Annotated in this window: 49 protein-coding genes and 5 pseudogenes (2 of these 54 cut by a window edge); 20 read left to right on the forward strand and 34 right to left on the reverse strand. The window is 55.8% G+C overall.

Translation table 11 applies throughout. The features are described from left to right. The 4 genes in view from ABOK31_RS33495 to ABOK31_RS33510 are tightly spaced (at most 30 nt apart) and all read right to left on the reverse strand, a layout consistent with a single transcriptional unit that may run on beyond the window. On the reverse strand, window positions 1-681 hold the 5' portion of the coding sequence (locus ABOK31_RS33495; protein ID WP_349963049.1) for a hypothetical protein. It extends 318 nt beyond the left edge of the window; 681 of the gene's 999 nt are visible here — the first part of the coding sequence; the start codon lies at window positions 679-681; its stop codon lies beyond the left edge, outside the window. Window positions 682-698: 17 nt separating this feature from the next. Next, complete coding sequence (locus ABOK31_RS33500; RefSeq protein ID WP_349963050.1) at window positions 699-1,700, reverse strand: hypothetical protein; 1,002 nt, start codon at window positions 1,698-1,700, stop codon at window positions 699-701. A 24-nt stretch (window positions 1,701-1,724) separates the two neighbouring features. Further along, the gene (locus ABOK31_RS33505; RefSeq protein ID WP_349963052.1) at window positions 1,725-2,729 is read right to left on the reverse strand and encodes a hypothetical protein; all 1,005 of its coding nucleotides are present in this window, start codon (window positions 2,727-2,729) and stop codon (window positions 1,725-1,727) included. A gap of 30 nt (window positions 2,730-2,759) precedes the next feature. Further along, on the reverse strand, window positions 2,760-3,767 hold the full coding sequence (locus ABOK31_RS33510) for a hypothetical protein (RefSeq protein WP_349963054.1): 1,008 nt from the start codon (window positions 3,765-3,767) through the stop codon (window positions 2,760-2,762). 406 nt (window positions 3,768-4,173) lie between these two features. On the opposite strand from ABOK31_RS33510, the gene ABOK31_RS33515 reads away from it, so the two are divergent. From ABOK31_RS33515 to ABOK31_RS33525, 3 genes are read left to right on the forward strand one after another with little or no spacing between them, the layout of a single operon-like run. After that, window positions 4,174-4,497, forward strand: a complete 324-nt coding sequence (locus ABOK31_RS33515) for an RHS repeat domain-containing protein (protein ID WP_349963055.1) — start codon at window positions 4,174-4,176, stop codon at window positions 4,495-4,497. A 59-nt stretch (window positions 4,498-4,556) separates the two neighbouring features. Further along, a complete protein-coding gene (locus tag ABOK31_RS33520; protein ID WP_349963057.1) occupies window positions 4,557-9,143 on the forward strand; it encodes an RHS repeat-associated core domain-containing protein in 4,587 nt (1,528 codons plus the stop codon). A 4-nt stretch (window positions 9,144-9,147) separates the two neighbouring features. Then, complete coding sequence (locus ABOK31_RS33525) at window positions 9,148-9,411, forward strand: hypothetical protein (protein WP_349963058.1); 264 nt, start codon at window positions 9,148-9,150, stop codon at window positions 9,409-9,411. A gap of 253 nt (window positions 9,412-9,664) precedes the next feature. On the opposite strand, the gene ABOK31_RS33530 is transcribed toward ABOK31_RS33525, so the two are convergent. Further along, the gene (locus tag ABOK31_RS33530) at window positions 9,665-10,063 is read right to left on the reverse strand and encodes a VOC family protein (protein WP_349963059.1); all 399 of its coding nucleotides are present in this window, start codon (window positions 10,061-10,063) and stop codon (window positions 9,665-9,667) included. Between the two features lie 173 nt (window positions 10,064-10,236). On the opposite strand from ABOK31_RS33530, the pseudogene ABOK31_RS33535 reads away from it, so the two are divergent. The 3 genes and pseudogenes from ABOK31_RS33535 (at window position 10,237) to ABOK31_RS33545 (ending at window position 14,412) form a co-directional block, all read left to right on the forward strand. Next, window positions 10,237-10,860: pseudogene (locus tag ABOK31_RS33535) on the forward strand (recombinase family protein). A 5-nt stretch (window positions 10,861-10,865) separates the two neighbouring features. After that, window positions 10,866-13,874: a Tn3 family transposase gene (locus ABOK31_RS33540; RefSeq protein WP_349963061.1), complete on the forward strand. Its 3,009-nt coding sequence runs from the start codon at window positions 10,866-10,868 to the stop codon at window positions 13,872-13,874. Window positions 13,875-13,926: 52 nt separating this feature from the next. Continuing rightward, a complete protein-coding gene (locus ABOK31_RS33545) occupies window positions 13,927-14,412 on the forward strand; it encodes a hypothetical protein (RefSeq protein WP_349963062.1) in 486 nt (161 codons plus the stop codon). A 199-nt stretch (window positions 14,413-14,611) separates the two neighbouring features. Here ABOK31_RS33545 and ABOK31_RS33550 read toward each other — a convergent pair. Further along, window positions 14,612-14,830: pseudogene (locus ABOK31_RS33550) on the reverse strand (helix-turn-helix domain-containing protein); the annotation flags it as partial. Between the two features lie 81 nt (window positions 14,831-14,911). After that, entirely contained in the window at window positions 14,912-16,309 is a 1,398-nt protein-coding gene (locus ABOK31_RS33555) for a tetratricopeptide repeat protein (RefSeq protein WP_349963064.1), read from the reverse strand. 303 nt (window positions 16,310-16,612) lie between these two features. Between ABOK31_RS33555 and ABOK31_RS33560 the strand changes: the two are divergent. Beyond that, a pseudogene (locus ABOK31_RS33560) lies at window positions 16,613-16,891 on the forward strand (recombinase family protein); the annotation flags it as partial. A gap of 41 nt (window positions 16,892-16,932) precedes the next feature. Here the strand turns inward: ABOK31_RS33560 and ABOK31_RS33565 are convergent. The 5 genes from ABOK31_RS33565 to tssI form a co-directional block, all read right to left on the reverse strand. Next, the gene (locus ABOK31_RS33565; protein WP_349963066.1) at window positions 16,933-17,457 is read right to left on the reverse strand and encodes a GNAT family N-acetyltransferase; all 525 of its coding nucleotides are present in this window, start codon (window positions 17,455-17,457) and stop codon (window positions 16,933-16,935) included. A 441-nt stretch (window positions 17,458-17,898) separates the two neighbouring features. Continuing rightward, window positions 17,899-18,828 carry a hypothetical protein gene (locus tag ABOK31_RS33570; protein ID WP_349963068.1) on the reverse strand — a complete coding sequence of 310 codons (930 nt, stop codon included), beginning with the start codon at window positions 18,826-18,828 and terminating at the stop codon, window positions 17,899-17,901. A gap of 34 nt (window positions 18,829-18,862) precedes the next feature. Next, a complete protein-coding gene (locus ABOK31_RS33575) occupies window positions 18,863-20,254 on the reverse strand; it encodes a hypothetical protein (protein ID WP_349963070.1) in 1,392 nt (463 codons plus the stop codon). 2 nt (window positions 20,255-20,256) lie between these two features. Next, window positions 20,257-20,631, reverse strand: a complete 375-nt coding sequence (locus ABOK31_RS33580; protein WP_349963072.1) for a hypothetical protein — start codon at window positions 20,629-20,631, stop codon at window positions 20,257-20,259. A 14-nt stretch (window positions 20,632-20,645) separates the two neighbouring features. Beyond that, window positions 20,646-22,847: a type VI secretion system tip protein TssI/VgrG gene (gene tssI / locus ABOK31_RS33585; RefSeq protein ID WP_349963074.1), complete on the reverse strand. Its 2,202-nt coding sequence runs from the start codon at window positions 22,845-22,847 to the stop codon at window positions 20,646-20,648. A gap of 101 nt (window positions 22,848-22,948) precedes the next feature. On the opposite strand from tssI, the gene ABOK31_RS33590 reads away from it, so the two are divergent. Then, window positions 22,949-23,956 (forward strand): AP2/ERF family transcription factor, encoded by a 1,008-nt coding sequence (locus tag ABOK31_RS33590; RefSeq protein ID WP_349963076.1) that lies wholly within the window; start codon window positions 22,949-22,951, stop codon window positions 23,954-23,956. A gap of 94 nt (window positions 23,957-24,050) precedes the next feature. Here ABOK31_RS33590 and ABOK31_RS33595 read toward each other — a convergent pair. Beyond that, window positions 24,051-24,200: pseudogene (locus ABOK31_RS33595) on the reverse strand (DUF2274 domain-containing protein); the annotation flags it as partial. A gap of 112 nt (window positions 24,201-24,312) precedes the next feature. On the opposite strand from ABOK31_RS33595, the gene ABOK31_RS33600 reads away from it, so the two are divergent. From ABOK31_RS33600 to ABOK31_RS33625, 6 genes are all read left to right on the forward strand, one after another. After that, window positions 24,313-24,549, forward strand: coding sequence for a hypothetical protein (locus ABOK31_RS33600; protein ID WP_349963078.1), 237 nt, complete (start codon window positions 24,313-24,315; stop codon window positions 24,547-24,549). A gap of 14 nt (window positions 24,550-24,563) precedes the next feature. Then, window positions 24,564-25,583 carry a DUF2169 domain-containing protein gene (locus ABOK31_RS33605; protein ID WP_349963079.1) on the forward strand — a complete coding sequence of 340 codons (1,020 nt, stop codon included), beginning with the start codon at window positions 24,564-24,566 and terminating at the stop codon, window positions 25,581-25,583. Beyond that, a complete protein-coding gene (locus ABOK31_RS33610) occupies window positions 25,580-26,638 on the forward strand; it encodes a hypothetical protein (protein WP_349963081.1) in 1,059 nt (352 codons plus the stop codon). The genes ABOK31_RS33605 and ABOK31_RS33610 overlap by 4 nt, the downstream gene beginning before the upstream one ends. Further along, the gene (locus ABOK31_RS33615; protein WP_349963083.1) at window positions 26,635-27,630 is read left to right on the forward strand and encodes a DUF4150 domain-containing protein; all 996 of its coding nucleotides are present in this window, start codon (window positions 26,635-26,637) and stop codon (window positions 27,628-27,630) included. Before ABOK31_RS33610 ends, ABOK31_RS33615 begins: the two co-directional genes overlap by 4 nt. 33 nt (window positions 27,631-27,663) lie before the next feature. Then, a complete protein-coding gene (locus ABOK31_RS33620; RefSeq protein WP_349963084.1) occupies window positions 27,664-28,680 on the forward strand; it encodes a type VI immunity family protein in 1,017 nt (338 codons plus the stop codon). Between the two features lie 1,783 nt (window positions 28,681-30,463). Then, window positions 30,464-31,717: a tetratricopeptide repeat-containing protein gene (locus ABOK31_RS33625; protein WP_349963085.1), complete on the forward strand. Its 1,254-nt coding sequence runs from the start codon at window positions 30,464-30,466 to the stop codon at window positions 31,715-31,717. Between the two features lie 202 nt (window positions 31,718-31,919). On the opposite strand, the gene ABOK31_RS33630 is transcribed toward ABOK31_RS33625, so the two are convergent. From ABOK31_RS33630 to ABOK31_RS33690, 13 genes and pseudogenes are all read right to left on the reverse strand, one after another. After that, window positions 31,920-32,303, reverse strand: coding sequence for a type II toxin-antitoxin system VapC family toxin (locus ABOK31_RS33630; RefSeq protein WP_349963086.1), 384 nt, complete (start codon window positions 32,301-32,303; stop codon window positions 31,920-31,922). Then, window positions 32,300-32,500, reverse strand: a complete 201-nt coding sequence (locus ABOK31_RS33635) for a type II toxin-antitoxin system VapB family antitoxin (protein ID WP_047636498.1) — start codon at window positions 32,498-32,500, stop codon at window positions 32,300-32,302. The genes ABOK31_RS33630 and ABOK31_RS33635 overlap by 4 nt, the downstream gene beginning before the upstream one ends. Window positions 32,501-32,975: 475 nt before the next feature. Beyond that, the gene (locus ABOK31_RS33640) at window positions 32,976-34,070 is read right to left on the reverse strand and encodes an alpha-D-ribose 1-methylphosphonate 5-triphosphate diphosphatase (RefSeq protein ID WP_349963088.1); all 1,095 of its coding nucleotides are present in this window, start codon (window positions 34,068-34,070) and stop codon (window positions 32,976-32,978) included. 44 nt (window positions 34,071-34,114) lie between these two features. Continuing rightward, window positions 34,115-34,990 (reverse strand): DeoR/GlpR family DNA-binding transcription regulator, encoded by an 876-nt coding sequence (locus tag ABOK31_RS33645; protein WP_349963090.1) that lies wholly within the window; start codon window positions 34,988-34,990, stop codon window positions 34,115-34,117. A gap of 204 nt (window positions 34,991-35,194) precedes the next feature. Next, the gene (locus ABOK31_RS33650; protein WP_349963091.1) at window positions 35,195-35,764 is read right to left on the reverse strand and encodes a flavin reductase family protein; all 570 of its coding nucleotides are present in this window, start codon (window positions 35,762-35,764) and stop codon (window positions 35,195-35,197) included. Next, a complete protein-coding gene (locus tag ABOK31_RS33655; protein ID WP_349963093.1) occupies window positions 35,745-37,106 on the reverse strand; it encodes an LLM class flavin-dependent oxidoreductase in 1,362 nt (453 codons plus the stop codon). Before ABOK31_RS33655 ends, ABOK31_RS33650 begins: the two co-directional genes overlap by 20 nt. Window positions 37,107-37,370: 264 nt before the next feature. After that, entirely contained in the window at window positions 37,371-38,267 is an 897-nt protein-coding gene (locus ABOK31_RS33660) for an ABC transporter permease (RefSeq protein WP_349963095.1), read from the reverse strand. After that, window positions 38,264-38,965, reverse strand: coding sequence for an ABC transporter permease (locus ABOK31_RS33665; protein ID WP_349963119.1), 702 nt, complete (start codon window positions 38,963-38,965; stop codon window positions 38,264-38,266). The genes ABOK31_RS33660 and ABOK31_RS33665 overlap by 4 nt, the downstream gene beginning before the upstream one ends. A gap of 3 nt (window positions 38,966-38,968) precedes the next feature. Then, window positions 38,969-39,202, reverse strand: a pseudogene (locus ABOK31_RS33670) (ABC transporter permease); the annotation flags it as partial. A gap of 7 nt (window positions 39,203-39,209) precedes the next feature. Beyond that, window positions 39,210-40,193, reverse strand: a complete 984-nt coding sequence (locus tag ABOK31_RS33675; RefSeq protein ID WP_349963097.1) for an oligopeptide/dipeptide ABC transporter ATP-binding protein — start codon at window positions 40,191-40,193, stop codon at window positions 39,210-39,212. Beyond that, window positions 40,190-41,194 (reverse strand): ABC transporter ATP-binding protein, encoded by a 1,005-nt coding sequence (locus ABOK31_RS33680; RefSeq protein ID WP_349963098.1) that lies wholly within the window; start codon window positions 41,192-41,194, stop codon window positions 40,190-40,192. The genes ABOK31_RS33675 and ABOK31_RS33680 overlap by 4 nt, the downstream gene beginning before the upstream one ends. Window positions 41,195-41,226: 32 nt before the next feature. Next, window positions 41,227-42,090 carry a phosphodiesterase gene (locus ABOK31_RS33685; RefSeq protein WP_349963100.1) on the reverse strand — a complete coding sequence of 288 codons (864 nt, stop codon included), beginning with the start codon at window positions 42,088-42,090 and terminating at the stop codon, window positions 41,227-41,229. A 50-nt stretch (window positions 42,091-42,140) separates the two neighbouring features. After that, entirely contained in the window at window positions 42,141-43,586 is a 1,446-nt protein-coding gene (locus ABOK31_RS33690; protein WP_349963101.1) for an ABC transporter substrate-binding protein, read from the reverse strand. A 233-nt stretch (window positions 43,587-43,819) separates the two neighbouring features. Here ABOK31_RS33690 and phnF point away from each other — a divergent pair, with 233 nt between their 5' ends. Then, window positions 43,820-44,545 (forward strand): phosphonate metabolism transcriptional regulator PhnF, encoded by a 726-nt coding sequence (phnF, locus tag ABOK31_RS33695; protein WP_349963103.1) that lies wholly within the window; start codon window positions 43,820-43,822, stop codon window positions 44,543-44,545. A 150-nt stretch (window positions 44,546-44,695) separates the two neighbouring features. On the opposite strand, the gene ABOK31_RS33700 is transcribed toward phnF, so the two are convergent. From ABOK31_RS33700 to aepX, 7 genes are all read right to left on the reverse strand, one after another. Next, window positions 44,696-45,607: a DMT family transporter gene (locus tag ABOK31_RS33700; RefSeq protein ID WP_349963105.1), complete on the reverse strand. Its 912-nt coding sequence runs from the start codon at window positions 45,605-45,607 to the stop codon at window positions 44,696-44,698. Window positions 45,608-45,617: 10 nt separating this feature from the next. Further along, window positions 45,618-46,655: a glutamate cyclase domain-containing protein gene (locus ABOK31_RS33705; protein ID WP_349963106.1), complete on the reverse strand. Its 1,038-nt coding sequence runs from the start codon at window positions 46,653-46,655 to the stop codon at window positions 45,618-45,620. Between the two features lie 104 nt (window positions 46,656-46,759). Next, complete coding sequence (locus ABOK31_RS33710; RefSeq protein ID WP_349963107.1) at window positions 46,760-48,394, reverse strand: asparagine synthetase B; 1,635 nt, start codon at window positions 48,392-48,394, stop codon at window positions 46,760-46,762. Further along, the gene (locus ABOK31_RS33715) at window positions 48,391-48,999 is read right to left on the reverse strand and encodes a CDP-alcohol phosphatidyltransferase family protein (protein WP_349963108.1); all 609 of its coding nucleotides are present in this window, start codon (window positions 48,997-48,999) and stop codon (window positions 48,391-48,393) included. The genes ABOK31_RS33710 and ABOK31_RS33715 overlap by 4 nt, the downstream gene beginning before the upstream one ends. 4 nt (window positions 49,000-49,003) lie before the next feature. After that, on the reverse strand, window positions 49,004-49,834 hold the full coding sequence (locus tag ABOK31_RS33720) for a phosphocholine cytidylyltransferase family protein (protein WP_349963120.1): 831 nt from the start codon (window positions 49,832-49,834) through the stop codon (window positions 49,004-49,006). Window positions 49,835-49,877: 43 nt separating this feature from the next. Further along, window positions 49,878-51,050 carry an aminotransferase class I/II-fold pyridoxal phosphate-dependent enzyme gene (locus ABOK31_RS33725; protein WP_349963109.1) on the reverse strand — a complete coding sequence of 391 codons (1,173 nt, stop codon included), beginning with the start codon at window positions 51,048-51,050 and terminating at the stop codon, window positions 49,878-49,880. A gap of 53 nt (window positions 51,051-51,103) precedes the next feature. Further along, window positions 51,104-52,027 carry a phosphoenolpyruvate mutase gene (aepX, locus tag ABOK31_RS33730; RefSeq protein WP_349963110.1) on the reverse strand — a complete coding sequence of 308 codons (924 nt, stop codon included), beginning with the start codon at window positions 52,025-52,027 and terminating at the stop codon, window positions 51,104-51,106. Window positions 52,028-52,401: 374 nt separating this feature from the next. Between aepX and ABOK31_RS33735 the strand changes: the two genes are divergently transcribed. Both ABOK31_RS33735 and ABOK31_RS33740 read left to right on the forward strand, forming a co-directional pair. Beyond that, on the forward strand, window positions 52,402-52,938 hold the full coding sequence (locus tag ABOK31_RS33735; RefSeq protein WP_349963111.1) for a hypothetical protein: 537 nt from the start codon (window positions 52,402-52,404) through the stop codon (window positions 52,936-52,938). Window positions 52,939-53,128: 190 nt separating this feature from the next. Next, the gene (locus tag ABOK31_RS33740; RefSeq protein WP_349963112.1) at window positions 53,129-53,854 is read left to right on the forward strand and encodes a GntR family transcriptional regulator; all 726 of its coding nucleotides are present in this window, start codon (window positions 53,129-53,131) and stop codon (window positions 53,852-53,854) included. 24 nt (window positions 53,855-53,878) lie between these two features. Here the strand turns inward: ABOK31_RS33740 and ABOK31_RS33745 are convergent, their stop codons facing one another. Then, window positions 53,879-54,844, reverse strand: coding sequence for an alanyl-tRNA editing protein (locus tag ABOK31_RS33745; RefSeq protein WP_349963113.1), 966 nt, complete (start codon window positions 54,842-54,844; stop codon window positions 53,879-53,881). Between the two features lie 358 nt (window positions 54,845-55,202). Here ABOK31_RS33745 and ABOK31_RS33750 point away from each other — a divergent pair, with 358 nt between their 5' ends. From ABOK31_RS33750 to ABOK31_RS33760, 3 genes are all read left to right on the forward strand, one after another. Then, window positions 55,203-55,967, forward strand: coding sequence for a LuxR family transcriptional regulator (locus tag ABOK31_RS33750; RefSeq protein WP_349963114.1), 765 nt, complete (start codon window positions 55,203-55,205; stop codon window positions 55,965-55,967). Window positions 55,968-56,040: 73 nt separating this feature from the next. Next, window positions 56,041-56,640 carry an acyl-homoserine-lactone synthase gene (locus ABOK31_RS33755; protein ID WP_349963115.1) on the forward strand — a complete coding sequence of 200 codons (600 nt, stop codon included), beginning with the start codon at window positions 56,041-56,043 and terminating at the stop codon, window positions 56,638-56,640. Window positions 56,641-56,962: 322 nt separating this feature from the next. After that, window positions 56,963-57,671 carry the 5' portion of an autoinducer binding domain-containing protein gene (locus ABOK31_RS33760; RefSeq protein WP_349963116.1) on the forward strand. Its footprint extends 62 nt past the window's final position, so 709 of the gene's 771 nt are visible here — the first part of the coding sequence; the start codon lies at window positions 56,963-56,965; its stop codon lies off the right edge, out of view.

Here is a 57,671-nt window from a genome sequence, read left to right on the forward strand (position 1 = left end):
GACGAGCGAGGCGCTGCTACTTCTTGATTCCATAACGGCACCAAGCATCTTGCCGGCGCTGTCTTTTATCCATACTCCGAATTCGGGAAAGCTGCCCATCAGCGTGGGGTATTTTGCGCGGAGCGTTAGCGTCCAAGTAGCGCTAGTCGGAACTATCCGATAGGCGCCTGGAAATGCAGTAGTATTGCTGGTTATGGGGACAGAATATACCAGCCCTACGTTCGCCACGTTGGTAACGGTTGGCACGATTGAAGCTGGACTGTCAATCATTGTAAATGTTGCTGCATTGGGTGGGGCAAACGGCCCAAACTCGCGTTGAAAGCTACTGCCACCGCCTGAACTGATGGTCACATTGCCAGGACTGTTTACGATGCTAATTCCAGTGCCAGCGGTAAGGGTCGATGCCTGGGGTGCCCCGCTTGAGTTGCCGATGATTAGTTGCCCATCCGACAAAGGGCCAATGCCGTTAAGGCCGCCGTTTCCATCGTTGAGCTGAACCGAATTATTGGCACCGCCCGGAGTCGGGATGCAATTTCGCAAAGATTCAAAGTTCGCCATCAGCTGGGTGGCGTCAGCCATTTGACCGTTGGTGAGTTGGTTGGGAATGTCACATTGAGCAAAAGTGGCGCTCGTAAACAGTAAGGCGCCGAAGAACGATATGATGCTGAAGCTGCGACGCATGGTTTGGTCCCTTTGTATCAAAGGCTCACGACATTCCATGACAGCACCTGAAACGACGCCGCCCATGTTTGTCTGATGTTGGGGGGGAATATGACCGCTGGACCGATTGTGCTTAAATTGCCGAGGACCGCTGTCGCGGAAACCGAATAGGCTGGAATGAAGAACTCGCCGTCTCGGGAAAATGACCAGATAAGATTGGTACCATCGTAGGTCAAACGCTGCCAGATAGGTTGAGCCGGCTGCGGAAATCCGACATCCTGGCTCATGATGTCGTTGACGCGGCTGTTCAAGCCGACGCCCCCCGATGTGATGTAATAATCGAAACGATAGTCCGTGGTGCTATATGCTGTGACGCCGAATTCGACAGCTTTATTGTTGACGGCATCGCGTACGGCAATGGACGGCATGGAGTAATCGGAAAGGCCGCCGGTGTAGACCCCCAGCATCGTGGCTTGCCAATGGCCGGACGGTGCGTTCATCTCCGCCATCATGGCCGCGCCGTTTACAGCGGCTGATGTGGACAGAACCATGCCACGGCTGGTGCCGGCAATCGCTGCGCTCGTCGGCGGAGTGGTTGACGTCTGCAGAGTGAAGTTTGCGGCGACCGGTTTGACCACGGCTGTGCCGTTCAGCCAGTCAGCACCACCGCCACCGAGGACGCCAGTCGTCGCAATCGAAATGCCACCTGGGGAGTTTGTAATGGCAATGCCCGTCCCGGACGACAAAGTCGCTGCGCTCGGAGGCGAGCCTGTGGCCCCGATCAGCAGTTGGCCATCGGTCAACGGCCCAACGGCGGCGAATCCGCCACTACCATTGTCGAGCTGGACACTGTTTTGTGCGCCTGCCGGAACTGTGCTGCCTAGACAGGTTGCGACAGCGTTGAAATCACCCATGACTGGGGCGTTGTCCACCACGCCACCATTGACGATCTGATTAGGAACAGTGCACGCGGCTTGTGCTGCGCCAGCATGCAGCGCAAGCAGAAAACCAACTGAGATCAAATATTGGCTTTTAGGCATGGCGGGCTCCGAAGATCGCGACAACTAGTTTGAAACGAGATTCCAGGAAAGTACGTGATATCCCGCATTCCAGGTCGAGTGAGAGGGTTGATAGAACATTACAGCAGGGCCGATGGTGCTCAGATTGGTCAGATAATCCGTCGCGGAGACTGTATAGACGGGCGTAAAGCTCTCGCCATCGCGCGAAAAGGACCAGATCAGATTGGTGCCATCATAAGTCAGGCGCCCCCAAGCTGGTTCGCTCGGCGCCGAGAAGCCGATATCCTGGATCGGGACGTCGCTGTTATAGGTATCCAGTCCGATCCCGCCGGACGACCTGTCATAGTCGAAGCGCTTCCCACCGCCATTGCCGCCAACCCCAAAGAGGATGGCCCGTTTGTTGGCGGCGTCTCGCACCGCGAGCGAAGGCAAGACATAGGAGGATATCGGTCCCGTGTAGACCGCAAGCATCGTTGCTTGCCAGTGCCCGGAGGGCAGGGAAACTTCCGCCATCATGGCGCGAGCGTCTGCAGTGGAATTCGCAGACAATAGCATACCCCGCGTCGTCGCGGTCAGCGTTGCGCCGGACGGGGGTGTCGTGCTCGTCTGCAGGGTGAATGATGTAGCGGTTGGCTTAACCACCGCCGGCTTGTTGAGCCAGTCGACGGCCGCCCCTGTGCCGCTACCGGTCGCTGAAACCGTGACAGATGCAGGGGCGCCGGCAATTGCGATGCCGGAGCCAGCCGAGAGCGTTCCAGGTTGCGGCGGATTGCCGGTGGATCCAATAAGAAGTTGACCATCGGTCAGCGGCGTTGTGCCCGCGAGCGACCCGCCTCCGGCATTATAGATCACCGAATTCGCGCCGGCACTCGGCACTTGGGCATCCGCGCAATTCGCAAGGGCGGTGAAGTTGGCACCTACTTTCGTCGCGTCGGCCAAATCCCCGCTTTGAAGCTGGTTCGGCAGCGCGCATTGTGCAAAGGCGGTGCCGGCACCGGTCGTCAAGAAGGCTGTGGCAAGGATCGGCGCGAGAAGCGAGACTCTGGGCATGAGAAACCTCAATGCTGGAGGGGCACAGTGTCACATGCTGGCAAGGCGCCAGGAGAGAACGTGATAGGCAGATGGCCAGCTTGCATGTGTGGGCTGCTGGAACAGCGCAACGGGCCCCACCCGGTCCACATTGGACAGATTGTCGACCGCAAGGACTGTAAATACAGTAGAGAAGACCTCACCGTCGCGAGAAAAGGCCCATGACAAATTGGTGCCATCATAGGTCACGCGCGACCAGATGGGCTGAGATGGGGGAGGCAGGCCGGCGTCGGCCGCCGTTGTCTGACCGAGTACGGTGTCAAGACCGAGCCCTCCGACTGTCCTGGTGTAGGCAGCTTGATACGAGGTCGTTCCGGACCCTCCGATACCGAACTCGACGGCGCGATGGCTGATCGAGTCACGTACGGCGATGGCCGGAAAGCTGGCATTGGCAAGCGGTCCGGAATAGACCGCCAACATCGTTGCCTGCCAATGGCCTGACGGTGTCGCGGTTTCGGCCATGATGCTGGTGCCGTCGGCGACGGCTGTGGTTGTCAACGCCATGCCACGGACCGTCGGCACCAGCGAAGCGCCGGCGGGCGCAGTCGTCGATGTCACGATGGAAAAGTTGCTCGACAAGGGCCTGATGACTGCGGCTTCGTTCAACCAGTCGACCGCATTGGCCGAGCCGCTGCTCGTTGCCGAGATGGTGATGCCGCCGGGAGCGTTCATGATGGCAATGCCGGGACCGGCGGTCAGCGCTTTTGCCTGCGGAGCGCCTCCGGTCGTTCCAATGACCACTTGGCCGTCGGGCAGAGCAACGCCACCCAACTTGCCGCTCGATGTTTCGAATTGAATCGTGTTCTGACCACCGGACGGTGTGGTCGCATCGGCGCAGCCCGCTACGGCCGCAAAATTCTGCATGACCTGCGTCGCATCCGCTGTTTGACCGTTGGACAAGACGTTCGGCACTGTGCACGCGGCCATCGCCGGCGACGCCGTCGTCGCGAGAAGTGCACAAATGAGAAAATTCAGTGCAAGGTTGCTTTCCGATCGCATCGGGCGTCCTCTTGGAAACTGATGAAAGCAATGCGCAAGCAAATTGAGACGCGCCTTAATTGCACAAATAAAGCAATTCCGTCAATTGAGAAAATATAGAACAGATTAAATTGATAATAGTAAAATATATTACCTCATGAACATGATGGTATTCTTCCGAAAAGCGCTCACTTTTCAGATTGAAATTGAAGACTATGCTTCGATTCCCGGTTTTTACGGGATTGTAATTCTGATTATTGTATGAGAATTCTATTTCTAACGCTGGGGGCTTCGCTGAATGCCATCGCAGGCGGCTTGAGATGAGTCCGAAGAGCGCTGCAATTCATGCGAAAGTTACCAATCAAAAAATAATCTCACAAGATGCAGATCGTGCGACAGTAAACAAATTTCTCACAGGGATAGAGCGATGATTTCAAGGCTCGGCTTCCAGATAATTGTTTCGACTGTGCTTTTGGCGAGCGCCGTTCCCGTGTTCGCGGATACGAAATCGAGTGATTTTGGCTACGACGCGAACGGGCGCCTGACGACGGGGTTTTATGACAACTCGAAATGCATCGTTTACGGCTACGACCCAAACGGCAATCGCACATCGCAGCAGACCGCGACCAAGGATGCTTCACCACCCATCTGGGGCCAGGTCAATTGGGGCGCTGTCAACTGGACGAATGGCGTCGCTGATGCGATCTGGGGCTCCGGGTCGTGGGGCTGCATCCTTTGGACCCAGCCGTGAGCAGGATTGACTGACGACCTTCCACGCCTTTCCAAAAAATTTGACGAGAGACCTCAACGATGTCTGCATTCAAATCAGGAACAGCAGCAGTATTCCTTCTCGCATTGATGTCCACTGGAACGGTGATGGCCGCGCCCCCGACGGTGGCGGCATTTACTGCTTCGGGCGCAACTGGTTTTGCCGAGCCTTTGGTGAAGACAAAGGCCACCATCGCAAGCGAAGACGAAGATCTTTCGACTGCCGTCAATGCGTTTCAGCATCGACAGGATTCCTCCGACCTATCGAGTTTGACGACATTTTTGCAGGTGCATCCCCACAGCGGCTGGTCGACCGCGCTCTGGACCAATATTGGGCTTTCCTATCTGCATGACGGCTATTTCTCGCGCGCCATCGATGCTTGGCAAAACGCTTGGATCGAAGGGAAAGATGCGTCTGCTCCGGAGGCGCAGGCACTGACCGATCGCGCTGTCGGCGAGCTTGCCAGCCTGAACGCCAGCATGGGACGGAGCGACGATCTGGCGCTCCTGTTTGACCAACTCGGCGCGCGAAAGGTCTCCGGGCCGGCAACGGAAACCATCCAATCGGCTCGCGAGATGTTGACGCTGGTCAAGACCGATCCGCGCCATTTGTTCAACTGCGGCCCGCTTGCCTTGCGGGCTCTCTTGCTGACCCAGGGTGTCGGCGCAGACAAACTCAATTTTCTGCAGTTTTACAATGCTGGACCAAACGGTACGACGCTTGCCGAGCTCGGTGGATTGGCCAGCCAGGCAAAGCTCGACTATCGCCTGATTCACCGGTCGGTGGACGAAGCTGTTCCTGTCCCATCCGTTGTCCATTGGAAGGTGGGGCATTTCGCGGCAATCGTCGGCAAGGCGAATGGTCGTTATCACGTCCAAGACGCGGTGTTTCCCAATGCCGATATCTGGGTCACGCCCGATGCGTTGAATGCCGAGGCCAGCGGATATTTCCTTGTGCCATCGAGTGAAGTTGCCGATGCGGGCTGGCAGCCGCTCTCCTCGAGCGAAGCCGCCATCATTCGTGGCAAGGGACCGACCAACAACACACGTCAGGGCGATGCAGGCGACAAAAATGCGAACGGCCAAGGGAACGACGGCGGTGGAAATCAAAACCAGGGACAGGGCGGCAATGGGAACCAGTCGTTGTGGCCGCAGAACCCAAACAACAACCAAAATAATAATGATAAGACCCAGTGCCGCGCGCCTCTTTGTGTGGTCAACATCAAGGAATCCAGCGTCAGCGTAACGCTTTCGGATGTGCCCGTCGGCTATGTCCCGCCGGTCGGCCCGTCGATGAAGATCGGCATCAGCTATAACCAGCGTGAAGACAGCCAACCTGCGAATTTCGACTACTTCAATATCGGCCAGAAATGGTCGTTAAGTTGGTCAAGCTATCTTATCGACGATCCCACGAACCCCGGTGCAAATGTCTCGCGCATCATGGGTGAGGGCGGTGCCTTCTACTATATTGGCTATGATGCCATCCGCAAAACCTTTGCGGCGCAGGACACCGACGGTTCAATCCTGTCGCTCGTCTCGCAATCGCCGGTCAGCTATCGTCGCCAGCTGCGCGATGGCGGCATGGAGATTTACGAACAGTCCGACGGAAGCGCTGCCTATCCGCGCAAAATCTTCCTGACTAAAGTCATCGATCCTCAAGGCAATGCCGCAACGCTGCATTACGACAGCCAGAAAAGGCTAACGTCGATTACAGATGCCGTTGGGCGCGATACCATGTTCATTTACAACGTTCCTGGTCGTCCTCTGCTCGTCAGTCAGATCACCGATCCGTTCGGTCGCAGCGCCGTCCTTGCTTATGACAGTCAGGGTCGGCTGGCTTCGATCACTGATATCATTGGTCTGACATCGAGCTTCACCTATGATGCCAACTCGCTCATAAACGCGCTGACGACGCCTTATGGTACAACTCGTTTCAGCTATACTGCGCCGGGAACCTCAAGTCCGCCGCGCTTCGTCCAGATTACAGATCCGCTCGGCAATAAGGAGCGCGAGGAGTGGCTGGAGCCGGCGCCGATACCAGCGAGCGATCCGACAGCCACTGTGCCAGTGGGCATGCCGCTGCCACTGTCGAACAGCTATCTGACCTACCGCAATAGTTTTCACTGGGACAAGAGTGCTTATGTTGCCGCCGGCTGCACCGACACGGGTGGCTGCGATTACACCAAGGCCCGGATCCGGCATTTCGTTCACATGCCGAGCTCGTCCATCAAGGGTACGACCATTGAAAGCGAAAAAGAGCCACTGGAGAATCGCGTCTGGTACACTTATCCGGGGCAGACCGCGTCAACAGGCACACTTTACGGCGGGACCTATGATAAGCCGACGGCCGTCGGCCGTGTCCTCGACGACGGTACGTCGCAGATCAGTCTATACGCCTATGACAGCAATGGAAATCTAACGCAGGCGACGGATCCAGCCGGGCGGATTACCTATTATGCCTACACCGACGGCATTGATGTCGCCGCTGTCAGTCAGGCCGATCAATTCGGCACACGCTCCACGCTCGCTCAATATATCTATAACAAGCAGCATCGGCCAATTTTCTACACCGATGCTGCCGGACAGACGAGCGCGATAGCTTACAATGCCAACGGGCAAATGACCTCAAATACGGATGCTCTCGGCGAAAAAACAACCTATCAATATGACACCAGCGGAAATCTGGCATCGATTGTCAATGCGAACAACGCCACCGCGGCCAGCTATACCTATGACGGCTTTGCCCGAGTGCGCACTTTTACAGACTCGGAAGGTTGGTCCGTCACCTACGACTACGACGCTGCTGATCGACTCACCAAGATTGCGTATCCCGACGGCACGTCGCAGCGCTATACCTATCAGCGGCTCGAACTCGTTTCATATCAGGACCGCGAGGGCCGGCTCTGGCGATATCAATATGACGCCAATCGCCGCCTGACCGGCGTTGTCGATCCCATGCGGCAGACGACGACGCTTGGCTACGATCCAGCCGGAAATCTGGTTTCCCTGACCGACCCGAAAGGGAATGCGACATCCTGGGCATACGACGTTCAGGGCCGGCAAACCTCGAAGACCTACGCCGATAACAGCAAAATCACCTACACCTACGAGACCACGACCAGCCGCCTGAAGAGCGCTCTCGATGCTTTGGGGCAGACGAAGCAATATAGCTACGCGATCGACAACAATCTGGCGGGGATGACCTATCTCAACGCGGTCAATCCCACGCCGAACGTCACGTTCGCCTACGATCCCTATTTTGATCGAATTGCTTCGATGGCGGACGGAGTGGGGACCACGACTTACGGCTATAACCCGTCCTATGTCGACGGTGCCCAGCAGCTCGCCCAGGAATGCTTTACGGCGACAGGTGCCGCGAGCTGCTCGCACACAATCGCCTATGGATATGACGCTCTAGGGCGACCTGCCAGCCGCCAGATCTCGGGCAGCGGAGCGGAGACCGCGCAGTATGATGCTATCGGTCGGGTCATCGATCACTCCAGCGATCTTGGCGCATTCCAGATATCCTATCTCGGTCAGACGGCCCAAATGACCGCCAGGCAATTGCTGCCGGCGACCTCCAGTCTTAAAACCACCTGGAGCTACCTCGACAACGCTCACGACCGGCGTCTGTCCGGTATCGCCAACACCGGCCTGACGACCGGTCAGTATACTAACTTCACATTCCAGACATCGCCGGAGAACTTGATCACCGGGATCACGCAGGACAGTGACGCAAGCGTCGCAGAGCCCAACCCCGCCGCGCAGACTGTTTCCTTCAACAATCTCAACGAAATCACGCAGGTCGCTGGTCAGGCCTATAGCTATGACGCCAACGGCAATCTGCTATCCGACGGCACGCGGACCTATTCCTGGGATGCGGAAAATCGGTTGGTCAGCATAACTTACGCTGCTCAGGCCGGGAAGCAGACTACCTTTGTCTATGACGGGCTGGGGCGTCGTACTGAAATCGACGATATACCCTCAGGAGGAGGCAACGTCCTTACCTCGAAATATATCTGGTGTGGCAGTAAACTTTGTCAGGCACGCGATTCTGAATATTTAGCTTCTCGTGGCTATTTCGACGAAGGCGAATACAAGGCCGGTGCTGCGGACCCGCTATCATTCTACGGTGTCGATCAAATTGGATCGGTTCGACGCGTCTTTCAAAGCGAAACAAGTGCGACCGCATATGACTACGATCCCTGGGGTTCGCTAATTCAAATTACACCGATGCTCACCGATTTCGGGTTCGCCAAGATGTTCGATAAAGCTAATCTTGGACTGACCTGGTATCGAGGATATGATCCAACGACATCACGGTGGCTATCGAGAGATCCACTGGACAGTGACCGCTCAAAGCCACCCACCGAGGTTTTGTCAGCCTATGTCTACGCCGCAAACGATCCGGTTCGCCGAATTGATCCGCTTGGTCTAATTGAGGTAATCGGCATTAGCCCACACGCCATGAGCAGGATGCAAACAAGAATGATTACTCCTAGCGCACTTCAGGACGCCTGCTCGAACCCTATCCGAACGCAGGTGCAACCGAATGGTAATACAGTATGTTATGGGGCAAGTTGTACTGCGGTAATAAGCCCCAACGGTTACGTCGTTACAGTCTGGTGAGATCATGACCATTTTAGAAGATGTCAATGAGATTCTGTTTACAAAATGGGACCCCATTGGCGTACGAGGCGTCGCACCAGCCGATGAGTATATGAGCATTGCTGTCGAGATTATCGAGCTATGCGGTGACGAAGCAGATCCTAGTCAGATTGCGAAATTTCTCGCGGAAAAACGAACTCAAGATATGATGATCGAAATGGACAAATCGACGGATGCTCGGGCAGCTAAAGAAATAGCAGCGGTGATTAACGCAAGAAAAGTTCAATAGAACGGCTAACGAAATTCCAACGGAAGGCTCGTTCGAATGGCGAATGAAAAAAGCCGCTATTCGGCGGTGGTCGAAGGCCCGCACACCTTTTAAAGGCACTGTAAACTTAACGCTCTGAAACCAAGATCTGGGAGTGAGGCTTTGGTTCATGCGGTGTGAAGGCGTGCGATTTGGCGCCAAGTATCGGGGTTTGAGTAGCAACGGAACAGAAAACCTACATAAGCTTCGCTGGACCGTTGCTCTCATCCGTGGGTCAAGGTGCCGAGTTGAACACGGCCTCGATGTGATGTCCGTCTGGGTCGATCACGAAGGCGGCGTAATAGTTTGGTCCGTAGTGGGCTCGCAGTCCCGGACCACCGTTGTCTCTACCTCCGTGATTAAGCGCGGCTTTATGAAAGTCCGCGACGGACTTCCTGTCTGGCGCTGCGAAAGCAAGATGAAAGCCTGGGCCCGGCGGACGCTGGCCCTCAGGCCTAAACTTGATGGCAAGCTTATCGCCGCTGCCCTCGGGCCCATAACCGACGGCCTGGTCGGCTTCTCCCGGCCGCAGATCTTCCCAAACCCGCACATATCCAAGTGAGCCAAGAGCCGCGTCGTAAAATGCAGCGGCGCGCTCGATATCGGAAACCCCTAATGAAGCATGATGTAGCATTCGTCCTCCGATTTCGGGGTGCTAGCCTTTGCAACAAACCCCGGTTTGATGTGACGCAGCAAGGCCGATTGCAAAAATCTCGGAACAGCCGCTTAATTTCGTAAATACTCGTGCAAAAACCTATAGCCTACAAACTCCCTGCCGTCTAAGTTTATACGAAACGGGGAGCGGTTATGCTGATAGGCTACATGTGAGTTTCGACCGGCGAGCAAAATCTCGACCTTCAACGGGACGGATTGGAGCGCTCCGGCTGCGAGAAAATCTATGACGTCGTTTGCTCCGGCCGGGCAACTGATCGTCCTGGTCTTTTAAAAGCATTGGAGGTTGCGCGGGCTGGAGATGCCCTCGTCGTTTGGAAACTCGATCGTATCGGCCGGTCGCTTCCGCACGTTGTCGGCTTGATGAACGACCTGCAGCAACGTGGTGTCGGGCTCAAGGTTCTAACCGGCGACATGGACACCACCACGACGACCAGCCGGCTCGTCTTCGGCATCTTCGCCACCTTGGCCGAGTTCGAACGCGATCTCATCCACGAGCGGACCATGGCGGGGCTTGCGGCGGCCCGCGCTCGTGGGAGGGCTGGGGGCAGGCCGCGTGTGATGACCCGTAAGAAGCTGAAGGTCGCCATGGCGATGATGGCTGACAAAGACAATGCCGCGCGCGATGTCGCCGCCGAACTCGGGGTATCCTTGTCCACCCTCTATGCTTACGTTGATGCCAAGGGGAGACCGCGCGAGCGGGCCAACGAATTGCTCGTCCGGCGCTCAACGAAGCGCGACGCCGCAGCACAGGCCTGACGACCTTGCCGGTCGGATTCCTGAGCGACAATCAGGCGCGAGAATATGGTCGCTTTCCGGCCGAACTGACACCCGATCAATTGGCCCGCTATTTCCACCTTGATGATGCCGATCGCACGTTCGTCGCAGTCCACCGCGGCGATCACAATCGTCTTGGTGTCGCTGTCCAGCTTGGCGCAGTGCGCATGCTCGGGATGTTTCTGGAAAAGCCGGAAGACGTTCCCGTCTCCGCCCAGCGATACGTTGCTCGCCAGCTTTCGATTGCCGAACCTGATGGATTGATCGCCGATTATGCCCGCAGCGAAGGGCGGTGGCGGCATGCGCCTCGTATTCGGCAGCGCTATGGCTACCGGACATATACAGATTATGGGGTCGCGTTTCGCCTCAACCGTTTTCTGTATGCTCTATGCTGGACAGGATCCGATCGCCCCGCCACCCTCTTTGACCGGGCAGTTGCATGGCTGCTGCAAGCCAAGGTTCTATTGCCAGGACGGTCCGTGGTGGAAAGAGCTGTGGCAAGGGTCCGCGGACGGGCAACCAGCCGGTTCCATAGATTGCTGATCGACGGGGTAACGCCAGAACAACGGTTGCGTGTCGATAACCTGGTGGTGGTGCCAGAAGGCGAAAGGCAAAGCCCGCTCGATCGGCTGCGCGACGGCCCCTACATACAAAGCGGCCGTGAGATCAGCCGTGCTCTCGGTCGGCTCGAAGAGATCCGCAGCCTCGCCAGCGGATTGCCGTCCATAGATCGCTTGCCGCCCGGCAGGGTAACGGCGCTGGCGAAGTTTGCCAGCTCCGCAAAGGCGCAAGCCGTGTCGCGGCTACCGGACAATCGGCGTGCTGCAACCTTGCTGGCCTTCATCCGAACCCTTGAAGCTTCGGCTGGGGATGATGTCATCGACCTGTTCGACGCGGTCACGACATCGATGGTGTCGGAGGCTACTTCGTCCGCCAAACAGATCCGCTTACGGTCTTTGCGCGATCTCGACGCTGCGGCGTTAAAACTGCGGGATGCGGCGATCGTCATCCTTGATTCCGAGACCCCTGACGATGCTGTCCACACTGCCATCTTCGACCTGATCGACAGGCAGGTACTCGATGAGGCCGTCGAGCGTGTCGGCACCCTCGCGGAACCGCATGACGACACCTATTTTACCGAGATCAGGAAGCATAACCGCAAAATAGCTTACACGCCGGGCCTGCTCGCTGGCCTCGATCTCGGCGCAGCTCCCGCCGGCCGGCCCTTACTGGAGGCAATTGATTATCTTCGTGTCGTTCAGTCCGGGCGCAAGCGCGCCGGTCCAGCGCCGATGGCATTCGCACCAAAGATATGGCTTCCACAGTTGAAGGCCCCTGACGGCGCTGTCGATCTCACCGGATACAAGCTTTGCGTTCTCGACGGTCTTCGTCGTGCCATCCGCCGGCGCGACATCTTTCCGCTGCGTTCCCTGCGCTATGCCGATCCACGCAAGGGGCTGCTCTCAGGGCCTGCATGGGAAGCGGCCCGTCCGACGGTCTGCCGTACCGTTGGGGTGTCCACCGTTGCTGACGAAGAACTTCGGGATTTGTCGAGCCGGCTCGATCTCGCCTATCAGGAGACCGCTGATCGTATTCCGTCAAATTCGGCCGTCACCATCGTCCAAACTGCGGAAGGTCCCGACCTGTCCCTAGAACGCCTGGAGAAAATCGAGGAGCCGCAAAGCCTGATCGCCCTGCGCGCGGCGATCGACGCGCGTCTGCCCCGGCTCGATCTCCCCGAACTTATCATGGAAATGCATGCGAGGACTGGCTTTGCTGACCTCTTCACCCATGCCAGCGAGGGTGGCTCGCGCGCAGAAAACATCGCGACCAGCATTTGCGCCGTGCTTGTCGCCGAGGCGACGAATACCGGCTTCGAGCCCTTGGTCCGCCTCGATAATCCGGCGCTCAGGCGATCGCGGCTGAGTTGGGTCAAGCAAAACTTTCTGCGCGCCGAGACGCTGACAGCCGCAAACGCTGCACTGGTCGCGGCGCAAAACGCCATTCCGCTGGCAAGGAAGTGGGGCGGTGGTGACGTGGCGTCCGCCGATGGATTACGGTTCGTCGTGCCGGTCCGCACCATTCATTCTGGTCCAAACCCTCGGTATTTTGGGCAAGAGCGCGGTGTCACCTGGTACAATCTCGCCTCCGATCAGTTCACCGGTCTCAACGCCATGACAGTTCCCGGCACCCTGCGCGACAGCCTCAATCTGCTTGCTGTCGTGCTGGAGCAGGAAACCGAGCTTCAGCCGACCGAAATCATGACCGACACCGCCGGATATACCGACACAATCTTTGGGATATTCTATCTTCTCGGATATCAGTTCAGCCCCCGCATCGCCGATGTCGGCGGCGCACGGTTCTGGCGGACCAATGCGAAGGCCGACTATGGGATCCTCGACGATATCGCCTCGAATAGGATCAACATGAAGCTGATCGCCGACCATTGGGACGATCTGTTGCGCCTCGCCGGCTCCCTCAAGCTCGGCGTCGTTCAGGCCGCAGGTCTCACCAGGACACTCCAGACCAATGATCGGCCAACACGCCTCGCGCGCGCCCTGCAGGAACTCGGACGCCTCATCAAGACCTTATATCTCCTGCGTTTCATTGATGATGAAAGCTACAGACGCCGTATCCTCGTCCAGCTCAATCGCGGTGAAGGTCGCCATCAGCTTGCCCGCGTCATCTTCCATGGAAAACGGGGCGAGCTACGTCAGCGCTATCGGGAGGGCCAGGAAGATCAGCTCGGAGCGCTCGGCCTGGTCGTCAATCTCGTGGTGCTGTGGAATACGATCTACATGGATGCCGCGCTCGAACAACTCGTGGCTGAAGGCTACGAGTTGAGGCCGGAAGACGTCGCACGCCTGTCGCCACTCGGATTTAAACACGTCAACATGCTCGGCCGATATGCCTTCACGCTTCCTGAATTCGTGGCTCGAGGCGAGCTCAGGCCGCTGCGCGATCCGAGCACTACCGACCCGGACGACGATCCATAAAGCGATTGAACGATAGATTTGCCTACCGTTATCTAGCTCCTGTGGAGGTTTGATGGAGAACACTCGTGAAAAAGTGGCCATTGTTGTCGCCACCCTTCGGCAGGCTGGGATTGCCTGTCACCTTTTCGGAGGATGGGCCGAGGAAATCCTTGGCTTGCGACCGCGATCTACGCATGGCGATATCGATCTGCTTTACTGTAGCGAGGATTTCAAAGAGTTTGATAGGGCGCTTCACGGACTTTCTCGTTTCGAAGAGGTTCCCCTGAAACGCTTCCGCCATAAGCGGGCTTTTCAATTCCTTGGAACATTGTGCGAGATCACGCTCGTCCAAGGGCCAGAAGAGCGGCCAACAACCCTGTTTTGGGGCGACGTTCCGTACGCGTGGCAGAGCCCTCTTCGACATGGGTCTCTCGTCGAAATTTGCGGCGAGCCGATTTCGGTAATCTCCGACGTAAATCTCGTGCGATACCGTGAGAACCATAAGGCGACACAACCGCATCGATGGCGGGATCCGCAAGCACTGGAACCCTACGCATGAGCGTTTCGGTGAGGACGTGCAGAAAAATCCTTATGTCGCTTTTCTGTTCCGTTGCTACTCAGACCCCGATTCCTATCAAGAGCATGTACGTCACCTTCGAGGGACCGGTCACGGAGAACGATCGGCTCGGTGATGTTCCGGCCTATATTAAGGCGGAGCCAACACGAGCGGCGCGATACCGGATTCTGGCCCCATTGATCAAACCATCAGGACCGCGTGCGTTGAAACGCATGACCCAGTCCCGCACGATCTGGAGCGTGACATTGCCCAGCCGCGCCGCATCCGAACGAGAACCGCCGTCATAGATCTCGGCGAGCGCCAAAAGTCGCCGTGCCTGAGCAGCATCCTTGGTCTGCCGCGCCAACCGCCGCAGACGCTCCCCGTCAAAATCTCCTCGTAGTGAAATCGCTGAACCCATCGCAAACCTCCAGTTTGCACCATCGATTCAGACTCATCACATTTTGGGAACCCCGTGAGTCGAATTCAGTGAGGAGCCGTATTACACCCTCTCCTGAGGCTCCATCTTACCGAGAATCATCACGCTTGCAGCTTCTAGGGCGCGGAAGGTAGCGGCTCGCCGATAGTCCCACATCGAGGCCCCCGGTGGCGGCACAATCACCATCGTGGCATTTGCTTCGAAGAATAGTAGATCTCCATTCGCATCGACAGCGAAGTCCACGCCACCATAGTCGAGACCGAGACTCATTTGTATACTTTTCAGCGCTTCCATTGCGCGCTGCCCGATAGCCGAGGGCATGTCCGAGAGAAAGGCTGCTTCCTCGTCGCGGTAGTGTTGATTGTCCACCATATCGGCTGTGAAATAATGTACCATCCAGTTCCGCGAGATAGCCAAATGAAGAGGGAAAAGCTCGCCGCCAATCATCATCACTCGGTATTTTCGCGCCAACCCCGCCGTGTCTCGTGCATCGAGGTATTCGATTGCTACCAGTTGTTCTCCGGGCAACTCTGTGAGAGCTGTATCCAGATCAGTGGCTTCGTCAACTTTCCGGAAATATCGCCCGGTATGATAACCTGGGCTACGCAAAAGCAACGGAAAGCCGAATAGCCGCGCCTGCTCTGCTGCCTGTGACCGTTTGATCAACGACATACGTGGCGTCCGTATATATGGTAGACTTTTCAGTCGATTAGCATTCGAGATGCGGTCTGTTGGGCGAATACGATAAGGTGGATTCGCAATCGGCGCACTGGTTAACGCCAACACACGATCGGCAGCATCAAGAGCGGTCAAACAGATGTCGGAGTCGCCGATAGCATTGAAGACGACATCATGTGCTGGGAGCGGCCTCGCTACATCATAACCTTCGACCACAAGGACTGTTACGTCAAACAATTGGTCACTGAGCAAAACGCGCGTCGGGATATTTCCGCCGATGGCGGACACGAGAACCAGCACTCGACACGGCGTGCCTTCGCCTTGATAGGGTTGAAAGGTCAGCTCAATCGGCCGATAACTTTTTTGCCGATGAGTTTCGGCGGCATCCCAGTCACCAAGATTCTGTAGAAGATTGGCCAAGCTGCGATGGACGTCGGGGTGGTCTGGAGCAAGAAGAAGCGCCACCTCGAGCTCCGCGCCAGCTTCAGCGAACGCGCCGTTTGTGATCAGAGAGTTAGCAAAGTTAATGCGGCCGATCACATTGTCTGGATGACATCTTACTGCTTCGGCATAAGCTAGACGCGCGGCACTACAAAAATTGGTTCTCTCCAGCAGATTGCCGAGATCATTGAGGGCTCCAAAATGCCCCGCATCGATAGCAAGGATTGCCAAATAGATTCGTTTTGCCTCATCATATCGGCCGCCGTCCGCAAGCAAGCTGGCTTGCTGGAACATTAACCCGACGACTGGCTGCTCTTCCAAAAGTGTTGTTTCGATACCCATAGGAGAAGTCTCCAGTGTAACGCCGCTCTCCATTGCAGCGTGACGCGACTCACATAGCATTCTACAGCCTATGCCTTTTTTGCGGCTGTTGTAGGTTACCAAGAAAAATGGGTGTTGGGTTTCACAACGCCTTGACCCAGATTTGTATTTGAGGCTGGTCCATTCAGTGGCGAAGAACCCATTGACGAGTTTGCAATATCGACGTCTACACAGGGTCGCGATGGAATGCAAAGTCGAATGTCGTCCTCGATCATCAACGTCAAATCGTTGTTGGCGGAAAGTAACGCCCTGTCGAGATCAGGTATCCTCAATCGCTGCGGCCATGACTGGAGGGTCGAGCGACTGCGTCGTGCCGTCCATCGCATGGTTCGGGAGAAGCTCGCAGAGCCGGACCTACTGGCGCGGTCGCCTCGTCGTGCACCGGAGGATCGTTTGATGAAGCTTGTTGCCGCGATCACGATTGCCGATCCAAGCCTGTCGCTTCGCGAGATTGCCGCGCAACTGGATCAAATGGGGGAACGGCCGACCCGCGGTGGTCGCAAATGGCAGCCATCGTCCGTCAGAGGGCTTTTGGACGAGGCGCGCCGGTTGGCCTGGTTCGCGACTGACGACCTTGCGCCCTGCTACAAACCGCTCGGAAGGTTGTCCTGTAAAGGACGCTCCATCAGGTTCATCATTTTCCCGTTCATGAGCGTGATCCCGACGGAAGAAAAGCCGTTCTGCTCGTAATAGGCAATCAGCCTTGAGCTGGAGAGCGAACAATCAAGTCTGATGGTCGCCAGACCTCGCTCTCGTCCCATGCAGGCAATTTTTTCGATGATGGCGGTACCAATTCCGTTTCCGGCTCTGTCGCGGCGAACCGCAAAGGTGTGCAGATAAATGCTGTCGCCCGTTTCCCTCTCACCCCAATACGGACGATCCTTCCATAGGATTCGAAACGCAGCGACGGGATGGCTGTCCATATAGGCAAGGAACAATTCGCCGCGCTCGATTCGAGGCAGCATCCAGGCGTCATCGAAGGGGTAGCTCCAGCCCTCCGAACCACGCGCCTTTTGCCATGCGCTCGCCTCCTCCAGAATCTCCGAGAAGTGCGCCCGCGTTTCAAGATCCACCGGGCGAATGTCAATTTCCATGTCGATATCGCTCATCAATCTCGCCATGAATCGGCAACTATGTTTTCTTAAGCCGCAAGATGCTTAAAAACAGTGTCGAAACGACTAAGGCGGAAGCCGGATCCTATGCGTTAGCCTCGCATCGCCATCATCCTCGATGAGAACACCAGCACGGGCGGAACGCGCTATGAAGGGCTCTTCTCTATTCGGCGTGTTGAGGTCAAGCGCTTTTGAGCGTTCAGCGTCTCGATAGTTTGACGTCTCTCGCAGGCCCTCTCTTCTCTTCGGGATCGGCGCATGGCCCTCCCAGCATGGGATCAGTAGAATGAGATGGCCCAATCTGTTGCGCGTTCTGACCGCGGTGAAGCGATGTTGACCCCCAAGGGGTCAACATTCCGAGCCGATTGACAGCGCGACGGTTGGGCCCGGCGTTTAACGCAACGGCCATCAGAGCCATTTCGATCACCCTCCCGCGGCTTATTGCTCTTTGCGCAGGCGCGGCAGGTCCGCAACGGAGGGGGTGTCTGGATAAAGGGCGCGGAACTTCGCTTCCGCCCGATCGACCGTCTCATCTTTCGGCCAAGCCGGCGACGGATAGAGGTTGGCAAGCGGGGTGACCCAGAAAATCGGATGAGTCAGCGGCGGATTGGCAATTCCGGCCCATTCGCGAAGACGCAGCACAGCCAGCAATTCAACCGGGAACAGCCAATAGGAGAGTTCTTCGAACTCGTACCAGTCCTTCTCAGTATTCTCGACGATTTCGGACTGAGCCAGATGGTATTCGGCCATTTCGCTCATCAACGCATCGAAGGACCGCTCATTGGGATCGCGCCAGCCGGCGAGCAGCTTGTCCCAGACGCCGAGGTTTGCGACCTCGTGCTGGCGGAACTCGCTGTCGATGGCAACATCCGCCTTCAGCCAATCCTTTGCCAGTTCCAGCATGAACCAGGGCAAGCGGCCATAGGAAATACCCCGGTCCATCAGGCGGTTCAGCTCTTTGAAGCCGAGGCGGGCAACCAGTTCGGCCTCGTCTTTCCAACCTGTCGCAATGACCTGCGCCAGCAGCTTTCCATAACGGTCGAAATTGTAGCGGCCTAGATTCTCCGCATGGAAATCATAGATCGGGATTTCGAGCAGATAGCTCGTGATATCGTTGCGCGTCGAGGCCGACAAAAGAGCGATATCCGGCGTGGCTCCGATACCCGAGAGGGCATATTCCCTGCGATACCATGTTGCCAGTCGCTCGAAGCGCGCCGGCGCAAGCTTCACGTTCACATCGGTTTTGCCGACGGGATCGAAATCTCCAAGCCACTCCATAGGCTTCTGCCGAAACAGACGCTCCTTGCGTGAGAGCCAATCCGGCAGTTCCTTGGCCAGGAATTTTCTTTTTTCGGAAGCATCGGTCATTCTTCAATCCTGTCGAAAACGGGGCAGCAGGAACTTATTGGTTCCGAGCCGGAGGTCCGGTCGAGGGCGGTGTGCTCACGGCTGGGCGTCTAGCTCTACCTGTCTCATCGCGATAAGTCAGCCGCTTTGGTTTCTCGCCAGGCTTCCAGTCCCAATCCGCTTTGCCGCGATAGGTTGCCGTTCCATCGTCGGCAACGTCGTATTTCCATATCTCATACTGCTTCGAGGGTGCCGCATCCATCCAGTCGGAGAGCTCTTCGGCAGTGTCGCCCATGCCGTCTGGCATGCTCTTCCAATGGCCGTCGCCGCTCATGGCGCGGTCGATCTGCGTATCTGTGTAATGCGGGCCACCCATCTCCTGAAGGTCGTTCAGCGACGCGCTGTTGGCCTTGACTTCAACGACTTTTACGGCGCCGGTCTGTGGGTTTCTGCCGACGAGGTCTATCCCATGTTCGGAGTTGTTCTTCAGCGCGCGTATATCGGTGAAGCCCTGGGAATTAAGACGATCCCGGGCCTGAGCTTCGGCTAGATCGCCGATTGCGGTAGCCGTCCGCCTCTGCGGAGCTTGTTCTTCTCTCAACGGGCTCTGGCCATCCTCGCGTAACACGCCGGAATGGGCTTGCAGCTCCTCGACTTCCGCCTCCAGATCGCCGGCCTTATAGCTGCGAACGATTCTTCGCATGGCCGAGCCCGGCGCACCCATGACTGCCGTCACAGTGACCATGGTGTCCTTCGTCACCGTAACGGTTTCGGACGCAGCCGCAGTCACAGCGCGTCCGACGCCGGCAAGATGTGTCATGAACTTTATCGACTTCAGGAGCTTGATCGCACCGGCTGTCAGCCCGGCGCCCAGCGCGAGTTCGCCCACGAAGAAAGCGGCATCCGTGGCCGTCGTCGCGATCGCATAAAGCGCACCACATTGCGTCCAGCGCCGCTTGATCTCATTCCAAAGCGAAACGAAAAACTCCTTCAGCTTTCCCTTGGCGAGATCGTAGTTGATATCCGCCGCATCCTGAAGCTTCTGTGCCCTCGTTGCTTCCTCGCGCGACATGCGTTCATTGTAGGCTTTGGCGCTCCCATCCTGGGCCCAGGGCAGAGAATAACCAAACCAGTCATGACCTTTCTGATTGACCCAGTCCTCGAATGATCCGTTCTGGGCCCGGTCGGCATAATCAGAAGCATTGTCCCGTGCCATTTTGGCGTATGAATTCAATGTGTCGGCCTGGATGAATCGCCCGACGGCGCTGTCCATGAAGCCAGCCCAGAACTCCTGGCGCGCCTTCTCGCTTTCGGCCAGCTCCTTCACCAGCCGGAACATCGCTACATATTGGTAGAGATGGCTTTTGACATGGGCGAAATACGAGCAATTGTCCTGCAAATGCCCGTCATGAGCCGTCATGTCTGGATTGTACGCCGGTGCGCCCATCGTCAATCCATTCTCGTAAATTCGTAGTCGGGTATGATTTCCGTGAAGAACCGGCTGCGCGCAAAAACGGTCAAGTCCTGAAGGCTCAGCGGTTGGGTCTGTCCACCGAATGGTATCGAGCCGGGTGCGATGGCCGAAAGCGCGGCCGAAGCCAGGCTGGCAATCGCGCCAATATCCGCATCCCCGATCTTGTCGCCAGCCGTCGAAAGCAGCGCCTGCACCGTGGCAAGCCGCTCCATCGGCGGCACATCGATTTCACTCAGGTCACGAGTCCGGGACACGCCCAGGCTTTCCCAGAATTCCTCGCGCTTGGAATCCCTCAGCTGCTTGTTTTCAACTTCCGCCGAAACCCACTCATCGCTCAGGAGCTTGATCATCCAGACAAACCTTCTTAGTTCATCTCTATCTTGCCGGCCGTGACCGTCATGCGTTCTTCTTTGTTGATGATCAGCCGGACACCTTCGAGCGTGATGGTGCCGTCGCGTTCCATCAGGATGCGGGATTTGCCGCAGACGATTTCGTATTTATGACCGACCACCGTCACCTTCGTCTGACCCACTTCCTCCCAGGAACCAAAGGCAACGCTCTCATTCTTCACGCCGCCCACTGTGAGCTGGTAACCGCCGCCCACCGTCGTCGTCTTGGCCGCACCGACGATTTCCGTCGATGACACCATCACGGTTTCGGCCTTATTCTTGCCGACGCCGACGATCATGTTGCCTTCGCCCATGGTGGTTTGAGAGAGAAAGCCAAGGACATCCGTGAAGCCGCCAAGCTTACTCGTCAGCAGGTTCCCGACGCCATCGCGCAATATTCCCATCGCCGCCGTGACACCTTTCTGGAGGATGTTCGGACCGACCATCAGCGTCATATTGCCACCGATGACTTCGTGGTGATTGTTGCCGACTTCGATAGATTTGTTGTGGCCTATCGATTCCGCCTGGTTGTTATCGATGCGTTTGGAATGGGAGTTTTCGACATGCACGCGATGATCGCGTTGGGCATGCATGTAGATTTCCTCACGCCCTTTTTCGTCTTCGAACGTCAGCTCATTGAAGCCGTTGCCCTTGTGGGTCTGTGTCCTAAAGACGGATTTGGTTTTGTTTGCCGGCAAGGTGTATGGCACGGTGTGTTTAGCGTTGGGCGCGAGACCTAAAACCACAGGGCGATCCGGATCGCCGCCGATGAAAGCGACCATCGCCTCCTGACCGATACGGGGGATGATCTGTCCACCCCAGGTCGATCCAGCCCATGCCTGCGAAACTCTTATCCACGGGCTATCGCTTCCGTCCTTCTTGGCTTTGCGGTCCCATGGCATCCAAAGCTTGATTCTGCCATGCTGGTCGGTGTGGATCTCTTCTCCCTCCGGCCCGGCGATGAAGCCGACATGCACGCCGTCGATACGCGGCTTCGATGTGGTGCGATGCGGCGTCGCCGGCACTCGCGCCGGCAAAGCGACGAAACGGTTGGAATATTCCGGCGCATCCTGATCGGCCGCCTCATAGGAATGATCGTGGGCGCTGACCTCCAGCTTGTGGATCACCATCTCCTCGAACGTGTTGGCGAGATTGGCGACATCGTAGGGCTGGAATTTCTGGCCAACCTCCAAGGTACGGACGGTTGAAGAGCCTTCGGTGAGATTGTGATCGACTTCGGTGGCCTGCATGCGCCACCTTGATTGCTTCTCGACCTCGGTGCTGTCGATGCCTTCGGATGCCGAGCCGACGCCGTAGCCTCCGACGACCGAGCCGAATTCGAACAATTCGTATTTCTGGTTGCCATTGAGTTCGATCAGCGAGGGAGCATTGGCTGTCGGAATGTCGACATGCAGGAAATTGTAGTCCGCGCCCGTGCGGCGGCCGGGAGAGTATTCGAAGCGCTGCAGCCAATTGTTGATGTGGTTGCGATCAGAGCTGCCGAGGGCATAGCGGATCTTCCCATCCGCCTCATCGTTCGGTTTGTCGTAACCAGATTGATGATCGGCAAGCACAAGAACATGCTTGGCCGAAACGGAACCCTTCTGGCCACCCTCATGTCGGAAATAGTAGAAAATCCCATCGGCCTCAAGGCGGCGGGTGAGGTAATCGAGATCCGTCTCACCAGCCTGAACGGCATAAACCATCGGCTTGGGTTGATGGATCACGCCCGATACGTCCGGTGCGGGCAAGCCGTGCTCTGAGAGCAACGTCTGCGCGACGTCGACACTCGATAGATGCTGCCATGTGCGCCAGTCCGATTTTTGGCTGAGCAGGAAGAGTTGCGGCCTGATCACCAGCGTATAGGCCCGCCCGCCCCTTGTCAGCGGCGGCCCGGCGGTCACACCTTGTATGAGCCCGTTCCACGTCTTGCGCTGACCTTCTCCAATTTCCAGCGACACATCGGCAAGGGTGGCGATCAGGCGCTTGGGGTCGATCTCGCCCTGCTTGGCACGTACATCCACCCGCAAGTCGAACAGTTCGTTGATGCCGGCTCGATAGTAGAGGCGTTCTGCGAGAAGGACATCGACTCCCAAAACCGTTTCAATCCGAATGGTTCGATCGACCTGCGAAAAACCTTCGCTCGCGAGCGTCTCGACAAGTTCCTCAAGCGCCATTCAAGCGTGCCCCTCTTGATATTCACAACGCAAAATCAGCAAGGCTTGATTTACGCTACGAGTGCCACAATTACACGACGCAATCAAAGATAGGTGCCATATTGGAAAATCAAGGCCGCGATGAACGGCGACGGCGAACAAATTTAACGCCGACAGCAGTCATGAATACCTATGATGAGGCGGAAACGCAGGAGCTCTCGATATCCAATACGCAGTCGTGTTCAGCCGTGAACCTTTACGCCCTTCTGCGCAGACAAGCGCAAGATACTCGTCCCGGCGAATGGACGGTCGCGCTCAGCCGGCATGGGTATGCCATCAATCGCGGTTTCAACGACAACATCTATGGTTCGCCCGAAGCTGCCTTCGAGCAGGCCTTGGCCTATCGCGACGCCATCCTACACGCCTTGCCGCCAGTGACATCGCGCGAGAAGGCAACCCGGCTCAGGAGCGACAACACCAGTGGCGTGGCGGGTGTCTATCGAAAAGACGCGCGCTGGTTTGCCCATGTCGAACGGCCTGAATGGACAAGAAGCAGATCGTTTTCCATCTCATATTATGGCGAGGCACGGGCAAAGGCCCTCGCGATTGAACAACGCCAAGCCTGGCTCGCCGAAATGCCGTCAATGTTTCACACCCGCAACGACGAGGTCGAAGCGCTCGCTCTCCTGCAATTTCCGGAGCGATTGGAGCAGATACCCGATGTCATGGACAAAAATCTCATGTCGAGACAGGATGTCGATGCAATCCTCGCCCGGATCAATACTCGTTTCGACCGATTGCGTCCTGTGCGCCTCAAGGTCTCGGTTCGCCTCGATCAGCAAGGCCGCCTGCGGGGTATCGTCTCGTTGAACAAACCTCCCACGTTAATTGCCCGGGCCGACGCCGCTACCCGCAGCCAATCTGTGGCGGCCGCTCTCCATCAGATGCGTCCGCGCGTTCATGCGCTCCTCACCAAACTGTGCGGGCCAGCTTTTGCCGACAGGTTCGACCATGAACATGTGCGGATCATGCTCGCCCCACACCTGTTCGACAAAGAAAAGGGCTGCACCGTGACGCTCTACCTGTCCAGACAGGAAATCGAAGAATCGCCGGCCTCTCATCGGGCATAGTTGAGCAGGGAAGCGCCGATCTTCATATTGGCCACGCAAGGCGGGACAGGATTCCGGTAGAAACCGCGCAAGCAAAGCGGACGGACAGCATCCTTTATTCTTTGGTTTGAGTACGTCTCGCCTTTGCGAATCCGCGATCAGTGCCGATGAAGCGCTCCGGCATGGGGACAATCAACCGGACAGGATCAGCGGCCGGCTGCCCAGCCTCGCGCCCGAGAATTTCGGCATAGGCCGCAAGATCGCGAAGCTTGCATTTATCCCATGCTAAGACCTTGAAATAGCCTCCTGGTGCCTATCTTCAATTCTCGTCGTATGGTTGTGAAACGTATGCAATATTTCATGGCGGAGTTATTGGGATGAAGAATTTCAAGGATACTGGACCTTTCCTTCCCGTCGATATCGACTGGACAGCGCTTGCGGCATTGTCAGAATTCATAAAATTCGATCCTGCCGGCCGCTCCTTGACGATCGAAATCGGGAAGTCCAGCGCCACACTATGCGAAGACGGCACGATCAAGCTCACTGGCAAGCGTCTCATCCAGGATGTCTCGGAAGACATCCATCTACTGGCAGGACGGATCGAGCTGAACTAATCGCAGGGGGCTTCATGTGGCAGGTCGATAATAAGACACCCTTCGCTACCCTCGGTTACTTTGTTCGCGATCGCGACGGCTTCGAACATTGGGTTGTCGCGTTGCGGGCAACTTTCAACATTCGAGATGATGGCCTGGTTGCTCTGAGCGAAACGCAGGAACCCGTTCATATCGCACCAGCTTACGCCGATGATGAAGCCAAGGAGTTATTGGCGGAATCGGATATCGCTCCATTTAAGCCCAAAGTGGACTTAACGGTCAGCGGGGCCGCCGTTGCGGTCAATCAAGCTCTTTTCAGGGAGCTTCCCATCAGCCTCACCGCTGGTAATTTTGAGAAGCAAGCTGTGGCCTTTGGCCCACGCTGGCTCAAGCGTAAGGGTGGCACCGCGGAATGGAGCTTCGAGACAAGAGAACAAACCATCGCCGTTCCCCTGTCATGGTCTATGGCGCTCGGTGGCGCTGACGCGTTCGGTGGAGACAAGGCGCACCCGCTCAATCCGATCGGCAAGGGCTGGTCCACAAACTACGACGATGCCCCGACGGACGCAGTCCTTGAGCTTGCCCAAATCGAGGACCCGGCGCATCCTTTTGATCTGAAACGCTTGCCCTCGCCCGTCGGGTTTGGCGCAATCCAGCCAGCATGGCAGCCGCGCATAGACCATGCGGGCACCTATGATGGGGAATGGGAACGCAGGCGAGCACCTTTGTTGCCAATCGATTTTTCGGAACACTTCCATCAAGCCGCTCCTCCGGATCAGATACTTGATATTAGGGGCGGCGAGCCTGTCGCTGTGGTGGGGCTCCATCCTGACGGCCCCTATAGCTTCATGTTACCACAGATCATCTTCGAAGCGGTGACTCGTATGGGCATGCGGCGCGATAGCCATCGACTACGGCTGATCGGAGTTCATATCGAGGCGACCAAGAAGCGATTGTCCATGATCTGGAATGGCAACCTACCTTGCTCTGACGATATGAGCGTTGACGGATCGATGGTCATGTTCAGGCAGATGGCCGGGGTGAGGCTGCGATGACCGAGGATGCCATCATCATCGCTGCTGGCCTTTGTTGCCCACTTGGCAAAAATTTCGAGGCCGCGACAGAGGCGTATTCGAAGGGCGAGAAGAGTCTGGTACGCGAGCGTTCCCTCATTGGCCATGACGGTGACCCGATCACCCTTTCTTACGTCTTTGTGCCCACCGAGGAGCGTGATTACGAGCAGCGCTTGCTGAACTTGTTCAAGAGCGCATTCACCGATTGCCTCCTGCGGGCAACAAGTTTGCGCAATGCCGGTCCGCTGCGCTTCGGACTCATCGTTGTGCTGCCGCGTTGGCTGAACGGCCATCAACTGACCACACGGCTATCAGCGGCCTTTTCAGCAGAGCCTTATGAACAAATCATCTATAAGCGATTCTGTTTTGGCGCTCAGGCCGCAGCGTTGCGGATGATTGATCTGGCGCGACAGGACATCGCCGATCGTGAGGCCGATGTCGTGTTTGTTGCGGCACTCGACAGTTATATCGACACGCATTTGCTGGACCGGTTGGCAACGGAAGGCAAAGCATTCGGTTCCGGTCAGCCGCATGGCTTGGTGCCCGGTGAGGCTTGTGCCGTCATTGCCGTGGGCAAAAGCAGCCTGCGCCTGGAAACCAGCGCCGAAATCCTCGGCTTTGGTGTCGGCGAAGAAGCAACGGATGGCAAGCCTATCGGCATACGTGGTCGCGGACTTGGTGATGCCTTGCGCAATGCCGCCACAGGGCTGGAACAATCTGTTCCGGTGATGCGTGCCTTGGCCGATTTGAATGGCGAACGCTGGCGAGCTGAACACTATGGCGCCGGCATCGCCAGTTTTGGCAATGGTTTGGGCGAGGCTTTGCTTGACCCTGAATGCTATGCGCTTGCGATGGGCGATGTCGGCGCAGCAGCAGGTGGTGTCATGGTTGCGCTGGCGCTCGGGGCCATGCCATCGCCTCGTGGCCACCCGGCTCACAGCGAACCCATCAAATATCCGACACTGCTCGTCGCCACCAGCCATCGTGGGCGATCGTGCGCTTTGATGCTGGCGCATGCCAGGAGGAAAGAAGCATGAGAGAAACAGTTGGTATTAACGGCCTGACGCTGTGCCACAAACATTCAGACGGATTTACTCGTTCGACGCTTCCCGATGTCTGCCGCAGCCCACAGTCACCTGTTCCCTACACCAATGTCGCCTATGCACGCGATCTCGCCGACGGCACCACGACGGTGTTTTCGCATGGCGGGGCGATGAATGGTGTCAAAGGTTCGAAATTCGCAATCTCTTTTGGTGATGAGCCTGGAGTTGGGCTCGGCGTCAAGTCGGGCACAGTGCAGGCGGAAGCAACATGGCTGAGTTGGTCGCCGAACGTGTTCATGGAAGGTCGCGCCGTTACCCGGCTCACCGACAAAATGCTAATGAACCATGGGAACACGATATCGGCGGGTGGATACTATACGGGAAAGGTCGAAGGTGAAGCCCGTGAAGTCCTCGAAAAAATGTGCGAGTTTGCCTGCAAATGCAAGGCGGAAGGCAAGCTTAGTCAAGCCTGCATCGACGACAAAATGCAAGCCTGGGCTGACGAGACCGGACGCAACGTGACACCGAACGGTGCTTACGAAAAGGGTGAAGACGGTAAGTGGCAGCAGCGTCTCGATGACTATGGCAACCAGACGAAGGGCGGCCCCAAAGGCCACAAACGACCGGACTATACCGATCACGATAACAATACATTCGGCGAGAACAAGCTACCCGGCGACCGCTATCGCGGTAAACAGGATGAGATATATGATCAAATAGAAGAAGACACTGAACAGAAACGTCATGATCTCAATTTCAAGGATTGTGATTGCAATGCAGGGGAACCGAGTCCGGTGACGCAGCCTGCAACGAAACCGGAAGAGAGCGGCAGCTTTCGTGAAAACCATCCTTACATTTTTTGGGGTGGTGTCGGCGTGGCGACTGTCGGAGCAGGAGCGCTTACCTGGTGGGCTGGCGGTTCGGGTGGCGCGGCGGTATTGGCATTGTTCGGCGTTGGCGGAACGACAATGATGGCGACACAGTGATATCCATTATTGGGTGAAGACAGGACAATGATCATGGCGACTTACGATGAGGCAATGGCGGCGTTCAGGACCGTCGACGATCTCGTTCATCTGACCATCGTAGACCAGCGCGGAAATCCGAAGCTTCAATTCGGCTATGTCCTCAAGCTCTACTTTAAGCGGGCCTACGACAATGAGGTGCGAGAGAGGTTGATTGCGCTCGTTGAGGACTATGGCAAGCTCTTCGCGGACAGCATCACGCACTACATGCCGTATGAAGGCAACCGCCTGAGGCCGACTAAGGGGTTCGACTATATCGCGTATATCCGCGACCATATGCTGAGCATTCCGCCAGATGAGCGCGTGGAAGGGTTTGATGCCGAGCTTTACGGGTTTCCCAACGCCATCGATAAGGATGAGCCGACCCCTTATCACATCGGTGTAGTCGCCAGTCCTGCAGTCGATGAAATGAAGCTGGGCAACAAGAATAACGCGCTGGGCCGACTGGAAGCCTATTTTCCCATCAACTGGGCGCAGGGCAATTATCATAAGCTGCTGGAACTGTTGCAGCGCTGGGCTGAAATCGGCCAGCCCATTCATGGTACGCTCGGTTTTGGACTGGTCATGGAGGAAGGCGGCCCACGCGGTCCCGATATGTCAACCGCCTTTCCCTTCCTCAAGCGCTTCATCGGCCTGGATTATCCCGATCGCAGCCTATGGAAAGTTCGCAGCGGGGATGCGGAAACGCCTGTCATCCGGTCGATCAACTGGCTGACCCTGATCGACGACATGCGCGCCGATATCATCGGTGGAGCAGACAAGATCCGGGAGGAACTAGGGCCAACCTGCCCCGTCTATTCCTTTAATGGTGGCATAATCATCCAGGCTGGTCCGAAGCCGGAGATCGGTGATTTCAATCAAGGCGAGAGGCTGGATGACTATCGCGCTGTGGCCCGCGTGTTGAAACCACTACGGTTCGAGGCATTTAAAAGACTTGGTCTCTTTAGAGATCTCCCCTCGAAATTCGATGATCGGGATGAAACTTTGAAGTGGTTGAGACGATTTGATTGAGGGACTAGCGTTGTCACAAAGGACTGACAAAGTGACGCAGATCCCGCCTCGGCGGTCTAGCTTGGCATTACAGAACGGGGGCTAACATATGATTGCGCCCTCGTTGTGGGAACGTTGCATGCGGGATTGACCCAGTTAGCGTCTGCTCGTGACATTGCGTTCCAATTTGAGGAGCGCTGTAGTGAGTACGGGTATTTTGGATTCGGATTTTGTTGGCCAGTGGAGCCCGAGCTTTGCCGACGTTGACTTCATCAATTCCAAACCGGCGGCATAAATTGATGTGAACCTCGGGAATTTCGCGACGAAAGCCACGCAAGTAATGAGACTCCTATAAATCGGAAGGTGACATTCACACTTGGCGAGCTCGACCTACGCCGCTGTCGCCTTGCCCTTAAAGGCGAGATGAGAGCCTCAACAAAATTAAAGGCCTTTCTTTGTCCCTAAATCTGATATTTTGCCTTTAAATTCGAGATTTTGCCCCTAAAACTGAGACAGGGCTCACAGGGGCGGGCGGTTGGCTTCACGTCGGAATCCGCAGTCAGAATGATAACCGACGTAGCGCCTCAATATCAAATACCATCGAACGAAGCTAATCGTCATCTCGCATTTAAGGGCAAAAAGTGGCATCTGTCGATGCGCAACGCGAAAAATCTCGGAATTAACGGCAAAGCGACATCGGCATTGCCCAGTTCGCCGTAGAGATCGGCCAACGCAGCAATTTGAAGGTGTCGTTGTCGACTTGCGCCTCCCATTTCGCATAGAACTTCTGCTGATACCATTCAATCGAACGCTACGGCAGGCAATGGGGCCATCATCAAGGTTAAGGGTGAGAAGCAGCCGGCGGCGCCGATGCAAGCATACCGTTAGCCTGCCGAGTGCGTCATTTCCTGTGCGCAGGGTGAAGATGCGATCGAACCTACGCCGGAATGCATGGCATCCTGCGGTGATGGCTGTTGCTTCCAGATCTTCAGCGTCCTGTAAAATCGCCGGACGAGGTCGCGGATCAATTCGAACATCGCACCTCTCGTAGCTTTGCCGGCATCAAAGCTTGATAAGGTTGTTGGGCTGTCCGGGCATAGGCCAGGCGAATGAGGTGTTCATTTGCGTCGAAATTTTCCCAACTTTGCGTTTCGCCGCAATCCGACATGGATGCCGATATCGCAAGTTTGTCAACGACATCTTCGCGACGGAACGGATCAGCGTTGGGTCGAAGCATTGTGAAACTGAACACACTTATGTCGAGTTTCACGACGTTCTGACCCTTATTTTCACCTGACGTTGATCCATTCAGTCTTCGTGAACCCATTGACGAATTTGCTATATCGATATCGTTAGAGGGGGTTGGCGAAATGCAAAACAGGGTGAAATCGCGACACAAATAAGCAATACGGAGTAAGAGTGAAAGAAGAACGCAAGCGATGGGGTGACGATACCCGCTATTTAGAAGGGCGTGCGAGCTGCGGTATCCTCGTGACCGAGCCAGAGCGCGATGACAATGATGTCCACGCTAAACTACGGCAGATGCATCGCTATCATGTAGGGAAAACGTGCGGCGTTGCCGCTCGATCCTTATGATTGTTACCATGCAAATGGACTGCCAAGGGTTTATTTTTCGCAGCGCCGCACTCGCCTTCCAAAGCATGAAGAACTGATCCGAGTTCAGTGTTCCGTCAGTGAAAGGTGATAGCCGTGACTTAAGCTGATTTTGTTCACGAGGAATCGGCGCAATTATGAGACTTGTCAATAGAATAGACGGAAGAATATTTCCCGCGAGCTGAGACGAATGATGGAAACCTTGCCGAAGGAACCAACGCCCGACACACGACGGACGGAGCCGGTCGAGATCATTGGCAAGGCAAAAATTATCCGCTCGATCTACGAGGGGCGTGACATCATGCCCCTGTGGAACGATCTCCTTTGCCGGGTGACAGCTGATCATTCCGATGCTGCAGCTTTCCTTGACCTGTCGATTATCATGAATTCGGTAGGCCAAACCAGCGATGCCGCGATCGCCCAAAAGGCTGCGCTTCGGCTTTCGAAGACCTACCGGCTAACATTCGGCCGTGGCACCGGCCTCAACGTCCTCGTCCTCGTCGCAAAAGGCGACTTCACAGCTAACACGCCGATCGAGCTGCTGTTGGAAGAATCAAACGCCAACATGCTGCTCCACTATGTCGATGCGGATACGGCCAACCTTGATGACATCCCGGATCATGACGTCGCCTTTGTCGCCGTTGCCGAATCGACCGACAATCTGCCTGTGCTGCACAATCTCCAAAGATTGCTGCAGGACTGGCGCGGCCCAATAATGAACAATACGCCGCGCGTTGTCATGGGTTTGTCTCGCGACGGCGTCGCCGAAGCGCTCCGTGAAGGAGTTGCTGTAGTGACGCCGGCCATCGCGCGAATTTCCAGAGACGTGCTTCAGGATATCGCCAATGGCGTATTGGCTTTGGAGACCGCCACCGGTATCGGCAGCTACCCGTTCATTGTCCGCCCGCTCGACACCCATGCCGGCCATGGCATGGAAAAAATCGACGACCCCGCGCAATTGTGTGGCTTCTTGGAGGCGCATCCCGACCCGCTATTTTATGTCGCTTCATTCATCGATTACAGAGGCGAGGATGGCAAGTTCCGCAAGCAACGTGTCGCCTTTATTGACGGTAATGCCTACGCCAGCCATATGGCTGTCTCCGAGCACTGGATGGTGCATTACCAGAACGCCGGCATGTCGCATTTCGAGGACCGGCGTGCTGAGGAAGCCGCTTGGATGGAGCGTTTCGACGAGGACTTCGCTATCCGCCACGCAAACGCCTTCGCTGAGCTCGGCCGGTGTTTCGGACTGGACTATTTTGCCATCGACTGCGCCGAATTGCCCGATGGCCGCCTGCTGGTGTTCGAGGCTGATGTGGGGATGTACGTCCACTGGATGGATTCCGTGGAGTTGTTTCCCTATAAGGAGCAGGTGATGAAGAAGTTATTTCGAGCGTTTGAAGCCGCCCTGGAGCAGCGTGCTCGGCAACGCGACCAGTGTTAGAGCCACGAGCCATCCGCGCCTGACGAATGAATCCGGCATATGTTGCAGCATTCTACAGAGCAGAAATCGAAACGAAAACAAGGTGGCGGCAGAGTAGATTATAGTTCCCTTTTGGGTAGTCGCGGGTTCACATTCCATCAAGAGCTTAAGTAAAGCTTCGCAAAACCTATTCAAAGGCCATTTAAGTATAAAGCTCGAGCATCTAGTGAGGCTCATCGGCCGGTATATGCAGTGGGATGCCCGCTCTTTCGGCCGCTGCTCGCAGTCGTTTGTCTCTGGTCCACAAGGTTACTTTCTCCTCAAGGAGAACGGACGCTAGCAGATGGGCATCTATGTAGCCAATACCCATGCTGAAAATGCCGTATCGATCGATCATCGTCATGACTTCGTCGTGCGTGGCGACAACAGCTCCGCGCTGAGCTATCAAAAAAGCAATGACGCTGCCGCGGTCCCGAAGGCTGCCAAGCGCCAACTCGCCGATCACGCTCGGATGGCAAAGTAGTCGATCGTCTTCGATTATCCTTAGTAGCTCGGCATCGCCATGTCGGAAATGATCAATCCAGATCGAGGTGTCTACTAATATCACTTAACCGCCGTGCTCCGACGGCGCGGAGCTGCCTCGGCATCCGGCATGGTTCCCCCAAGAGCGATGAGGCGTTTTCCGGACTCCACACGAACCAGCGTCTCCAACGCCTGGCGGACGAGTGCTGCGGTTTCTTTGGTGCCGGTCAATAATCTGGCCCTGTCCATGAGGGCGTCGTCGAGATTGATGGTTGAGCGCATCAGCTGGCCTCCGTGTTATATGACGTCAGAAATAGCACCATTTGGTGATTAAATCTACGCCTGCTTTCGCTTCCGTACACGGGACGTGGTCTACAAAAGTAAGGTAGCGCGACGCTCTCATTCCATAGGATATTGGAATTGAGCCACGAAGTTGAAGCCGGTGCCATCGGTGCCTCGGCTCCGAAAATATTGCGGAGGTCCACGGTTCGTATCCCTTCAAGAGCTAAACCCATAATTTCCGCTTCCATTGTAAAATCAGGCTTGGACGAAGCAACAGATCGGACGTGCCGCTGATTCGACAGTGATCCCATTCGATTCTCTTCTTCAAATCGGACTTTGCGACCCCGAAGCAGGCATATCGGCTATAGTTGCCGTTATACAATACGCGCTTGGCCCGCATGAGCACGAATGAATTATCGTTTACAGGTGATCGACAGGATCCGCCGGAGCTTTCAGTTGAAGCCGTTGCCAAGGCCTACAAATACTGCCGGCCGGCTACCCAGATATTCCGGATGATCGGGACGCCGTCGATCAGCCGGACTCTGATGAGATCGGCTTTTAATCCCGGCGAGATATGGCCGCGATCGTTGAAGCCGAGCAGGTCAGCAGGATTCTTTGTAACCATTGCGACGGCTTCGGAAAGATCGAAGCCCTTGCTGGCCATCGAAAAGATGGCCTGTAGCAAGCTGCCGGGAACGTAGTCCGAGGTCAAGACGTCCAGGAGGCCGAGATGTGCGAGTTCGATTGCGCTGACATTGCCCGAATGCGAGCCTCCGAGGACGATATTCGGAGCACCCATCACGACCTTCATGTTAAGCTCGCGTGAGCGCCGCGCCGCTTCGATTGTTGTTGGAAATTCTGAGATCTTTATGCCTTCTGCGGACGACTCTTCAGCATCTGCTGCTGTCGTGTCATCATGGCTGGCCATAATGATGCCCCGACTCCTGCAAAGCTCGCCGATCGTTGCCCTTCGATTTGGGACATGCTGTCTCTGGTATTCCTGCTTTTCTACGATGTAGGCGGTAAATTCATCTTCGTTCCACACCCGCGCATTCTTTTTTCGCCGAAACTCGCGGTAGAGTTCTAGATTATGCCATTGCCGCTGCCCCGGCGTATGGTCCATGATGCTGACAAGCTTGATGTCAGGATTGTCCAAATGGCGCTCCACCATATCGGGCAACACCGGATCGGAAAGTTCGCATCTGAAGTGAAAATAATGATCAGCCTTTAAGAGGCCTGCCGCACGTGCTTGGATCATCTTGGGGATGACCTCGTTCAGCATGGCAGCTCGATTGCCGCCACTGTCGTAGTCTCCGAGCGAAAGCGCATCAAGGACGGTGGTAATGCCGCTGCCCAAGAGCTGCCAATCATGAGCCAGAACAGCCGCTAGCATAGATGGCCAACGCACGCCCGGTCGAGGGTGAGCGTAGTGTTCTATATTGTCAGTGTGTATGTCGATTAGGCCTGGCAACAAGAAGTCGCCCTCGCAGTCAAAGACATCAGCGCGCTCGTGAGGCACCGGATGAGGTGCGGAAAGCATGCCGTCACTGATCTCTATATTCCCGTCCATGACGCAATCTGCGTGAACGATCCGTGCATTGACTAGCCGCAAATTCATTTGTTCTTGGCCTCGGTTATCGTTCGCTCATCTTCCGGAGAGATTTCATGGTCCGTCGGTAAGAGGACGGTAACGCCGTTCTCAGCTAATGCGGCGGCCATCTCAGGCGGCGGCAATTGATCGGTAGACAAATAGTCGACTTGATCCAATGTCATGATGACGTGCGCATCTCTGCGCTCGAACTTTGTGCTGTCCAATACAATGGCGACCTGATGTGATCTGGAAACCAGCATATCCGCAAGAACGGCATGGGATTTGGTCGGCGCGAGGATACCGTCGACCGGGCTCGCGCCGGTCGCGCCGAGCACGCACAGATCGAATAGACGACCTTCGAGGGCCGCCAATACTTCATAACCGCCGACTGTCCGATATTTGGGGCTCACAATCCCGCCGAGCAAGGTGACGATGCAACGGCCGGAGGCAGCGGCAACAACGGCGATATCGATCATGTCAGTCGTAATCGTTAGATTTTTGCCCGTTTTGGCAAGTTCTTCCGCAACCATAAGCATTGTGGAGCTTGCGCCCAAATAGACGTTCATATCGTCCGCAAACAGCGCCATTGCCGCCTTCGCGGTTTGACGCTTTTTTGCCCGGTCCAGTTCCAGGCGATCATCGATCGGTTTCCGCGCTGTAAGATCGAACATTCGAACCGGGGTGGCCCCGCCGTGCACGCGTCGGAGCCGCCCATCATGTTCCAGAGCGCGTATGTCGCGGCGAATCGTTTCCAGTGAGACGTCGAAGCGCTTTGCAAAATCGCTAACGACGATAGTCTCGCCTCTATCGATAAGCGAAAGGATGCTTTGCCGACGTGAAGCTCCCAATATGGTCGCCTGCTTCGCAGAGCGGTTTTTACGAGTGCCCGTTATCGTCATGCTGCGTCCCGTTGACTGCACTACTGGTAGCGCAATAGTCGTGACGTGCATGTGACAAACAGCGTTCTTTTGCCCGAATTTGTGGGAAAATGGGAAGGCTAGGACGTTGATGGCGTAGCATTCTGAACTTGCTTGTAGTTTTGCAAATCCGATCGTGGCGATGGAGTGGTACAAACAATTGAGCGATACCGATACCTTCAGCGCCTATGACTTTGTGGGTTGCGCTGCACGTGGCCGCATCTTGATCGGATGAGGGCTTAGAAGCTTGAATTCAGCATCGTGATAAATCAGCGGCGCTACGTGACTTCCGAGGTTTATTCCATGCACATCGGCGACTGCGATCGAATCTGAACGGCAGTCATGCAGATGGACGACTTCGCATTCCAGCGAGAACATCGCCTCGCTTAACACCGGCACCGACCCCATACCTTGTGACCAATGACCGCAACGAAAGCGGTCTTCTCCATGCGAACCGTTCCGTCCCGCGAATACCTCTGCCAGAGCATGTTGAGCCGAGTGCAGAACATTGATTGAGAAGTTGGAACCGACATCGAAATAGGATTTTGCCGAGGTCGCGCGTCCGATACAGATGACGATGGATGGAGGCGTGGTTGAAAGGCAGCAATAAGATGTTGCCGTAAAGCCGACACGGCCGTGACCGCCACCGGCTGCAACAATTGCGACTGTATTGGCGCATCGGCGCATTGTCTTGCGAAACAACTCTTGAAAACTTCCTGCTTCGCCGTTGCCAATGTTATTGGGCTGAGCATACATTGGAGATCTCCTTAAATCGGCTTTCGGGGCGCCCGAGTTGAAGATTGTCGCGCAACGTGTCGCCGACAAAGCCTCTACGGAAGAGGCCACGATCTTGGAGAATTGGAACAACTTCGCAGCAGAACGTGGAGAGGTCGTCGGGTAGAACCGCCGGCATAACGTTGAACCCGTCCGCAATACCCTGATCGAACATGAACTGGAGGCGGTCCGCGACTTGAGTTGCCGTTCCGACGATATGGTTGTGCCCACGTCCAACTGAAACGAGGTCGATGAAGCCGCCGATCGTAAGCTTCCTCTCGCCGGCGATCTGAAGCAAGATTTTCTGTCTGCCCTTCATCAATTCGGTTTGAACCAGATTTGTCGGCAGCGGCGCGTCGATTTCATAGTCGCGCAAGTCCACCACTCCGCCCAGAACCTGATTTGCCATTTCGACGCCGACCTCATAATGGGTCAGGGATTGAAGCACATCTAGACGCTCTCGGGCCTCGCGCTCGCTTTGGCCGACAATGGGAACAATGCCAGGCATGACGACAAGGTCGGTCCGTTTACGGCCGAATCCGACGGCAATCGTCTTGATTCGATCGTAATAGTTTCGGGCCTCTTCAGGCGATTGCATGGCGGTGAAGATCACCTCTCCATATTTGGCCGCGAATTCGAGGCCAGCCGTCGAGGTCCCGGCTTGAACGAGGACCGGATGACCCTGGACAGGCCGCGCAATATTCAACGGACCTCGGACTTTGAAGCGTTCGCCCGTATGTTCGACAAAGTGAAGCTTGCTTATGTCGGCGTAAACGCCGGACAGCTTGTCGCGCGGGAATGCATTGTCCTCCCAACTATCCCACAGTGCGGTGACAACCTCGAGGAATTCGTGGGCTCGCGCGTAGCGGTCATCATGACCCGGATGGGATTGATGGCTGAAATTCAACGCCTCAAGCGGATTGGATGATGTCACGATATTCCATCCAGCCCTGCCATTGCTCAGATGATCCAGCGAGGCGAACTTTCGGGCGATATGATAGGGCTCGTTATATGTGGTCGTCGCCGTTGCGACGAGGCCGACATTCTTAGTCGTCACGGCGAGCGCGGACATCAATGTTATCGGTTCGAAACTGTCGTTGCGCGCCACATGCGCGACGACACTTTTCCTTGTCTCCCTTATGCCGGCGGAGTCCGGGACAAAAAGGAAGTGAAACGCCGCATGTTCAGCAAGTTTTGCCTGCTCCAGGTAGCGTCCAAAGTTCGCACCGCCATCGACAAATGCGGTGGGATATCTCCAGCCGGCCTCGTGGTGGCCGGTCTGGTTTAAAAACAAAGCGAGGGTCATTTGAGCTCGATCAGTCAAAGCATCCTCCTCGATTCTGCTGGCGAGCCGCTCTCTCCGAACCTTGACGAGAGCCTTCTTGAAGGAGCGGTATGATGTATAAAGTCACGCAGCCGAAGTCGCGTCAATTATATAATATAAATATACCAAAGTATACTTGGAAATATCCGAATATAATCGCGATATATTGCAGATATAAATTCAGCTGAAGGAGTTGTGCCGTGCAAGGGCGGTTCCACCTCCGCATCCTTCATGAGCCCTTAGGCTCTGGTTGAGAGAAGCTGTTTAGCGGCCAGGCACGTCAAGTCGATCACGGAGCCAATCGCCAATGATCGAAATGGACAATGTAATCAAAACGATCGCAAGACTGGGTACAAGAACGAGCCAGGGTGCAGATTGTAGGTACTCACGTGCTAGTCCAACCATGCTGCCCAGGCTCGGCATGGGGGGCTGCACCCCAAGCCCTAAAAACGACAGGCTGGATTCAAGCAAAATCACCTCCGGTAGGTTGAGGGTCATTGCGACGATCAAAGTGGATGCCACATTCGGCAAAACATGCCTGACATACACGCGCAACGGCGACGCGCCGAGGTCGAAGACGGCCAGTGAATAGCCTTGCTCCATGGCGGAGATGGCAACACCCCGTGACAATCGGGCGATGCGCTCCCAGCCAAAGAGACCGAGAAGCAGCGTAAACAGAGTAAGGCCGTTGCCAAAGAACGCCAGAATTGTGATCGCCACGATCATGAACGGCAAAGCAGCTTGGATATCGATCATCATTAGGATTGCCTGCTCGACGCGCCCACGAAAATGAGCTGCTGCAAAGCCGCTGACGATACCGAGCGTTGCCGCGATCAGCGTCGAAATGACCGCGATCGATAGGCTTATTCTTACGGACATCATCAGGCGGGACAGGACGTCACGCCCGAGTTGATCCGTGCCCAACATGTGTTTCCAAGTGCCGGCTTGACTGAACGCGGGTGGAATCAGTCGCATCCGCAAGTCCATCGATGCGATATCATAGGGTGCGAGGGCCGTCGCACCTATCGCAATAAACGCCATTAACAGAATTGCGACGAACGCCAGCAACACAGGCAATGGAAAATGGCCGCGGACAAAAGATCTTGATGCGCTGATGGCTCCGATCTTCCTGCCTGCGGTGGGTGAGGCCCGATTTGTCATCGTCGCGCTCCGGATGTCGCTTGCCGCCTCATGCGCGGATCAACAAGACCATATAAGAGATCCACGCCAAAATTTGCCAAAACCATAGAAAAGCCGACAAACAGAAGAATCGATTGTACTACCGCTAGATCGCGATTTGCGACCGAGGTCACCAGCAATCGGCCGACGCCAGGCCAGGAGAATACACTCTCGATGACGACAGCCCCTGCGACCGAACTGCCGATCATCAGTCCAACGATCGTTATGATCGGGATCGCGGCGTTCGGAAGGACATGAAAGAGAACAATCCGTCGGCGCGGAATTCCTTTGATGATCGCCGCCCTGACATATGGCTGACTTAAAACATCGCTCACGGCAGATCGCGTGTAGCGGGCAAGCGTGGCGGCGCCGAATAGCCCCAAGGTCGCGACGGGTAGCAGTGCGTGCTTGATCGACCCGGCTCCCCCGGAAGGCAGCCAGCCAAGCTCGACGGAGAACACCATGATCAAGCACAGGCCGACGACGAAACCCGGCACCGCAAGTCCGAATATGGCTGAGGTCATCAATAGCTGATCGACCCAACTGCCACGCCGAAGCGCGCTAAAAGTACCCGCCGGCACGCCAATGGCCATCTTGACGATAAGAGCGGGAATCGCGATCGCCAGGGTTGCGGGAATTCGTTCCCAGACAACTGTGAAGGCCGGCCGGCCGTCGAGCATCGATCGACCGAAGTCTCCGGCGAATATCGCAGCGATGTAATGAAGGTATTGCGCAAGCATCGACTGATTCAATCCCCAGTCTCGTCGGAATTCATCGACCGCCGCAGCCGAGGCGTCCAGGCCAAGTATGTTGATTGCGGGATCGCCGGACAGTCTGAGCACCACGAATGCAAATGTCACAACCAGCAAAAGCGTTGCGACGGCTCGGCTCAATCGAATTGCAATATAAAGCAACATGTGGCTCTCAGCTCGTTCGACCGAAGGATTGAATTTCCAGATGACATGAGACCTTCCGCCCGGAGCCGCTCGACCGCAGCGGCGGCCTTTCTCGCCGGCATTTTTCGACGGCGCAAGGACAACGAGGATGAAAGGCGCATCCCCTGGGAATATCCATGGGATTTGGCGGGTCGCCAGCCAGTATCGTTGCCTTTCCCGGCGTCTGGTTGGCGCGTGGAATGGCCGAAATGAGTGCCTTCGTATAGGGATGGCGAGGGCTGCGAAAGAGCTCGTCCCGACCGGCCTCCTCGACAATCCGCCCCAGGTACATGACTATAATTCGATCGGCGATTTGGCGCACCGCCTTGAGGTCGTGGCTGATGAAGAGGTAGGTCAAATTTTTCGCAGATTGTATCTCCTTCATTAAGTTGAGAACCTGAGCGGCGACCGACACATCGAGTGCAGATATGGGCTCGTCGCAGACAAGCAGTTCGGGGCTCAAAATAAGGGCACGGGCGAGGACGACCCGCTGGCGTTGGCCGCCCGATAGCTCATGCGGATAGCTATCGAAATTCTCAGGGCCAAGGCCCACCAAAGAGAGTGTCTCCAGCGCCAAATCCCGCCGATCTCTTCCCGTCAATCCCTGCCGATGAATAATCAGCGGCTCGGCAACTTGCGTTCCAACCGACATGCGCCGATCAAGGGAGCCGAGCGGATTTTGATACACCATCTGCATTCTTCGTCTTTGTGCTCGCCACATGCGATCCCTACGAGAGTGAACCTCCTCGCCGGCCAGCGACACTTGCCCCTTGGTGGGCGCAAGCATACCAAGCACCAGGCGCGCCATCGTCGATTTACCACAGCCTGACTCCCCGACGACCCCGAGCGTTTCGCCCTTATCCAGAACAAAGGTAATGTTGTCGACCGCGATCAGGGGCTTACCTCTGTCAAGGAATGAACTGCGGATGTTGAAGTGCTTGACAAGCCCACTTGCCTTTAGGAACTCCGTCATGCGATTGCCTCGGCCTTCGGCGAACGCATGAGCATGGCGCCTCTGCCCGCATTCACGCAGGCTACTTGATGGTTTCCCCCAACGTCCCGCAATAAAGGCATGCTGTGCAGGCATTTGGCATGCGCGAAATCACACCGTGGAGCGAAGGCGCACCCCTCGGGCATTGAGAAGGGGTTGGGCAGCGTACCCGGCATCGTTCGACGAGGCAAAACCGGCCCTGCGATGCCAGGGTCGGATGCAATCAGTCCGCGCGTATAGGGATGGCGACCGTTGTTCCAAATCTCTTCCGCCCGAGCGAATTCGAGCACTTGCCCGGCATACATCACCGCAATCCGATCGCAAGCCTGCGACACCATGCCCAGATCGTGGGATATCAGGAGTAGGGACATCTTACGGTCCCGCCTTATGTCATTGAGGAGTTCCAGGATCTGGGCCTGTACCGTTACGTCCAAGGCGGTTGTCGGCTCGTCGGCGATCAACAGATCCGGCTCTCCCGCCAGCGCCATCGCGATCATGATCCTTTGGTTCATTCCCCCGGAGAGCTCGTGAGGATATTGGCTCATGCGCCGTGCCGGGTCGGCTATCCGAACCTGGTCGAGCAGCCGTTTTGCCTGGATACGTGCCGTACCCCAGCTCAGTCCTTTGTGCTGGACGAGCGACTCGCTGATCTGCCATCCCACGGTTCGAATCGGGTTGAGCGAAGAGGTGGGATCTTGAAAGATCATCGCGATACGCTTGCCACGGATCTTGGTCATTTCTTGCGCCTTGATCGCAAGAAGATCGCGGCCTTCCAACAGCGCACGACCGGTGACTCGCATCTGCTGTCCAAGAACGCCCAGAACCGCCAACCAGGTTATGCTCTTGCCGCACCCGGACTCGCCGACCACACCGACCGCTTCACCTCTTTCGATGTCGAGATTGACACCGTTGAGAAGCATCGCGGTGCGGCCGCCGCGTTCGATCTGCAATTCGAGATCCTTGATTTGAAAAAAAGGCTGCATCGTGCCACCCACTTCCAGGCTGAACAGTAGATCTACACGGCCAAACCGGTATCGAGCAGAAACGAGCGGAGCGCTGGATATTCCGGATCTGGATTGGCCTCGAACGGCCCCCCGAAGTCGTCGACGAAGGCGGTATGCGATACGAAGCCATAGCCAGGAACGGAAACATGAAGCTTGAACGCCGCCGGTTCCGCTATGGCGCGGGGGACTCTCACTGCGCCGAGTTCGAGGTGGTTGGCGTTGACAACAGCCGGCGCGATCGATGCCAGCGTGCCAGCCCAGAGGCAATCGATCGCACGATGATGATGACCGCACAGGAATCGGACGATTTGTTTGTTTGCTTCGACGATTTCCTTCAATGCGTCGCTGCCTGCCGTCAGCCTTACAGTGTCGTAGAACTCGGATCCGATCTTGAAAGGTGCATGATGCGTCAGGATGATCGTTGGCGTATCGGGCCGCTCGGAAAGCCTTTCGCGAAGCCATTGCAAGCGTGGCGCACACAGCTCTCCATGACCCTCGCCGGCGACAAGCGTGTCCAACCCTATCACGCGCAGGTTTTCGTACTCACCGCATTCCTGAACGAAGGCAAAATCCTTGATCTTGCTCTGCTTCTCCGGAAAAACGCTGAGGAAATTCGCTCGGACGTCATGATTGCCAAGCACGAGATGTACCGGCATGGATAGCCGGTCCAGCATGGCCCGCAAATGCTGATATTCCTCGAGGCGGCCGCAATCCGTGAGATCTCCGGTTATGACGACAATATCCGGTCTTGGCCTCAGGCCCTCGATCTTCTCAATAGCTTTTTCGGCCAGGGCGGTCGTGTCGATACGACCGAAAGCCAAGCCCCTGTCGGCCTTGCGGATATGCAGATCGCTCAGATGCGCGATAATCATCATGCTTCTCTCTGTTCTGGGAATGTGTCTTGCCCAATCAATTTAGTCAGGGCTTACGATCGGACGCTGAAAGGTCCGAAGTCCATCATTGGCGTGCGTTGGGGTGACCAAGGCACATTGGCTTGCTTGCCGTAAAGCATTGCCGTCTCGTGTAGAACCGTGCCGGGCGGGTCGATCTCACCGAATATGTCCAACGCGCGACGATGAAGCTGCCGCCGTTCGTTGACGTCCAGCGTCGTCGCGAGCGTTTCGCCGATGCGATCGAATTCCGGATTGTCCCAGCTCTTGGCCTGGTAGTGGATGAAGCCGTTGGGTCCATACAGCGGATAGATCGATCCCATCAGGTCCGGATAGACCATATTGATGGAGCCGTTGAATATGGCGTTGTTTGGTTGGGCGAAGACCTGCGTAAAGTTCTCGCAAACCTTAAGCTGCACGTTCACGCCCACGCTCTGCCACATCTGCTGAAGGGCCTGAGCGGTGTCGAGTTCGGCCGTGTAATAGTTTGCCTGCGTACGATATTCGATCGGCTGCCCGGAATATCCTGCCCGCTTGAGAGCCTGTCTGGCTGCGTCGGGGTCATAGGCGGGCGTCGGATAATCCTTGATATATAGATCACCATATTCCGGCCATTGAAAGCCGCGGGGAACAGTTACCTTTCCGCCGAAAAGTTGCTGAGCAATGAGGCTTCTGTCGATGGCGAGATTGAGTGCCATGCGAATTGTTCGATCAGCCAAGGGCCCGCCAAGCGTTCCATAATTGAGAACGCGGATATTGTTGATCGCACCGCCAACGACCTCCAGGCGGGATCGGCCCTGGATGTCGGTGACCTGATCAGGAGTTACCTCGGTAATGATATGGACATCACCGGCTGCCAGCGCGTTCACACGACTCGCCGCCTCCGGCATGACCTTGAAGGTGATCGAGGAAAATGGCGGCCGCCCCCCCCAATAGGCATCATGGGAGACCAGTTTGATCATCTCCCCAGTCTTTGCCTGTTCGACCCGATAGGGACCCGTTCCAATCGGAGCCATCGCCCATTTGTCCCAATCTCCAATCCGTTCGAAAGCCGATTTACTGACGATCTGGCTGCCCCATCCCGCCAACCTGAATTGAAAGAGCGGATCGACCGCCTTTGTGACAAACCTTACCTTGAGAGGGCCGACTGCCTCGACCCTTGCAAGGCCACCGAAGAATTGGCGAGACACACTTTGTCCCGGCAGGCCTTCGGTCAGCATCCGGCCAGGTCCGAAGGTAAAGGCGACATCCTCACTCGTTAGAACGGACCCGTCATGGAAGCGGACGCCATCCCGGATGGTAAAATCCCATGTGCAAGTATCGATCTGCTGCCATGAGTCCGCCAGACCGGGTGAAAGTTCGCCGTTGCGCGCATGATCGATGCGGATCAGGCTGTCGTAAATGTTCGACGCCACGCGAAAGGTTACATTCGTGGTGAGGCGAAGCGGGTCGAGCTGCGGTGGATTGTCTTGAACACCCACAATCAGATCCCGTCGAGCCTGAGCAAAGGACATACGCGGATCCCACGCCCCGACAATCGGAAGAACGCCCATTGCCTTCAGGTAATTTCGACGTGTTATGGCCATTTTACATACATCCCCGATTGTCAAAACATCGTATACGGTATAAAGAGGCAACATGTTTAGACATGTCTACATGTCAGTGACTTCGCATGCCGCGGTGACACTACGATGACAGGAACTGGAGAACGAGAATGCTTGATGATACCGCTCAGCTTGTGAGCGAACTTCCGCGCTGGCGACAAATTGAGCTGTCCATCCTGAGGGAGATCGACGCGGGTGCGTTCAAGATCGGTGAAAAACTGCCGGGCGAAAATGCTCTTGCCCCCCACTTTGGTGTAACTCGGACGACGGTGCGACGCGCACTAACCGAACTTCAAAATAAAGGTATACTGCGTATCGAACAGGGCCGCGGCGCATTTGTCGAGCGTCGGCTGCAATATGGGTTGGGACCTGACTCTTCCTTTATGGCAAATCTCCGCGACGCGAGCCTCACGCCGGCAGCACAAATCCTGCATCGTTTCGAGATCGCCGCACCGGCCGACGTCGCCGCAAAGCTTGACATGGCCACTGGCTCGCCGATTTTCATCATCGACACGATTGGCGAGGCAAGCGGGACGATTATTTCAGTCACGCGGCATCATCTACCCGTGGATTTCTTCCCGGACGCTTCAAGCAGGGTACAGGCTTTTTCCTGCATCACCGAAGTTTACAAGCAGTTCGGATTTAAGCGATCACGCCGGACCAACTGTGTGATTGAAGCCCGTCTTCCCACCCCGGATGAGGCGAGCCGGTTGGGTCAACCGCGCACGGAGCCGATCCTCGAAGTTCGGAGCGTTAAGCGGGCGGGGGAAAGGGCGATTGATTACACGGTCGCCCGATTTTCTGCAGCTCGGGTCTCTGTCTCCGTCGACAATTGACGCGGCTGCTGTCGTATTAGTCGCGATCAGGTGGCAATAGGGGTGCGGAGGGTGGCGCCGCTATTGATCTGCGCCGCCCCTCGGGCCTGTCAACGCACCGCGGGTATCGTCAGCAAGCATGCTCTCGACATGCAAGACAATCGTTCTGCCTTATTTGTGAGCCGCTTCGCTTTGGACCCGACGTATGTCGGCCGCCATATCTCTATGCGGTGCATGAACGGAGCGAATTGCAAGCCTTATCGTCACAAGGTTAGCCGCAAGTATTAGTCCGAGACCGAATAGAAGGCGACCAGTGATTGGAGCACCAAATGCAGTCGCGCCAATGATCACTGAAAACACGATCCTTAGAAAGTCGAAAGGTGCCGCAAGCGGCAGTGTCAGGACACTGTAAGCATGACTAACGAGGATTACGATGGCAAAGGTTGTGGTACCGATGATCACGAGCGGCAGGATATCGGATAGATGTGGCTGAGCCATCGAAGGGGCAGCCAATCCCAATGATCCGAATGCGACATAACACATGGACAGCGCTCCCGAAGTCGATGCGCGCGTGCTTCTGCCGATGAGCCGATTGCAGAATAACATTCCTGTCGTGCATAGAAAGGCGAATATGAGCGCTATATAGCCCGTAAATGAGAAAGTGAAAGACGGAGAAAGTGAAACACCCGCGCCGATCACGGCCAGGATTATCGTAAGCGTCTGCATGCCGGATAGTCTCTCCGAGAGCAGTATCCAGCCAAGAATAGTCGCAGCCATGGGTGCAAGCATGTTGACGAAATAGACACTGGCGAAGTCGATATTTGCCGCACACCAGAATGTCGCAACCGTCGATCCCAAACAGAAAGCCGATCGGCATATAACGTCCAGTCGGAAGGTTTTCAGGGCCATTCTGTCTCGTTTCCATATATAGAAAAGGACAAAAAGAGCAGGCGCGGAAAGCGAGAGCGCAACGATGTCGATCGCTCGCAAATCCGGATTGCAATATCGAACCGCCGCGCCGCTGAGCGGGGAGAGAAAGGCGCAGAGCACCAGCTCCCAGATCGGAATGACAGGATATGGCATGACGCAACCTCTAGGCGACAAGGCTCATCGCGTTACAATAGCCGTGCGCCATTCGCGCCATGAGGTCGGTTACGTAGGTATGATAAGGCGGTTCAAGCGTATCAACGCCGCTGATTGGATCCGCCGATCCGCTAAAGGGATCAATCGCCCCATTTGCGAAGGTGGCAGCGACGGCGGCTTCGTCGAGCCTGCCGGTAAAGGCAGCGTCCGGGCGCCCGGCCAGGCCACCGATTGCGGCAGCAAGGGCATATGCGGCCATGTTGGCGGAGGAGCCAACAAGGATATTTTCAAAGTCGTCCTTCATGGGAGGATGTTTGGCGAGACTGTTGTGAAGTCGCGCCGTGCCGGCCTCATTCGGATTGTCCACACATGCACCGCATAACGCCCCTTGCTCGGCCGCCATCAGAAAGAGCGTGTCCGTATGCAAGACGCCTCGTGAGATAGCTGTTCCTGTTGACAGATATGCATTGCCGTCGGCTGCAAAACCAAAATGCTCGACCGCAAGCGCCACTCGCGGTGCCGCAAGCGAAAGAAGTCCTCGGAATTGATCGTCAAGATCGCAATCGAGTTCGAAGCCTTCCACGGCAACCGCAAACAATTTCGTGCTTGTGCCCCTAAGTGCATGAATTGCATCACGATTGACTACTACGGCACCGGCTGCCCGAAACGCTGCTGCTGTCTGGGAGACGAGAGGCTTGGCCGTTACAACGATGCTGGCACAACCTCTTGCCAAGAAGAGAGCTCGCGCGATGGCAGCGGCGCCAGGCGGCCCGTCGACCTCTCCAATCGAGACATCAATGTGGGGCCGAACAGACCAACCGGTAACCAGAATAGCGATATCGGCAGCGCCGACGGAGCTTACCAGTTTCGCTGCAAAGTCAGTCGATCCGGCATGATTTGAACCTGCTCTTTCCAAGGCGTACAGCTGTGCCGTCCGTCCACCCAGATTGAAGTCGAGGGTCATCAATTTGTCCAGTTCGCGGCCGAAGCGCTCCTTGAGCGCCTCTGCCGTGGGTCTCACATTGAGATAGGAAAAGTAGTTGCTCACGATGTATCTCCCCCTTTTTCGAAAATGGCATGACGCGCGGTATCGCCAAATGAGCCTGGAGCAGCGAGGCAAAATATCGCGCACGCGGACGATGCTTCAGGGTATCAACTTGTCTCGAGGTAGATGGAGGCCCAGGTCGCGACCGCGATTGCATTCCACGCGGGCCGGAAGGTGTGGACATCACCTTGATGACAGGCCGAATGACGCAGCGCCGCCTCCACTTGGGGAAGAAGCAAATCATGGGTTTCCAACAGCCGTTCGGATCGGAGCCAATCGACACGCTCTGCGATCCAGTGCCACATCGACTTGTCATATTGAAGATGTTGAATTCGCTTCGGACGGGAGGTGATTTCTTCCGGAAGGATCATCGCCGCAGCCTGGCGGAAAATGATCTTGTTTTCGCGCGCTCCGAGTTTTTGAAAGTCTGGTGTCTCAAGCGCCAAATCAATCATCGAGTTTTCGGCAAACGGCATACGAAAAGACAGGCCGAAATGTCCCGCCAGAAGCTCTTGCGCGCCCAAGCGCTCGTCTCGATGAAGCAAGTCCTGGCATAGGCGGCGGTAGATCGCGCCGTCCCCACTCGGTAAGTCGCGGTGGTAGGGCATGCCCGCAAACAAGGTATCAGCGACATTGCCGGAGAACATCACATCCACAAGGTTGCTGGCAAACTTATGGAGGGCGTAGAGGCATGGGAATTCCTCATAGCCCCCGGGATTGTCGACCGCCTCTATTGTGCGTCGAAGCAGGGAGGTCAAGTCTTTCGGTTGAACGATTATCTCGTGATGAATAGTCCCGAGATGTTCAGAGGTTTCTTTTGCGCCGAGCAGCTCGGGATCGCCTTGGCCATAGCCAACGGTGAAGGAGTGAAGTTCCTTATGGGGATATAGGTGTTTGAGCGTCGCTGTCATGAAGGCGGAATCGACGCCGCTGCTGAGCATGACGCCGTATCGATTTTCCGTGTCTTGAGAATGCCAAGTGATGGCTTCCGTTGCGCATGCCGCTAGCTTTTCAGGCGGTATCGGCCTGAGAGGTGGCTGGTGACGGTCAATATCGCGGCGGAAGTGTTCGACCTCTATGTGTCCATCGGTCCAGGTCAACATGCTCCCGGGCGGTACCATCGATATCGATTTGAAGAAGGTGTGACCGGCAGGTGCCCAGCCATGTCCGACGAAATGATCGACTGCGATGCGATCGATCCGACGAGACCTTCGCGGCGATCTCGCAAGTGCTTTATATTCGCTCGCGAAGTCGAACGTTCCATTGCCAGTCGCAAACGCGAGGCTTTGGCTACCAAAGGAATCGCGGACGAGCAGTATCGTGTTCTGGTCGGGGATCCAGATTGCCAAAGCGAAGGAGCCGTGAAGGGTGCGAAAGAAGTCGGCGCCAAATCGCCTGAAGCTGGCACCGAGTGCTTCGGCATCAAGAAACCGCGCCAGCCGATCGCTTCGATCGATCACGAATGGAGCGCCTGCAAAGGCAATGACGCAATCACCAACGTTCGCAAGATGCGGCCGGTCGTCGTAATATCGGGAGCCAATGGTAAAGCCCCGCATCCGTCTGGTCGAAAGCTCGCTGCCGCGATGTGAAAGGGCCTGGCTCATTGCCTCCAGTGTCCGCGCAGTGCTGTCAAAGGTGCCGAAGATCGCGCTATTGCCGCGTACCGAAGCCTCAATCGTGCTTTCGGCTTGAGCACATCCTTTCGGATGTTGATCGCCTATCGTCTCCGATGGCCAGTTCATGCGAGGGCCCTCGTTACTAGCGCAGCCGACGCGCCAAGCGCGAAGACGACAATGCATCCATAGGCAATGGTGTTCGGTGCAGGTATGCGTATGGAAGCGATGTGCAGGGCCGCAAGCGAAAGAAAAATCAAATTCGTCAGCAGCGGAAAGATATCGTCTCCGAGCCATGGTCGGCACAACAGCAACACGGCCAAAAGAGGAATATCATAGGAAAGCGGCACGCCAAGAAACCGGCGATCGGCAGACAGGCCGAAATTGCTGAAGTAGCTTAGTCGGATAGCTCCGACCAGCAACAGGACGATCCCGGTCACAAACGAGATGGGCGTTTCCTTGCTGAGGCCGACAACGATGACCGCCGGTAGGACAGCTCCATAGACGAGATCGGCAAACCCATCGATACTTTTGCCGAAATTGGCGACCTCCTTGCTGCGATTGCGCGTGCGACCAGCAACGATACCGTCGAGCTGATCAGCCAGCATGGCCCAAAGACCCAGAGCGACCGCCGCCTCGAATTGGCCGTTGAGAGCAAAATGGAGTGCCAAGCCGGAGAAGACTATTCCGGTGGCAGTGATTGCGTTTGCGGGATCAAACAGGTAGCGGATCATATGATTATTCTCCTGCAATCGCTATCGAGGACGCGGATTGACGCTCCTTCAGCGCCGCGATGGGCAGCCCGGGTGGAAACAGTCTCTCGGCAATGCGCAGATCCGCGACGCTGTCTATTTCGTACCATCTCAATCCGTCACATCGGGCGGCCGCAAGTTGAAGTCCTCGCTTTTCGATGAGCTGAGCAAGCAATTCCTCGGTATACGCCTTGACCGCTCCGGAGCCGACCAAATCATCGAGCATGGGGATGATGGTCGACCGCAACGTAACACCTGAGAAGCGAAGCAAATTCATGGTCTTGAAGAGCGGAGGTGCGCCGCTTGCCGTGAGGCTTTCACCGGTCTGTTTCATCCTTATCTCGGCGATGAAGCCATCGTCCGACAGGACCGCAGCCGAGCCCTCCATCGAGCTCTCGAAGGGGGCGACCGCGGCTACATTGTCGATAGTTCCCATCGTCAATCGTTGTAGCGCGTCGAGTTCAAAAAAGACGTCTCCTTCCAGGAGGTAGGTGTCTCCCTTAAGAAGGGTCTCACGCGCCAACCAAAGGGAATAGGCGCTTCCGGTACGATCAAAGACCGCGGATTCGACGTAGTCGATCTGAAGTCCGCCAAAACGGCTGCCACAGGCATATTGAATGGCATCCTTGCGATAGCCCACAACGATCGTAACATCCGTCACGCCGACATCTTCCAAATTGCGCAGCGTGTTGTGAAGAATAGGAATGCCATTGACTTCCACAAGCGGCTTGGGACGGAGATCTGTAAGGGGTCTCAGTCGCTTGCCAAAGCCGGCGGCGAGTATGACGGCTCTTTTGGGACTGCTTAAGATAGTCATGACGGTAGACCTTTTCGTTCCTGCGCGTTTCGACGCGAATTGGCTATTCCCAGGCATTCAGGATTTCAACGACGCCGCTAAGGCCAGCCTTGAGCCTGTCCGGAGGAATTCCATATGACAGCCTTAGCCCCATTGGGTCGCCGAAAGCCGTTCCTGAAACGCCGGCCACTCCGGCATGGATGAGCAGCGTGTTGACGATGTCGTCCGCATTGGCCCCAGACGTCAGCAGGGCCGATAGATCGAGATAGAAATAAAATCCGCCATCTGCGGCTGGTGGCGGTACACGTTGGAGCAAAGAGAGTATCTGCAGGCCATGTTGCCTTGCGCTGGCGAGCTGTGAGCGCAGTTTGCCTTCGTAGCTGCCATCCCCGTTTCGCAAGTGCCCCAGTATCGCATGCTGTGCAATGACATTCGCATTTGAAGTCGTGTGCGATTGTAAGGCTTTAACAGCTGAAACAACGTCTTTGGGTCCGGCCAGATAACCTATGCGCCATCCAGTCAAGGCAAGGGACTTGGAGAAGGCGTTGACGATAATCGTTCGAGAGCGAACTTCCGGAACAAGCGACACGATCGGATGATGGCGGTGTGTTCCATGGGTAAAGTCAGAATAGCATTCGTCGAAAATAATCCAGAGATTGCGACTGATCGCCAAATCTGCAAGTTCGATGAGTGTCTTGACGTCGTAGACCGCGCCGGTCGGATTATTGGGCGTATTAATGATGATCGCCCGTGTCCGATCGGTCGTTGCGGCCTTTATCGCGGCCAAGGATGGCACGAAGGCCGTCTTCCGCGTGTCGACAAATACGGGGTTTCCGCCTGCAATAAGCACCTGCGCCGGGAAAGTCGTCCAATAGGGTGCCGGGATGATGATCTCATCTCCGGGATTGAGGAGTACCATCGCGGCATTGAATAAAGCCTGCTTAGCACCCGTCGTTACAGCGATCTCTTCGCTCTTCCAGATTTGCCCGGTTTCGAGTGCCACTTTGCGCGCGATGGCCTCACGCAGTTCCGTCATGCCAATTGTGTCTGTATAGCGATTGATACCTCTTTCAATCGCGTCGATCGCGGCATCACGGATGGTTGGGGCTAGGTCGCTCCAAATTTCTCCCGCCGTCAGATCGATGACTTCCTTTCCGGCATCGGCTGCAGACTTTGCCGCAGCCCTTGCAGCCGCAGTGCCCGAAGAACCAAACAAACTTGTCCGTTGCGCCAACATATGTGCCCTCCACAATGTCGTCTTGATGGGATCGCTTCTGCTTTTCCTGTGACTTAGGTCCCTTGCCGCGGCAGATAGCGCTCTTCCGCGTTGGCGAGTTCGTCGTAATCAATCAGGTTGAATAGTTCGTCGAGGCCAGCAACTTGTCCTTCGATGCCAGCGATACTCTCCTCCGCTTGAATGCGGGCGCAGATGTCGCGCATCCCGGCAACGGCCGCCCGCATCGTGTGGTTGGCCCAGATGACAGTTGAAATGCCTGCTTTGCGATAGGCGGAGACGGGGGTTTTGTAGTACTTCGTCGGCACGATCACGACGGGAAGCTTGTTGTCCCATTCCTTGGCAAAGGCGAGGATTTCGTCAGCAACTGCCTTGCGGGAATGGATGAGGATAGCGTCGGCGCCGGCTTTGGCGTAGGCGTGCGCTCTTATCAGTGCTTCATCAAGACCGTGCCCGGCAATCAGGGCCTCGATGCGGGCGACGAGGACGAAGTCAGGCCCCGTCGTATCCTTTACGGCTTGCAGCCGACCGCTGAATTCGTCGATGTCGGCCAGCGGATGCCTGTCGCCGACGAAAGAGTTCATCTTCGGGAAGCCCTTGTCCTCAAGGCAAATCCCTGCCGCCCCGCGCTGTTCAAGTTTCCTTGAAACGATGCGCGCATTGTTGAAGTTGCCAAAGCCGCTGTCACCGTCGACGAGGACGGGAATGTTGGTGGCATCGACCATGCGTTCGACAACGTCAACGACCTGGCTCCAGCTTGCTTCGTTGGCATCCCGATAACCGAGCGCCGAGGAGATGGAAAGGCCGGAGGCCCAGAGCCCTTTGAAGCCGGCGCGTTCGGCGATCGCTGCCGAAAGGCCGTCATGCGCTTCCATGAGAAACGTCAGATCGTTGGAACGAATGAGTTCGCGAAGGGTTGTCGGTAATGGGGCTACCGATAGAGCTTCGGCGTGTGTCGGATATGCAATCGCCTTGTTCATTGTCATGCCTCCTTCATAAAACTCAGGTTGATTGTGTTTATGAGGAAAGGCAAGGTATATCTCGAATATATCTGAGATATACTTTCGAAAACCCGATATCGTGGAAGTTTAATTATGAAAAACAATGGGATTGTAGGGTATATCTCGATATATTCCAAACATATTCCTTCGGAGCCGTCAGTAGTGGGCGATGGAAGGGAAGCCAAGCGCCAAAAATCTTTAAGATTGCGGATTAGAGGAGGGCGGTCGCTGTCTTGTGCTGGTCAGCTGCGTTGCGACTTAACGGTGTGCACTGGAAAATACTCCTTGAAACGGCTGGGACATCAGCGCGATAACAAGATCACCCCTTCAACGCCTTAACATCGAGGGAGAAGATGGCGGCCCAAATTGTTTCGATCGGGGGTATACGCGCCTTCCTTGCGAAAGGGTCTCATCAGGCTGAAGCCTTGCGAGCTTTGCGTGACGATTTCGAATGCGCTTTCGCTATATTTCGTCATGCGGTGCAAAAGGACTTGTCATCCTTTACTTTTTCGGGCCTTCAACTGCCTACCATCTTCGACAACAGACTACCGGAAGCACCGGTTCCCTGCGGCGATGCGTTTGCAGTCGAGATGGCGATCCTTCAAGAGCATCTGCACGACCGTATAACTCTGCTTGCCCAAAACCGGCAGATGCTACGCGAGATCTGGGCATTTAATGAACGGACCCGCTGGTTTCGCCATGTAGAGGTAAAGTCGCCGGAAACTGCCGGCAAAGTCGTCGACGAACTCGCAGATTTGATTGCTGTCCTTCGTTCAAAGGAGGTTCATCAGGTTCTGGCCGTCCTTGCACGATGCGAAGAGCGCCGTGTCGCCTTGATCGAAACTTTGGTCCGGCAAGCGGCTGCTCTCGAACGCCCGAACGAGAGATAAAATACGACTAATTGACAAAACTACGGTTTTTCGGACTTCCCAGCTTGCACAGCGTGCGATATTTTCTCGCCCTGCCTTTGACGGGTATTTTTAAAGCCAGAAGCTTGCAGTCATCGATTTCGCAGCCATGTGCGATGGTCGCGAGTAACGGCTTGTGCCGCTCGGGGCGGCTTCGCCTTTGGAGGGAGCAATGTTTGGCAACGAAGTGAATTTCGTCGATGAGCGGTCATTGGCCGATCGCTTCAAGACCGCGCAGATCTACCGTCGCCTTAAGGAGCTTCTTCTGTTCCAGAAAATCCCTCCGCGCACCAAACTTGACATCGGGGCGCTTGCTCATCGCCTTAACGTAAGCAAGACGCCGGTTCGTGAGGCCCTGATCATGCTCGCCGAAGAACGGATCATCCAAGTCTTGCCCGGAAGCGGCTATTTTTCGAAGCCGCTGAGAGCAGCGGAGATCGCGGAAGATTATGAAATCGCCTTCGCCGTACTCAAGCACGTGATCAGCGCGCATATAGAATCCTTTGCCAGCGCCAGCCTCCCAAGACCGACCTCGGCGTCAAACGCCGCGCAGGATATTGCTCGCAATGTGCGATCCTATGTGGATTTCATTGAAGCGCTTTTGGAACGTATCGTATCCATAGGCGGCAACGAATTGTCTTTGCAGATGATTCGTTCCTTCAATGGCCGGACGACCTATATCAGACAACTGGACCTTCAACAGCCTGCACGCTTCGCGCAGATTGCAAGTTCGGTCGGAGAGCTAGTTGAGCGCCTGGAACAGGCGGATGCGGCCGGCGCCATCGATAGGCTCGAACGGCTTTACAAAGATAAAATCGCCCTTCTTCATCACCTCGTGGCGGAAGGAAATCGCCACGCCATGGGCGCTGGTGGCCAATGGGAAGACTTTGTGCACTAGGGGCGCTAACCGCCAATTGGGACACTAAGTCGATCCAGGAAAAGACATCCCGTCAAGGAGGCGGATGTTGCAACTCAACATATTGCCGGTCAGACGCTTCACTTCGGTAACCTGAATAGGGCCGACCTCCGCGGTATGGCGCACATGGAGGCCGGCACTCGGCCTCACGTTGAATTCACCAATCCTCAAGGCGCGTATACGTCCATTCGAGCCTGGCCAGATGACGGGATAAAAGGCTGTCACTTGATCCTGGGGTGGCCGAGGAATCCAGATTGATTGGAGCGGAAGATTAGCATCGACGAGCCGGTTGACCAGCCGCTCAAGCTCGCCGGAGTGCATTCCCGTGTCGTCGACTTTGAAAGTCAACCCACCCCAGCCGGTTCCGACGGCCGTTTGAACGACAGGATAGGGAAGGGCCACGGCAACAAGATAAAGCGCGGTATGGAGACGCATGGCCGCATAGCGTGGTAACCAATCTATTTTGACGGTCAACTTGTCTCCTGCAGTAAGGTCTTCGATAGTCTGTTCACAGACATGTTCTAGGACGTCTGCCTTCGTGTGGTGCCATTGGCTGTTCTCGATACGAAAGTGTCCCCCGTTTGCAAGCAAAAGCTCGCCACTGTCTGAAGGTGAAGTTCCAATGGCGGGGCAAAATACGGTACGATCGAAAATGACACGATTGGCCTGTTGCGATACAACCATTGCTTCAGTTTCGATCTTATAGGGATCGTTCAAAAACTCCAGAAATGTCGACATGACCGCTCCGAATTGGTCGTCCATGCTTCCGCGGGCACGTACGTCAAGATAAGCGTGAAGTGCCATTAAATCACTGAAATATTTGTCATAATCAAATGGATATTTACAGAGTTGTTGGATTGGTTTTCTATTATCCGGCTTATCTTGTTCGAACTTGCGGTTGTCCGGCCGAATGAGTTGTCGAGCTTTACATGATGTCGCCTGAGCCGTGCATCCTCGAACAAAGCAATTCATGGTTCCATGTCTTATCCACACCAAGTTTGACATTGATGTCATGTTCCAGATGTAGGTTGCGCTTCGTCACTCATCTGGCGATGCGAGCAATTGTATAGCCGAGCAATCTTTGCTGTGGCTGTTTGTTTGCGCCACAAGTGACCTGATCGTCAAACGTCTGGCCGACTTGCATTAGAGGCCGAGATATTTTGGCCCTGCCATGTCAGCCACCAGAAGCTGTAAACAGCGTAGTGACGTGAATTAAGCTCACACTGCTGATCAAGTGAGCGATTGATCGCCGGAAACGCCGCCCGAAGCGGTCAGCCGGTGCTGCAGTAATATCTTCTTGCTTTGTCGCACAACTTTGAAGATCGCTGTCATGTCGAACCATTGGACATTACCCGGCAATCCTATTTTTCCGGTCCACACCCTCGAGGAAACATACTATTTTTTGGCCGAGTTGGAGGCCTGCACGACCCAGGGCGAACTGGCGGATGCTGTTGTCCGATATGTACAGCGGTTTGGCGCGACGAATGTGCTGGTTGGTACCATGCCGAAAATCGGCGCCACGAAACGTCAGCAGATAGGCCATGTTTTGATTAACGCCTGGCCCAATGATTGGTCGGCTCGTTATTTCTCACAAAACTATTTGTTCAAGGATCCCACCATTGCGCTGGTTCGCGAAGGGCTTGAAAGCTTTTTCTGGAGCGACGACGAGGTTGTGAAGGCTCGTGTTGGCGCGTTGGTAATGGGCGAGGCCAAGGAGTTCGGTCTTGAACAGGGTTTTACAATGACGTTGCCCAGTCTGGGACATGAACATGTCGGCTTCTCGATCGCTGGTGAACGCCTTGACCTCTCACCCGAGAGCAGAAGGAATCTGGCACTCGTCGCGAGCTTCGCTATCTATAGAGCGCTTCGGATACGCCGGACTCAACAAAACAGCACCATTTTTAGCCTTACAAGGCGAGAGCGAGAAGTTCTTCAACTGGCGGCCGAAGGCTGGAAAGAACGCCAAATCGCCGCGCGCCTCGGGATCACCGATCACGCCATTGACAAATATATGCGTTCTTGCCGCGAAAAGCTTGGCTCGCGCAACACCAATCACGCCATCGCCGTCGCCCTGCGGGGTGGGTTAATTTCGTAAGGTACGCTTTTCCGTACCTGTCGTCGCCGATGGACAGTCCGATGATCATCCTGCCAATAGGAGGATTATCGCTATGCTTCATATTATTACAGGCAACAACATCCACGAGTACGAAGATGAAATGGATCAGGCATTCCGCCTTCGTCATCGCGTATTCGTCAAGGAGCGCGGATGGGAGGACCTAGCACGTCCCGATGGGCGCGAGATCGATCAATTCGACACCGTCGATGCGGTGCATATGCTGTTCATCGACGAAGGCGAAGTTCTGGGATATCAGCGAATGCTGTCATCAACCAAGCCACACCTTCTTTCCGAAGTGTTGCCTCAGCTCTGCGAACAAGAAAGGCCGGTTGGTCGACACATATGGGAATGGACACGTTATTGCGTCGAGCCTGCCCACAGAGAGCATGGCCGGGCGTTGAGCACAGTTTCCAATGCACTCCTGTCGGGTTTTGTGGAGTGGGGTCTGGAAAACGGTGTCGATACCGTAATTATCGAAATGCAGCCGCTTTGGATCCTTCGTCTGCTGCAGCTCCATTTTAAGGTCAGCGCGCTCGGTTTGCCGCAACCAATCTCTGGCGAGGACGTCGTCGCTGTGACCGCGGCTTTCGATCATCGTACACTGGCAAAACTCTGCTCTTTGAAGGCAGAGCGAAGCCGGCGAGCCGCCTAGTGCAAAAGTAAAGTCCCAACTTCGCCGGTCTCCCTTTTTTATTGTCTGCCCGGGTATCACAAGCTTGGCCTTCCAGCACGATGCCGGAGTTCGTGTTGGCTGGCCGACTGCGGAAGGGGACTGTGCTTCGGAGCCTTTCTCCTAGCAACCGGTACGCATAGCGTCGCAGGGCAAACGAGACGGCCGAAGATTTCTGCCATGGCTTTTCGGGGGAAGTGGTTGGCACGCTCAGAATAATTCAACGGGCGAAATCCGGTGACTTCATAATCATTGAGAAAAGCGTAATATATGATGTTCTGTTTTCTGATTATGCGAGCTCAACATGAAGACGGACATTTCCTCGCTTACTGCCGAACCTAAACCCGCTTATATGCTGGAAGAAGCGACGGTTCTTATCGCTGCCATGGAGTCTGCACAGACCGAAGCCGATATCCTACGGCAAGTGCTTGCCTATATTGCGCGGTTCGGGGCAACAAACGTGCTTGCGGGGACAATGCCGCCAACCGGTCAGACCAGGAGACAGCAAGTCGGCCACGTTCTCCTCAATGCATGGCCTAATGATTGGATCTCTCGATATTTCGAAAATGACTATCTGAGTCACGATCCGACCATACGAATGGTCAGGGAGCAACATGCGCCGTTTTTCTGGCGCGATATCGAGGGACAGCGAGGGCAGAGCGCACAGGCACGCGAGGTTATGGGCGAGGCCAAGGAATTCGGCTTGCGGGAGGGCTTTACGATTGCATTGCGAACATTTGATGGAATTGCCGTCGGCTTTTCCATCGGTGGAGACCACATCGAGATAAGGGAGCAAGAGCGCAGTGGGCTTCAACTACTGGCAACTATTGCTCTTGATCGCGCCCTTCAGCTAAGGGAACTGGATGAACTTCCCTTGTTGAAGGGTGTCACATCACGGGAAAGACGTGCGCTGCAATTGGCTGCGGATGGACTTAGAGATCACGAGGTCGCCATAAGAATGGGCATTTCGCATCATGGTGCGGAAAAACATCTGCGGTCGGTGCGCGATAAGC

The organism is Rhizobium sp. ZPR4 (assembly GCF_040215725.1).
Classification (GTDB): domain Bacteria; phylum Pseudomonadota; class Alphaproteobacteria; order Rhizobiales; family Rhizobiaceae; genus Rhizobium; species Rhizobium rhizogenes_D.

What these genes read in the sequence shown, in the direction of transcription:
- ABOK31_RS33500 (WP_349963050.1), bottom strand. Translation starts at nt 1,700, where the DNA reads ATGCCTAAAAGCCAATATTTGATCTCAGTTGGTTTTCTGCTTGCGCTG.
- ABOK31_RS33505 (WP_349963052.1), bottom strand. Translation starts at nt 2,729, where the DNA reads ATGCCCAGAGTCTCGCTTCTCGCGCCGATCCTTGCCACAGCCTTCTTG.
- ABOK31_RS33510 (WP_349963054.1), bottom strand. Translation starts at nt 3,767, where the DNA reads ATGCGATCGGAAAGCAACCTTGCACTGAATTTTCTCATTTGTGCACTT.
- ABOK31_RS33515 (WP_349963055.1), top strand. Translation starts at nt 4,174, where the DNA reads ATGATTTCAAGGCTCGGCTTCCAGATAATTGTTTCGACTGTGCTTTTG.
- ABOK31_RS33520 (WP_349963057.1), top strand. Translation starts at nt 4,557, where the DNA reads ATGTCTGCATTCAAATCAGGAACAGCAGCAGTATTCCTTCTCGCATTG.
- ABOK31_RS33525 (WP_349963058.1), top strand. Translation starts at nt 9,148, where the DNA reads ATGACCATTTTAGAAGATGTCAATGAGATTCTGTTTACAAAATGGGAC.
- ABOK31_RS33530 (WP_349963059.1), bottom strand. Translation starts at nt 10,063, where the DNA reads ATGCTACATCATGCTTCATTAGGGGTTTCCGATATCGAGCGCGCCGCT.
- ABOK31_RS33545 (WP_349963062.1), top strand. Translation starts at nt 13,927, where the DNA reads ATGGAGAACACTCGTGAAAAAGTGGCCATTGTTGTCGCCACCCTTCGG.
- ABOK31_RS33555 (WP_349963064.1), bottom strand. Translation starts at nt 16,309, where the DNA reads ATGGGTATCGAAACAACACTTTTGGAAGAGCAGCCAGTCGTCGGGTTA.
- ABOK31_RS33565 (WP_349963066.1), bottom strand. Translation starts at nt 17,457, where the DNA reads ATGAGCGATATCGACATGGAAATTGACATTCGCCCGGTGGATCTTGAA.
- ABOK31_RS33570 (WP_349963068.1), bottom strand. Translation starts at nt 18,828, where the DNA reads ATGACCGATGCTTCCGAAAAAAGAAAATTCCTGGCCAAGGAACTGCCG.
- ABOK31_RS33575 (WP_349963070.1), bottom strand. Translation starts at nt 20,254, where the DNA reads ATGGGCGCACCGGCGTACAATCCAGACATGACGGCTCATGACGGGCAT.
- ABOK31_RS33580 (WP_349963072.1), bottom strand. Translation starts at nt 20,631, where the DNA reads ATGATCAAGCTCCTGAGCGATGAGTGGGTTTCGGCGGAAGTTGAAAAC.
- tssI (WP_349963074.1), bottom strand. Translation starts at nt 22,847, where the DNA reads ATGGCGCTTGAGGAACTTGTCGAGACGCTCGCGAGCGAAGGTTTTTCG.
- ABOK31_RS33600 (WP_349963078.1), top strand. Translation starts at nt 24,313, where the DNA reads ATGAAGAATTTCAAGGATACTGGACCTTTCCTTCCCGTCGATATCGAC.
- ABOK31_RS33605 (WP_349963079.1), top strand. Translation starts at nt 24,564, where the DNA reads ATGTGGCAGGTCGATAATAAGACACCCTTCGCTACCCTCGGTTACTTT.
- ABOK31_RS33610 (WP_349963081.1), top strand. Translation starts at nt 25,580, where the DNA reads ATGACCGAGGATGCCATCATCATCGCTGCTGGCCTTTGTTGCCCACTT.
- ABOK31_RS33615 (WP_349963083.1), top strand. Translation starts at nt 26,635, where the DNA reads ATGAGAGAAACAGTTGGTATTAACGGCCTGACGCTGTGCCACAAACAT.
- ABOK31_RS33620 (WP_349963084.1), top strand. Translation starts at nt 27,664, where the DNA reads ATGGCGACTTACGATGAGGCAATGGCGGCGTTCAGGACCGTCGACGAT.
- ABOK31_RS33625 (WP_349963085.1), top strand. Translation starts at nt 30,464, where the DNA reads ATGATGGAAACCTTGCCGAAGGAACCAACGCCCGACACACGACGGACG.
- ABOK31_RS33635 (WP_047636498.1), bottom strand. Translation starts at nt 32,500, where the DNA reads ATGCGCTCAACCATCAATCTCGACGACGCCCTCATGGACAGGGCCAGA.
- ABOK31_RS33640 (WP_349963088.1), bottom strand. Translation starts at nt 34,070, where the DNA reads ATGGACGGGAATATAGAGATCAGTGACGGCATGCTTTCCGCACCTCAT.
- ABOK31_RS33645 (WP_349963090.1), bottom strand. Translation starts at nt 34,990, where the DNA reads ATGACGATAACGGGCACTCGTAAAAACCGCTCTGCGAAGCAGGCGACC.
- ABOK31_RS33650 (WP_349963091.1), bottom strand. Translation starts at nt 35,764, where the DNA reads ATGTATGCTCAGCCCAATAACATTGGCAACGGCGAAGCAGGAAGTTTT.
- ABOK31_RS33660 (WP_349963095.1), bottom strand. Translation starts at nt 38,267, where the DNA reads ATGACAAATCGGGCCTCACCCACCGCAGGCAGGAAGATCGGAGCCATC.
- ABOK31_RS33665 (WP_349963119.1), bottom strand. Translation starts at nt 38,965, where the DNA reads ATGCTCGACGGCCGGCCGGCCTTCACAGTTGTCTGGGAACGAATTCCC.
- ABOK31_RS33675 (WP_349963097.1), bottom strand. Translation starts at nt 40,193, where the DNA reads ATGACGGAGTTCCTAAAGGCAAGTGGGCTTGTCAAGCACTTCAACATC.
- ABOK31_RS33680 (WP_349963098.1), bottom strand. Translation starts at nt 41,194, where the DNA reads ATGCAGCCTTTTTTTCAAATCAAGGATCTCGAATTGCAGATCGAACGC.
- ABOK31_RS33685 (WP_349963100.1), bottom strand. Translation starts at nt 42,090, where the DNA reads ATGATGATTATCGCGCATCTGAGCGATCTGCATATCCGCAAGGCCGAC.
- phnF (WP_349963103.1), top strand. Translation starts at nt 43,820, where the DNA reads ATGCTTGATGATACCGCTCAGCTTGTGAGCGAACTTCCGCGCTGGCGA.
- ABOK31_RS33700 (WP_349963105.1), bottom strand. Translation starts at nt 45,607, where the DNA reads ATGCCATATCCTGTCATTCCGATCTGGGAGCTGGTGCTCTGCGCCTTT.
- ABOK31_RS33710 (WP_349963107.1), bottom strand. Translation starts at nt 48,394, where the DNA reads ATGAACTGGCCATCGGAGACGATAGGCGATCAACATCCGAAAGGATGT.
- ABOK31_RS33715 (WP_349963108.1), bottom strand. Translation starts at nt 48,999, where the DNA reads ATGATCCGCTACCTGTTTGATCCCGCAAACGCAATCACTGCCACCGGA.
- ABOK31_RS33720 (WP_349963120.1), bottom strand. Translation starts at nt 49,834, where the DNA reads ATGACTATCTTAAGCAGTCCCAAAAGAGCCGTCATACTCGCCGCCGGC.
- ABOK31_RS33725 (WP_349963109.1), bottom strand. Translation starts at nt 51,050, where the DNA reads ATGTTGGCGCAACGGACAAGTTTGTTTGGTTCTTCGGGCACTGCGGCT.
- aepX (WP_349963110.1), bottom strand. Translation starts at nt 52,027, where the DNA reads ATGAACAAGGCGATTGCATATCCGACACACGCCGAAGCTCTATCGGTA.
- ABOK31_RS33735 (WP_349963111.1), top strand. Translation starts at nt 52,402, where the DNA reads ATGGCGGCCCAAATTGTTTCGATCGGGGGTATACGCGCCTTCCTTGCG.
- ABOK31_RS33740 (WP_349963112.1), top strand. Translation starts at nt 53,129, where the DNA reads ATGTTTGGCAACGAAGTGAATTTCGTCGATGAGCGGTCATTGGCCGAT.
- ABOK31_RS33745 (WP_349963113.1), bottom strand. Translation starts at nt 54,844, where the DNA reads ATGAATTGCTTTGTTCGAGGATGCACGGCTCAGGCGACATCATGTAAA.
- ABOK31_RS33750 (WP_349963114.1), top strand. Translation starts at nt 55,203, where the DNA reads ATGTCGAACCATTGGACATTACCCGGCAATCCTATTTTTCCGGTCCAC.
- ABOK31_RS33755 (WP_349963115.1), top strand. Translation starts at nt 56,041, where the DNA reads ATGCTTCATATTATTACAGGCAACAACATCCACGAGTACGAAGATGAA.